Genomic DNA, 57,671 nt, shown 5'->3' with positions numbered 1-57,671 from the left:
GCAGGATCAGGTCGTCATCCTCGACGCGGACCTTGAAGCTGCCCTCTCGGACATTCTTGTCCCGGATCGACCCGGCCTGTTCGATCAGACGGATCGACTTGTCGGCGTAGCCGGCGATCTTCGACAGGGGCGGAAGCTTCTTGCCGTCAGAGCACTTCCGGACACCATCCAGCAGCGCTCGGGCCAACTCCTCGTTGCCCTTGAGGGCGTACTCCTCGGCAATCGCGAAGATGGTCTCGTTCTGCTCCTGTCCCGAGAGCCCGAGGAAATCCCGGTTCGAGGCGGACTTGGCGAAGACGATCTCGGCGGCCTTGGCGGGGTCGAGCTTGTGGATGTTGAGGCTGTCATCGATCGAGTTGCGGAAGCTGTCGATGACCGTGGTGTTGATCTGCTGCTTGACGTAGCTCGTCTTCTCCTCAACGTCCTTCTGCATCCACGCGGACTGGTGGTCCTTCGTCAGGCGGTAGAAGGCGGCCTTAGCCAGGTCGTTGGGAAGAGCCTCGGCGGTCTCCTGTCGGAGGCGCTCATACTCGGCAGCGGCATCGCCGGTCGTCCGGTCGAACTCGGTGTTGTAGAAGGCCGTCCACCGGGTCCGGAAGTCGTCGTTAGCCTTCTCACCGAGCAGCGCATTGAGCGCATCCTCACGCACCCGAACGCCCGCAGGGGTGCCCAGACGGGCCTCCTCGCGAAGCTGATCGGTGGACATGAGTTGCCGCTTGGCGATCCAATCCCGGTTTGCCCGAGACTGCGGATCTTCCTCCTCCTTGGCGACGACAGTGCCGTAGGTTTGGAGGGCTCCATTGAGACCACCGAGGGCGTCCGCGAGGGCGCGGAGGTTGCCGCCCGCCTCGCGCTGTTGGGGGCGAACGAAGGTGCTGCCGGGCACCGCTGCGGGCTGTAGCTGCGCCTGTCGGATTTCCGGGGCGGCGATGTTCGTTCCAAAAAGGCCGTTGGCCATGGGTGAGCGTTATCCTTGTTTTGATGATGAATACGAAAAGGCCCCCGAGCGGTGACACTCGGAGGCCGGATGGTGGTTCGGATGGGAAAACGTAGTGTCGTCAGGCTGCGTGAAGAGCTTCGTCCTTCGGGATTGCCGCAACAGCCAGGGCGTCTACGGCTTCGTTCAACGGGTCGCCGGAATGTCCTCGGACCCACTGCCACGTCACGTCCATTTCGCCCGCCAGACCATGCAGTTCGGTCCAGAGGTCTTGGTTCTTGACGGGCCGCTTGTCGGAGCCCCGCCAGCCGTTCGAGAGCCACTTCGCCAGCCAGACGTTCATGCCATTGACGACATACTGGCTGTCGCTGCGGACGTAGATCGGGACTGCCGCCGTAAGCCCGTTCCGATCCTTGATCCAGCCGAGCGCCTTGATGGCGGCCATCAGTTCCATTCGGTTGTTCGTGGTCGGCTCGCGCTCGCCGCCGCTGATATCCTGCCGGGGCGCTTCGATGCCGTCATGGCGGGCAACGACAATGGCGGCCCATCCACCGGGGCCGGGATTACCGGAACAGGCTCCGTCCGTGTGAACGGTGACGCGGGTTAGGTCAGGGGTCGTGGTCGTGTCGATGATGTGCATCGGTGTGAGGTTCGCTTTCATGGTTTCGTGGCGATGGGTTCCCTATGGTCAAGCTTATGGTGCTCACTAAGGGAGATAGAGGTGGGGGTGGTGGAGGTGATGGGTCGGTTCCTGACGGAGTGCTCCTCCCATCAGGGACGGACGAAGGTCCGAACCAGTTAGGGCTTCACGGAGACAGGCACCGTATGGCCCACGACATAGCGGGCAGCATCGGCCATGATCTGCTCGACCGTGGAGATAGCGGATGCGGGGCAGAGCACAGCGTCGTGGATTGGCAAGACGGTGATACCGAGAGCGATGCAGCCCATGAGCACACGGCACATGATGCAGCTTTCCCGGTTCATCAGCCGATAGCCGATGCCCGTGTTCAGGATGTACGCGAGGGATGGATGTCGGGCGAGGAGCGCCTTCCGGAACCTCCCTACCGAGCAGCCCGAAGGAAGCCCATCGGCAATCTCAGGTGGCCACTTCCGCATCGTCCCCGCCTTGAACATCAGGGCGTTGAACGCTTTCTTGACTGTGCTCCGATGCTCCGGCCCGATGTCGGCAAGTTGCGGAAGGGCGTAGAGATCAACGTCGGTTCCGGGGCTGGCTTGAACATGAGCATAGGCCAGCCGAGGGAACATCTGCCCGTAGTCGAGTTCGACAATCGGCTCCCCGTTGATCCGGATATGCCGACGAGCCCCCCGCTTCAGACCTTGCCAGAAGCCGCCGAACATACGCCCGCCAAGGTCGAGTGAAGGCCGAGATACGTGAGGCGGGTGATTGAAGTAGCGGGCCATCAACCTGTCGCTGATGTCGACAGGATCATTCCCGACATAGGCGATATCCGCCGAAGCCAGATAGCCGTTGATCGCCGCCATTTCCTCTCGATACTGGGCAGCCTCCGCCGTAGTCGGTATCGCGAACGCTTCCCGCCTTCCTTGCCGGTCCTTTCTGTTGAGGCGAATGCAGTCGATCACCGGGCTCCACCGGAAATCGTGCGTCGTGAATGCGTATGACAGGACCTCGCTCCGGAAGCTCCCAGAGGGCGCTATCGTGGTTGCCTGATGGAGTTCCGTCGGAAGGGTGACAATGGCCACCCCGATTGCCTGAAGCCCTTGTAGGACCGCCTTGAGCCCCCTGCCGAAGCCGGGGAGAACTGGTGAAATTCGGGCCTTTCGAGCGTTGGCCAGCGGCAGGATGATCGCAGCCGACACGGCCGGGAAGACCGTGGAATGCACCAGGTTGGCGACGATGACCGCGACGGCATTCCGGAGCCCATCCAGGTCGCTAGGCTTCCTCTTCCGCTGCCTGACGCGTTGTTTGTCTTCGTGCCGTAGGAGCCGCTCCGCAATGTCGGCCACGAGGTTCCTCAGGGCGTCACTCGCGGGGAACAGGTCATGGCGGAACCTCCGGTCACGAACGGTTGCCTCAGGATGCAGGAGCATTGCCACGTGACGACGCGATCTGACTGTCCCGCCGCTTCGCCCTGCCCCGCATCGACAGCAGGTTCATGACGCGAAGGTCGAGGCTGTCGCCGTTGGCGTAGCGGATGACCTCACCGGGCCCTGCATCCATGATCACGCGGGCAATAAGCGTGAGCGTGCCTCGGCTTCCCGCCGTCGCAGTGCGGACATACCGCCGCCCATGGCCGTTGCTGTTCGTGAACCACATGCCCGTCAGGCCACTGTCGAGGACGCGCTGATAGGCATGAGGCTCCACAATGGCGTGGCTTCGTCCGTGGTTGTCGAGGGGCACCTTGAGCGCCGCCATTCCGAACTCGTCAATGAAGGCGATGGGCTGGCGATTGGCGGGATGCCGGGTATGGCCGAGCGGACGGCGCTGCTGCTCGGAATGACCAGAAGCCATTGATTTCCTTTCGTGAAATGAAGAAGGCCCCGAAGGTTGTCCCTTCGAGGCCCTGGGGTGGATCGTGATGGTGGTGGCGGAGGCGGAGGCAGCGTCAGCGCCTGAGCGCAATACATGCCTGTAAACAGGTAGGCGGACACGGTCGCGCTGGTGAAACCGGGACCACGACTGTGTGTCCTATTGGGCGTCGTAGTTCGGGATGCCGATGGGGCGGCCGGAATTGGCGCCTGTATGTACCTAGTGGACGGCCTAATTCTCGCTGCGTCGGCAGGACCGTCCAGAAAAGGCCGGACCCGCGCTCTACTCCCGGCCCCGTTCCAGCACCTGAAGCGCCTCCTGAAGGGCATCCGGCCGGATCTGCATATATCGCATCGTCGTGGTCAGGTTACTGTGCCCCATCCATTCCATGACGCGCTTCACGTCCACGCCGCCGAGGATCAGCCGAGTACAGCAGGTATGTCGCAGGGTGTGCGGCGTCACGTCATCCAGTCCTAAGGTCTCCTGCATGGCATCCCACCGGACGGCCATCGTCCCCTTCCGCATCATCGTGAACGGGCCCGCGTTGTGGCCATGCAGTCCACGCCTTCTGGCGAGGATCTCCCGGCTCCGTTTGGTGATCGGCACGGTGCGCGGCTGGTTCGTCTTCGTGGTCCAGAAGGTGACGGACGCATCGTGCGGCCCGAAGGCGTCCCAGTGAGCCGCTATCATCTCCGAGAAGCAGCGCGCCCCGGTATCCACGAGAAGCGTCGTCAGGTCGGCATAATCGGTCCACCCTCGGGCGTTCCAATAGGCCATGATCGCCCGCTCTTCGGCCTCATCGATATAGCGGAAGCGGGTCTTCACCTCGGCGTTGCGCTTGATCTTCGGGACCTTGGCGAGAACGCTGGCCTCTACCGCCACATGCAGCATCTTCGACAGCGCTGCGCACTTCCGGTTGATCGTCGCTGTCGAGTTGCCACGCTTGGCGAAGTGGGTCTTGAGGTCAGCGATGTCGGGCATCTGGATCTCACGGACATCCTTGTTCCGCCCGAAATACTCGACCACATGGAGCCCGTTGCGCTTTAGGTCGGCAGAGGCGCGCATGGCGTCCCATTCGGTCCTGCAAACGAAATTGTACAGGACGCCCAACCGGCTGAGGTCTCGGGCTGCTTCGGCACGTGGCATTTCCAGCGCCTTCGGGATCGGCTTCCCGAGCAGGACGGCATCCCGCGCTTCGTCCTCCCATTGGATCGCCGCCGCCTCGGTCGCGAAGGTCGGCCTCAGGCGCGTACCGTCAGCGGTGGTCACATCGCCTTGCCAGCGTCGTCCTCTCATCCGCGCCATATCACTTACTCCCCTTGGCGGGCTTGGACGCGCTCAACGAGGCGAGCCATTGCGCGGGGAGCGTCTGCGCCTCTTCGGGCAGAAGACGGTTGAACTCGATGAGCTTCATGAGGGCCCGCCTGTACGGCTCTAGGACCTCTCCGTGCCCGATGGGGAACCCGGAGGCCATCGCTACGGCGGCTTCAAAGACAAAGCCGTTGACCTTCCGCAGCGCCGCTACGGCGTCCTTCTCGGGATAGGTGAGCCCCGCGCTTGTGGCCATGGCCGTTAGAAGGTCCTCGGCGGCCACAATGTGGGCTGCGATCTGGTCTTGGGGCCGGGCATTCACCCGACGGCATGAATGGTAGCTAGATGGCACAATGGATCTCCGAAGCGATATTAATCGACCACGGATTTGTGTGACCTGAATGTTCGTTCGGCAATGCCGAAATATGATCCGCTCGTCACCTCATAGATATATTGAATATGCATCGTCATCACATGGTGACTACTATTTGAAGTCGATGGTCGAACCCATCATTGCTGAACGCTGCGATGGTCATCATGCGGTGACTTACTGACATATTGTCGCAGGATAGCGCGCCACCTTGTCCTCCATCATCCGCATGGCCGTCAGGACCAACTCGCCCTCGGTCATCTCGCCGGTCGCGAGCTTCTCCTCCCCCATGACATAGCCGCCATCCTTGCGGATCGAGGGGAGGACCTCCTTAGTGACCCAGTTCTGGAACTCCTTGGCCTTCGGCTTGTCCGACCGAAGGACCGTCTTGTAGAGGCCGCTTTCGGCAATCAGGTTCAGGCGGCGTGCCCCTCCTCGGCCCTCAGAGGGTTTGAAGAGCGTTTGAACAGATGTCTGACCTCTGTTCAAAGTCATCTTCTCGCTGGCGTCTAGGTAGGAGAGATTTGCCCCGCCCTGCTGGATATCGAGGAGTTCTCTCACCTGCTTAGCGACGAACCATGGCTCGCCGTCGAAGGTCACAACCTGAAACGGATGGCCTTTGAAATCGAACAGGGTGACTTTCGGCTCGGCGGTCTTGAGTGCGGTCATGTCACTTCCCCGAGACGTTGACGAAAGGCACAGCCCCGCCGGGGACCATGGTGGTCGGAAGGATGCCGTTCCAGCGCTCGGCCGAGGTCAGTTCGATGAGCGTCGGGTTGTCGCGAAGTGCCGCACCCTTGGCGCGGATGGCGTCCGCCTCGGCCTCACCGCGAAGGCGGGCAGCATCGGCGTCGGCCTGAGCCCGAGCCTGAGCGCGGGTGGCGAAGCACAAAAGGCCAATAATTTTGGCTTCTGGCGGCCTTGCATAGCGTTTGAAGCGATGTCTGACCTCGGATCAAAGCCGCCCATCCGGCGTCAATCGAAGAGCCCGAAGCCCCGCAGAACGCCAGCCAATCCCGCAACCGCGAAGACACCCGCGATTGCGCCTATGACCACCATGACGATCACCTCAACCATGACCTCAAGCTCCCGCCGTGTTCGTCTGCATGGGCTCGTCCGCCAGCCGCTTCGCCAGCCGCGACAGCGTAGACATGGAGCAGCCCGTCGCCGCAGCGATGTCCCGCCACTTCTGCCCACCCCTGAGCATCTGAAGGATAGCCGCGTTGCGCTCGGTGTCCTCTGGGCGTCCACGATAGACCCCCTCTTCCTTCGCCTTGGCGATGCCTTGGGCCTGACGCCGGAGCCGGTCCTCGTAGTCTTTGCGGGCGATGGCGGCGAGCATGTCGAGCATCATGGCGTTAATCGCGTCGAGCATCCGGCTATGGATGTCGTCGGGGTTGGACTGGATCATGCTCCACGAAGTCGGGAGGTCGAGCGCCACGACTTTCACCCGGCGAGACCTGATCTCGTCCTTGAGACGTTCCCAGTCGGCGGCGTTGAGGCGGCTTAGGCGGTCCACCTGTTCGATCAACAGCACGTCGCCGGGAGAGCAGTCAGCCAGGAGCCGGAACAGTTCGGGGCGCTTGAGCGATGCGCCGCTCTCGTTCTCGACGTAGGACGCCGCGATCTTCAGCCCACGCTCCTCCGCGAACTTGTGAAGGTCGGACTGGGCCCGCGTTGCGTCCTGCTCTTTCGTGGACGCGCGGAGATAGGCTCGGATGAACATCGGGAACCGCTCTGCTTCGTTTTGGATGCTTCGATTAATACCGCTACGATTTGAGTGGTCAAGCGATATTGTCGAAGCGAAGCAATGCTCACATTCGGATCTCCTCCGTTGCTTCTCCTGAAGCACAGCCAAATCGAAGCGGGCAAAATGTCAGAGATGGGCGCGGCATCGCCAGAGACGAGACGGGGCGGCGTGCCCCACCCTGGTGCACGACCGACGGCGATAGATCGTGCTCCCCGATGGATTTCCGATGAGCGAGGAGCCGCTGGCCGTTGTGGCGTTAAGCCGATGATGGCTGAGAACGTGGATTTGATGGTGGCCTATAGGTGGACGATGGGCGGCGGGGGGGGGGTGATGCGCGCTCAACAGAGCCGGATTTCGCCCCCTCGGATTTCTCAACAATTTTGAACTAGCCCTTCTCTCGCCCCCTCAGTGCCTAGGATCAACGCCGCTCTTCGCTGCGCGCGAAGTCGCTATTTCTCCACGAGAGCAAATCGGCTCTACTACAATTCAGGATTGGTCGCAGGAGGGGCAGAAATGGCAAAAGCAGTAGCCAAGGGAGAGGACACCACATTCACTCTCACCAAGTCGAAAGTGAAGCGGCTCATAGTTCGAAATTTTCGGTCGATCGGCCCGGAGCCGGTGTCTATCGATCTGGACGATATCGTAGTTTTAGTGGGCCCCAACAATGCCGGTAAGAGCACGATATTGCGAGCCTACGAAGTCGTCATGTCGCACGCGACTGCCGAAGGACGCTTGAAACTGGAGGACTTTCCCGGCGAGGTCGTGGACGCCAATCATCTTCCAGAAATTGAACTCCAAACCTTCGTGTGGGAGGACCTACCGGCTGAACACTGGCTGCACAAAGATGAGGAGACTGGATCTCTCTTTGTTCGCGAGAGGTGGCGCTGGGAGGAGCCCAACAAGGATCCTAAACGGCAAGGCCGAAGAGCTGACGCCGAAGATTGGGATGAGCGCGTTCCGTGGGGAGCGCCCAATGTAGCCAAGTCGCGGCGCCCCATTCCGCACCGCGTCGATGCTTTTTCCAGCCCGGAAGAGCAGGGCGAAAAAATCTCGAAGCTCATGCAGGACATTTTAGCCGAGCGCGCCGCACGGGCAGCAGGTGAAGAGGTTTCCGCCATTGAGAAGCTCACCGAGCAAATCCGCGAATTGCAAAAGCAGATTGTGGAAGACAGTCAGGATGAGATCGTAGGGCTTCAAGAGGCGCTGTCGGGCTATGTCAAAGAGATTTTTGTGGGCTTCAAGGTCTTGCTCGACACGCGTCCTGAGCAGATCTCAGACAAAAACGTTAGCTTGTTTGCGGCCAAGCCGATAATCCGCATGGGGCCTGATGGCGGGCATATGGCCCCGCTGGATAAACAGGGAAGCGGGGCGCGTCGAACGCTTCTTTGGTCGTCGTTAAAGATCGCGTCGGAACGGCAACCGGACGTTAAGAAGGTCAAAAAATCCGACAAAGGCGCCGAGCCCGAGAACGAGGTACTCAGTCGCCCACACGTCTTGCTGTTAGACGAGCCGGAGATCTGCCTCCACCCGGCGGCTGTTCGCGATGCGTGCAGAGTTCTTTATGATCTAGCGTCGGAAGGGAGTGGCTGGCAGGTGATGGTCACTACCCACTCTCCGCCATTCATCGACGTTTCCCGCGACAACACAACGATCGTACGAGTGGCCCGCGCGCAATCTGGCAGCATAAGCGGAACAACTGTGTTCCGACCCGACAAAGTCAAACTTAGTGACGAAGATAAGGAACTTCTGAAGCTTCTCAATCAGTGGGACCCTTACGTCGGAGAGTTTTTCTTTGGAGGAGACACTATAGTCGTCGAAGGAGACACAGAGTATTCTGCCTTCCGGGAGATTATAAATTCTGACCTCCAGAAATACCGTAATGTGCACATAGTTCGCGCCCGCGGAAAGTGGATTATCCCAATAATAACGAAGATACTTAATCAGTTCGGGAGCAGCTATGCGATCCTGCACGATACGGATCGCCCAAAAGATAAAAACGGGAAAGCGAATTCAGCTTGGAGCGCGAATGAAGCCATCCTGAAGGCCGTCAAGTCCGCACCGGGGGGCACTCAAGTGCGCCTTGCTGCGAGCGTTGTCGACTTCGAACACGCGATGTTCGGAACATCTGCTTCCAGCGACAAGCCCTACAAAACCGTGATGCTCATGCGCAATGATCCTGTAGCGCGCGATCGAGTTAAATGGGTTTTTGATTACCTGCTCTACCTTCGCACTGATCCGCCAGCGGGAATTCTACCGTATGAGACAGTTGACGAGCTTTTGACGGCGGTTGCGGCCGAGATCCCCGTGGAGGGGATGGGAGGCCAGGAAGGAGCTGGCGAAGCAGCGACGGCCGAGGCTTGAAAAAACGTAAGAATTCGATCACGAGAAAATTGCGTCGACCGCCTGATATCAACTGGCGGTCGGCTTGCCGACCAGCTAGCCGCTGCATTCAGGGTTGCAATGCCGGAGACGCCGGGGCTCACGTCAAAAGTTCAGTTCGACGGAAGGGTCACAGCTTCCGCGCAGGTCCGTTTTTGGTGCCTCTAGGGTCCACCCGAGTGAATGCTCAGGATGATCGACTTCCGTCCTTCCTCGTGCCCCACCACTTCCGCGATGATACTCTCAGGTTGGTCCGCCCGCTCGGCCTCGGTAACGAACCAATGACGGAACCGAGCATTAAATCGCACTTGCCGACACTCGGCGGTGCTCGCAGGTTCGTCCCCCTCAAGGGAGCCTTTCTCTTGTCCTCTCAGGGTTTACCAAAGCGAAGCAGCGCCAAGTTGCTGCAGAGAGTGGTTGCGGAAAGCGCGGCGTGTCAGTCGGCATTGGCGCTCAGGCCCTCGCGCGGGGTTCCGCCACTGTGGCCACATCTGTCAGAGAAACGCCCCATGGCGGGCACCGTGAGGACGAGTGGCACGGGGGGGCCACGCGGTCCGCAAAGCCTAATTTCGGCCCCTCGGATTTTTCCGTTTAATTTCGGCCGCAAATCAGCCCAAACTGTTCACCGCAATTGGGATTGCGACCAAGGAGTAACCGAGACGATCTTATGGCCTTGGGGATAATCGTGTATGGTTGTTGAACGTCGCATTGCGACGGCCCGATAGGACAAGAGTGACAACATGGCTGGCGACAAGAAGGCATCGAACGAGGGACGCTTCGCTCCGCTGTTGAGCAAGCGGCAGCCTCCCCAACACGTATGGGACACGGTGCTTTTTGAAAGCCAGCGGTGCCTTGTGACACCGACCAAGGGCTCAATTGTCGCAAACTGGGTTCTGATCATTCCGCAGAATTCTGCTTTGAGCTTCGCCGAAGTACAATATCAGCAGAAGATCAACGCATTTTCTGAAGTGCGGAGTGTTGCGCGAGAACTCGGTGCCGTTGCCAACTACCTTTGGTTTGAGCACGGCCCCGGGATGCCATCTAGTGAAGTGGGGTGCGGCGTGGATTACGCACACATTCACCTTTTGCTGGCGCCCGAATTCTCGTTGGATCGCTTCTCCTCAGTGGCAATAACAGCGTCTGGAACTGTGTGGAAAGAGAGCTCCCCACTTTCTGTTTACAATGAAATTCAGGCTGATGAAGACTACTACGTCTTCGGAGATGCTAACCGTGCCTATCATATAAACGGGAGGAGCCTGGGTCGACAGTTCTTTCGCAAGGTAATTGCGGAGATCGCTGAACGGACAGCAGAATGGGACTACAACTCCTTCCAAAACGTCGAAAACGCTCAATACACCGTTGATAACTACTCACGCGTCGCGAATGCTGCATGAATGAACCGCCCGTAGAGCAGCATCCGACGCCCCCCAAGGATCCCGACAAAGGATTTGAAGACGGCCGGGAGCCTTGGGAATGGCAGACAAGATTTGGTCCCGACGCAAAGGCTCTCATCAATCGAGAGGCTTTCATCGCTGGCGCCTATTTGGCCGTAGGTCTGGTTGCTACATTTGTTTGCGCCGGACTTTCGGGCCAGAGTTTCAAGATTCCTCTGTGCTGGGATATCATCTTCAACTTGGAGATTAAGCTCCTAGCGATATTTTTCACTGGCGCACTGGGCGGAACTACCTTCTCAATCAAGTGGCTCATGCACTCGGTCGCCACCGGAAAATGGCACGTTGACAGGTTCTACTGGCGTGTTTTTGTCCCGATGGTGGGAGGGGTATACGCCGTGGTTGTCATGAACCTGTTTAATGGCGGTTTGATCGGCATGGGAAACTCTTCCAGCGAAGCCCCCATGGGCACGGTGACCGCCCTGGCATTTCTCGTCGGCTATTTTTCGGACGGCGTGAGTGGCTTACTTACCAACGTCGCCAACGCTGTATTTGGAACAATTGAGAAAAAATGACCGCTAAGGTCTACTCATCTCTGTCGTCCGAAGTTTTACCCTGGCGAGATGCAGAGGCGCTCGCGCCGATGATTGGGGAGAAGGCAGCGCGACTACTCTGCCTCCCCAGAGAGTGGTGTCCAGCATTTGCGGCATTGTCGCACGATGCTGTAACTCTCCTTCTCCACGCCAGCGCAGACGAAAGAGATGCTTTTCTTGAAGCAGAGGTATCACCTTTAGCAAGAAAACTGCTTAGAGAGAGCGGCGAAATCATCGTGCGCTCCAGCATTGTGGCTGAAACAATCTGGGATCGCGGAACCTATGAGAGTGTAGTCATCCGAGCCACGCCCGATGAAGACCTCGCCAATCAACTTGTAAGAGCAGTCTCCCGCGTCCATGCCTCCGCGATCGAGGAAAAGTGCGCTGTAGTTATACAAGTCCATATGCCTCAAAGCGAAATGGGTGAGTTCGGAAACCTCCTGCGCATATCGCGAACTAGAGATCACTGGGAATTGTCTGTTCGCACTGCGGATGGCGTCACACGGATCGACCGCTTCAACTCGCAACGAGACGTGGCCCCCGACCCCAGGAAGGCCCTATTGCCTCGTGTCGGCTTGCAACGCGAGCGCTTTTTTGGGTCTGTCGCGGCTTGGATCAATAACGAATTGATGAGAGGCCTTCGAACACGGGTAAACTGCGAGTGGGTCCGGAACAACGATCGCTTCTACATCGTTCAGATTGACGCAGAGGATGAAGACCTCGATGGGATAAATCCCATGCAGCTATTCGTAGAGCAGTCCATCACCGCCACCCCTAAGATTGGCGCCCTTCTGAAGCCCGCCGACGCTGCGAGCCAAAAGAACTGGGATAAATTGGCGGTTCTAGAGCAACTTTTCGACAGCCATCCTTCGACCACCCCGGCTTTGTTTTACGTATGCTTGAAAGACCTGAAGGTCAACGCAGCAAAGGAATTACTAGTCAAAGATTTTTCGGATCTTCTGCAAAAGAACATAGTTGTTCGTACGAGTGTTCGAACGGGCAGAGAGAAAATCACAAACCTCCCTAAGACCGACTGTATGACGGCTGAGGAGGCTGCGACTTGGTGCTGCGAGAAAGCCGCACAGTTATCCAGCGAACACCCCCAAGATGACCTTGCGTTTATCGCGCATAGGTACATCGCGTCGCGCGCGTCTGCATGGGTCCGAGCAACTCCCGGTGAACCTATCGTGGAAGTTCATGGAACGTGGGGACTGCCAGATGCCCTCCAGTTCTGCCCGTATGATATTTGGGAGGTTCACGCTCCTACGGAAGATGTCACGGAGTATACAAACTACAAGTCGGACATCCTACTTCTTCAAGACGATGGTAGCTGGAAATACGAACGTGTGAAGAATGATGTCGCACGATATCAAAGCATAATCCGCAGCGAAGTAGTTGAAATAGCACGTCGTAGCCGAGATCTCGCAAATAAGCTGGCTTGCTCGTGCCATATAATGTGGTTCGTCGGATGCGTGTCCGACGACGGCACCGTCTCGAACGTGCCCTGGTATTGGACCAAAGCACACGACACAGAAAATCCGGAACGGGGCAACCATCAAATACTCGTCATTGAGAAGGAAGACGATCTTTCACGCGTCGCAGCGATGAAGGCCAAATATCGAAAACTTGCGATCTCACTGCGGCCGAGTAGCGTAGAATTACTACGCGACAACACGTTTTTAGCAAAGGTGTCTGATGTTGTTCGGCCATTAAATGTTCCAGTGGTGCTGTCCGGGTCGACATTGGCTCACGCATTCTATCAACTTCGAAAGAATGGATGCGTTGTTATCCCTGAATTCGACAAAGATCACCAACGCACACGGCGACATGCAAATTTCGGAAAATTGGTCCGGGATAAGATCCCAGAAAAGATTGCCAGCCAAGGCGAACAACAAAGTGTCGCGACTATACCTCAATCCGCCCGCAAGGCCTTTCTGATCGGTAAGATCATCGAAGAAGTTCTCGAAGCCCGAGAGGCGGATAACGAGAAAGATAGGCTGGTCGAGCTTGCGGATATATATGAGGTATTGCGTGCAATTGTCTCGGCGTCTGGCGAGAAGTTGGATGACGTAATTCTCGCGGCTGACAAAAAGAGGAAGCGCGCGGGTGGCTTTGACGATGGAAAGCTCTTGGTCGCGACGAGCCTCCCCAGGACAGGCGAAGAACTCATCTCGAGGGCATCGGTCACTTCGGCCGATTTAGTCGGCGAGTTGAGTTCGGACTACGTATACCGAATACCGTTTGCTTTTTTTGGGTTCTCGGAATTGGGCTATCAGAGGGCCCTCCAATTTCCGGAGTTTAATATCGATATACAGATCGTTTTGCAGAAGGATTGCCTCGAACTCAGTCTTCGCCGTTGGCCGGAGCAACTCAGCCTTTTCTGACCACCTGGGTCATCTGCCGATCACCCTCGCGGTTGCCCGCCAAACGGACATCGTGCTACAGGACCGTGCCACAGCCTAGTAAGCTACCTCTCGGAAACCCGCAGTTTTCCTAGGGTATGGAGCGTGCGGAGCGAGTTCAATCCTCTCTTGCAGCACCACTTTTTCCCACAGCCAGATCAAGAAACAACTGCACTTCCGCCGCTTCGGCTTTGAGTGGATGCTACGCCGTTCCGCGTCCGGCATCGGCCGGTTTGAGCTTCGGTCTCGGCGCAGACGATGGCCGCCCTGCGGCATGCCCGCTCGAGCGCAAGACACGGGCAAAGGCCCTGCTCGAACCCACCAGGGGAACCGGACATCACATGGTGAGCGGGGCGGATCTCTTGGTGGCGCTCAGGGTGCCCTGGAGCACCGCGCAGCGGTTGGCCAGCGTCTCGCCAAACTCGAAGGGCTTGGCGTTGAGCATGAATGGAACATGCGCGCCCGGCGGGACCGCGACCGAGCCTTTCCGGACATGGCCGCTGAAGTCGATCTTGTATTCGACGAAGAAGTTTTCGGCGTCGTCCAGCGATACGGTGACGACCCCTCCGACCGTCGGAGAGAGGATCACGTCGCCCCCGATCGGGTGCACAGCGCCCGCCCCGCCGGCCGCAAAATCCGAGCTCCTGTGCGAAAAATGCGCGCCCAGGAACTGGGTCGTCCCGAAGGCCGGGTCGCTCGGGCGCAGCGAATAGCTGATCAGAAGCAACTCGCCATGCAGTTGATACGCCAATAGCGGAGTGTCGACGGGAGATGCCATGGCCGCTCTCTATCCAGCAAGAATTGACCCGACTTACGCCGCGATCAAAGCGCATGAGCGCGGATTGGACAAGGGATCGCCTCGAAACTCTCCAAGCGCTTCTCCCTATGGATAGTTCTCCGGCGGGGCGAGGCCTGTCGCGTTGCCACGCACGGGCATGATACAGCCGCGGCTTCCCGGAAGCTCCAGCTATCTGCGCCCCGACACGCAGGCTCTGGCCAAATTTCTGCATGGTCTCGGCGACAATACCGGCGAATTCGGCAAGAGCCATCCGGGCGATCTCACCGACGCCCTGCACGCCACACCAAGCCATCAGACGTCTACCCCAAAAACAACATCCCGGGACCAGCCCGGGATGTTGTCGTCGATACGTCGCGCGAATCGGGGATCAGTCGCGCAGCAGGCTGTAGAGCAGGTCGAAGAAGCGGTCGGAATCGACCTCCTCGCAGACCTGCGCGTTCGGCGGCAGGCCGCGCTCGTTCCAGTAGTCGGCCACCGTGGCGCCGAAGGTGTAGGTGCCGGTCAGGTCGACGCCGATATGCGCCGGGCGCGTCTTGACCAGGGTCGGGTCGATGATCAACGCCAGCGCGAGCGGGTCGTGCAGCGCGCCGCCGACGCCCATCGAGTCGCGGTGCAGCTTCTCGTAGAACTTCAGCCAGTCCAGCACGACACGGCCGAGTTCGGTATCGATCTTCTCGAATTCGCGATACTGCGCTTCCTCGACCAGCACCTTCATCGTGACGTCGAGGCCGACCATGGTGATCGGCACGCCGCTGTCGAGCACGATCTTCAGCGCTTCCGGATCGCAGAAGGCATTGAATTCGGTCGGCGTGATGTATTCGCTCTTGCGCCAGAAGACACCGCCCATCCAGGTGATGTCCTTGATCTTCGAAAGAAGCTCCGGATATTTCAGGACGAACAGGCCGAGATTGCAGAGCGGGCCGGTCGCGACGATACGCAGAGGCTCGTCCTGCTCGCGCAGCGTCTTGGCGATGAAGTCGACCGCATGCATCGGCTCGACCTTCTTGGTCGCCTGCGGCAGGTAGGGCGAGCCCTCCAGGCCGCTCGGGCCGTCGGCGGTGCCGAGCACCAGCGGGCGCGCCAGCGGGCGCACGCAGCCGGCCGCGACCGGCACGTCCTCAGCGCCAATGAATTCCAGGATGCGCAGCGTGTTGGAGACGGTCTTTTCCGGCTCCGCATTGCCGCAGGTGACGGTGACGCCGAGAAGGTCGATCGCCTTCGAGCGATGCGCCATCACCAGAGCGATGGCGTCGTCATGGCCGGGATCGCAATCGAGCAGGATCGGCGTCGGGCGGATGCTGTTGAGGTCGGTCGTGGTCATGGGAATGCCCTTACGCCTTGGCCGTCTGGTAGCGGACGATCGTTTCCTTGAAGAGCTTCATGAAACGGCGGCCGTCGATGTCGGTGCAGATGCGGGTCGTCTTCGGTCCGCCGCCGGGAAGCAGCTGGCGGCCGCGATAGGCGACGGTCTGGCCGCGCGCCACGCGCCCGTCGAGCACGATGTCGCAGAACAGCGGCTCGGTCATGGTGCAGAGCGTCGGGTCGAAGGCGAGCGCGACGGTGATGATGTCGTCCATCGGGAAGCCGACGAGATCGAAGAATTCGCGCCAGATATCGATGTAGATCGGGAAGCTGTCCTGGATCATCTGCAGCACGGGATGGTCGCCGGCGTCCTTGAGATCGGCCAGGTCATCGCGGGTGAGCATCGAGGCGGCGGCGCGGTTGTCCTCGCAGACGTCGAGCGGCACCAGGATGGTGTCGACGCCCTGGTTGAGCACGACGCGGGCGGCTTCCGGGTCGGCCCAGATGTTGTATTCCGACAGCGGCGTGATGTTGCCGGGGGTGATGAAATTGCCGCCGAGCAGGACCATGCGCTTCAGCGCCCTGGCGAGCGCCGGCTCCTGCAGGAAGGCCATGGCGGCATTGGTCATCGGGCCGGTGACCACCAGCGTGATCTCGCCCGGATTGGCCAGCGCCGTGTCGATGATGAAATCGACGGCATGCTTGTCGATCACCTTCAGCGTCGGGGTCGGCGCGGGCGGGTTGAACTTCTTCAGCCGGTCGCCGAAGCGCGCGACGAGGCGCTTCTCGAAATGCACCGGCGCCTGCATGTCTTCCTTGGAATTGCCGACGATCGGGCGCCAGGCGCCCTTGGCGACCGGCACGTCGCCCTTGCCGGCCAGCGCCAGCGTGTTGAGCACGACGTTGGTCACCTGGTCGATCGGGCCTGCGGCCCCGGTGCAGGTGGTGACGCCTTCGAGCTTCATCGACGGCGAGATCGCCGCGAAGAGCACCGCAAGAATATCGTCGCCCGCGGAGTCGACGTCGAGAATGATGCGTTCCATTTTATCCCCTGTCACGGCTTGGAAGCGTCCGTGGCGGCAGCTGGTTGGATGGTGTTGGACTTGACGGAAAGGGCGCGGCCCATGCTGGCCAGCGTCTCCTGGATGACGCGCGGACGCGACCGGTAGGAGAGCGCGAAGAGCGCGATCAGCGCGACCAGATAGGGCACGGCGAGGACCAGATAGGACGAGATGCCCAGCGTCTGCAGGCGCAGCGACAGCGCGTCAGAGAAGCCGAACAGCAGGCAGCCGAGCAGGATCTTCAGCGGATCGCCATTCGAGAAGATCAGGATCGCCACCGCCATGAAGCCGCGGCCGGACGACATGTTCTCGGTGAACATCGTGGTATAGCCGAGCGCCAGATGCGCGCCGGCGAGGCCTGCCAGCAGGCCGCAGAGCAGCGACGAGACATAGCGGATGCGGGTGATCGAGATGCCGAGCGCTTCGGCGGCTTCCGGCTTCTCGCCGACGACCCGGATATAGAGGCCAAGCCGGGTGCGGTTGTAGAACAGGATCAGCACCGGCACGAGCAGGAAGGCGGCATAGACCAGCGGCGTGTAGCCGGAGATGATCTGGCCGAACCAGCCGAAATCCTTGACGTTGGGCAGCCGAAGCGCCGGAAGGCCGACCAGGCCATGGCCGAAGATCGAGCCGCGCGTGCCGAAGATCGCCTTCATCAGCGAGACGGTGAGCCCGCCCGCCAGGATGTTCAGCGCCAGGCCGACGACGACCTCGTTCGCCTTGAAGCTGACGACCAGCAGCGCGAAGATCAGCGCCAGCGTCAATGCGGCGGCGACGCCGCAGAGCACGCCCAGCCAGGGCGAGCCGGTGGCGATGGTGCCGATCACGGCGAAGAAGGCGCCGACCAGCATCTGGCCCTCGAGGCCGATGTTGAAGATGCCGGCCTTGGTGGTGAAGGAGCCGCCCAGCGCGACGAGCAGGATCGGCGCCGTCGTGCGGATCGTCGCGACGACGAGCGAGATGTTGAGGAGACGTTCTAGAACTTCCATCGACGCTCTCCCGCGGTCGAATCCGATGCCTTGCGGCGGATGGTGATCTGGGCCGAGACGGCGAGAATGATCAGCGCCTGGATGACGGTGATGATCTCGCGCGAGGCGGTGGTGTCGACTTCCAGCAGCAGCGAGCCGCTGCGGAGCGCGCCGAAGAACAGCGCCGTGAAGATGGTGCCGATCGGATTGCCGTTGGCGAGCAGCGCCGCGATGACGCCGTCGAAGCCGAAGCCCGGCGCAAAGCCCTCCATGAAGCGGTGGTGCACGCCGAGCGCTTCCACGCCGCCGGCCAGGCCGCCGACCGCACCGGAGGCGATCAGCACCAGGAAGGTCTGCTTCTTGATGTCGATGCCGCCATATTCGGCGAATTTCGGGTTGGCGCCCATTTCGCTGACGGCATAGCCGCGCGCGGTGCGGGTGAAGAACAGATAGACGCCGATCGCCAGCACCAGGCCGATGATCAGGCCCCAGTTCAGCCGCGAGAACGAGAACAGCTCGGGCAGATAGGCGCTTTCGAAGATTGGCGGCGTCTCGGACTGGCCGCCGGAGCGCTTGAACCAGTTGATCGTCAGGTAGGAGGTGAACAGGATCGCGACATAGTTGGCGAGGATGGTCGAGACCACCTCGTTGGTCTTGTAGCGGGCCCGGAAGAAGGCGGGGATCGCGATCCAGGCCATGCCGGCGATCACCGCCGCGGCCATGGCGAGCAGCAGGTGCAGCGCCGGCGGCAGATTGAACGAGAAGCCCACCCAGGTGGCCCAGAAGCCGCCCATGAAGAGCTGGCCCTCGATGCCGATGTTGAACAGGCCGCCGCGGAACGAGATGCAGGCGGCGATGCCGCAGATCAGGATCGGCGTCGTCTGCAGCAGCGTGCCGGCGATGCGCTCGGGGCTGCCGAAGGCGCCGTTGAGCAGGGTCACGAAGACGCGGACGGGACTCTCATCGACGGTGAGGATGACGAGGGCGCCGAGGCCGAGGGCGAACAGGATGGCCAGCCCCTGGCCGAAGAGACTATCGAAGCGGTCCGACATCAAGCGGCCCCCACGGTGTTGGAATGCGCCTCGGGAACGACGCCGGCCATGAGCATGCCGATCTCTTCCTCATCGACCCGGTCACCCGGGATCTCGCCCATGATGGTTCCACCGAACATCACCAGGATGCGGTCGGCGAGGCGGATCAGCTCGTCGAGCTGGACGGAAATCAGCAGGATCGCCTTGCCGGCGTCACGCTGGCGCATGATCTCGCCGTGAATGGATTCCTGGGCGCCGATGTCGACGCCGCGCGTCGGCTGGTCGATCAGCAGGCAATCGGCGTCGCCGGTGAACTCGCGCGCCAGCACGATCTTCTGGATGTTGCCGCCGGAAAGGCTCTTGGCAGTCGATTCCGGGCCGCGCGCGCGGATGTCGAAGCGCTTGATCAGCGCCTGCGTCTGCTCGAGCAGGTAGGCGCGGTTGATGATGCCATGCTTCGACCAGGGGCTCTGGTCCTGGCGTCCCATCAGCAGGTTCATCGAGATCGAGGCGTTGCGGTCGACGCCGCGCACCAGCCGGTCGCCGGGGACATGGCCGACGCCGGCGGCGCGGATCTCGCGCGCCGAGGCGCCGGTGATGGTGCGGCCGTTGAGCTGGATCGAACCGTGGCTGGAGGGGCGCAGGCCGGACAGCACCTCGGCGAGCTCGGTCTGGCCATTGCCCGCGACGCCGGCAATGCCGACGATCTCTCCGGCGCGGACGCCGAAGGAGACGCCGCGGAGCGCCGGAAGGCGGCGATCATCACGCGCCCAGAGATCCTCGACCTCGAGCACGGTCTTGCCGACGCTGGCCACGCGCGGCAGGCGATCGAACGACACGAGGCGGCCGACCATCAGCTGGACGAGGTCGGACTTGGTCAGTTCCGCCGTCGGGCGCGTGGCGACGTTCTTGCCGAGACGCAGCACCGAGACGTTGTCGGAGACCTCCATCACCTCTTCCAGGTGATGCGAGATGAAGATGACCGTCATGCCCTGGGCGACGAAGCCGCGCAGCGTCTGGAACAGCTCGCGGCTTTCCTGCGGCGTCAGCACGGCGGTGGGCTCGTCGAGAATGATGATCCGGGCGCCGCGCGCCAAAACCTTCAGGATCTCGATACGCTGCTCGATGCCGACCGATAGCAGGCCAACGCGCTCTGTCGGATCGACCTGGAGACCGAACTGCCTGGAGAGCTCGGCGGTGCGCCGGATCTGGGCGGCATGGTCGATCAGGCCGCCCTTGCGGATCTCCATGCCGAGAAAGACGTTCTCGGCCACCGTCAGCGACGGCACCAGCTTGAAGTGCTGATGCACCATGCCGATGCCCGCGGCGATCGCCGCCGCCGGATTGGGGAGATTCTTCTTCTCGCCATCGATCCAGATCTCGCCCTCGTCCGGCTGCAGCAGCCCGAACAGGACGTTCATCAGCGTGGTCTTGCCGGCTCCGTTCTCGCCGATGATCGCGTGGATCTTGCCGCTTTCGACGGCGAGGTTCACGTCCTCATTCGCGACAAAGGCGCCGAACCTCTTGGTGATCGATTTCAGCTCGATGGCTAAGGGCATGGTGGAGTGTCCTCGGGACCAATTCTCGCGTCCGCGCCTTCGCCCGAAGGTCGGGCGGCGCGACACGGCGACTGGGCCCCGGCATGGCAATCACGGCGCGGGACCGGCACAGGCCTTATGGCACATGCACGCTCCCTCACCGCAACCCCTTGCCGAAACCGCAGGCAGGCTTCGGCCCTCCCTTCGCAAAGGGAGGGCGATCCAGGCAGGAGATGGCTTACTGCGTCGTCGTGGCGACCGTGATCTTGCCCGAAGCGATGTCAGCCTTCAGCGCTTCCAGCTTCTCCTTGACGTCGGCCGGGATCTTGTCGGCGACGCCGGGGCAAAGCAGCAGCTCGACGCCGCCGGACTTGATGTCCGCCGTGTGGACGCTGCCGGGCTCGAGCGTCTTGCCGTCGACGACGTCCTTGACCAGGTCATAGACGGCGACGTTGGCGTTCTTCAGCATCGAGGCCATGACATGGCCCGGCGCGACGTCGCACTGGTTGACGTCGACGCCGATCGAGTACTTGCCGGCGGCGGCGCTCGCCTGCAGCACGCCCTCGCCCGTCGGGCCGGCGACGTTGTAGACGATGTCCGAACCCTGGCCGTAGAGCGCCATGGTCAGCTCGCTGCCCTTGGCCGGATCGTCGAAGGTGCCGGCGAAGACGGCGTCGAGACGGACGTCGGGAGCCGCGGTCTTGGCACCCTGCTCGTAGCCGACCATGAAGTCGCGGATGACCGGGATGTCACGGCCGCCGACGAAGCCGATGGCCTTGCCGTCGCCGAGACCCTCGATCTCGCTACCCTTTTCGGCCATCAGTCCGGCGAGAGCGCCAGCGAGGAACGAGCCCTGGTTCTGGGCGAAATTGGCATAGACGATATGCTTGGAATCGAGCACGCCGTCGATGAACACGAACTTGGTGTTCGGATAGGCTTCGGCGGTCTTCTGCAGCGCGTCGACGAGCTCCCAGCCCATGACGAAGACGATGTCGTATTCGCCGCCCTTGGCGAGGTTGTTGAACTGCTCTTCATAGTCGAGCGCGCGGTTGCCCGTGTCGACCAGCTTGACCTTCACGCCGAGATCCTTCTCGGCCTTCTTCAGGCCCTCGACGATGGCAACGCCAAAACCCTGAGCGAAATAGCCGGAGATCGCCGCGACGGAGACGTCCTTGGCGAGCGCAGCCTGGCTGGCGAGCGCGATGACGGAGGCGCCGCACAGCGCGACGAGACGACGAGACCAACTGGACATGATGAAACCGACCTCTGGAGCTGAAAACAGGTGTTCGTTGTCGACACCCACCCTCGACATCTGACGAGCCCGACAGTTTCCCCTGCACCGGTCACTCGAATATCGTTGATGGCCGTATGAGATTGCGGGGAACGCAGGATACTGTCAATGCGGAAATGCGCGCCAAAATCTGCCCGGTATATCTTGGGCGATAGATCGACTGGCTAATTAACAAGATTCAGCCGGCGGCCTCCAACTTGGATGACCACCAACAATTATTCCGGCCAAGCGCCAAGCCGGACCTCCACCGGCCGACGCGGACAGGCCACCATCCCCGGCTGCGAAACGCAAGAAGGATGCCGGTTGGCGCGACGGGCCGCCCGAGCCGGGGCGGCGCCGTCACGAACGGCCGAGTTCATCGATCGCCGCGCGGATCGGGTCGAGGGACGGACGGATGACGCCCTCGGTCGGCGACCCCAGCTCCAGAATCATGAAGATGCCGCCGGCGACCGCGACCGAACAGAGAAACAGGGCGGTCAGCGCCGTTCCGTTGCGGGGCGCGAACAGGCCAAAGCTCGCGAACAGGATGGCCAGCCAGAAGATCAGCAGCACCAGAAACGGCACGGGCACCGCGCTTCTGTCGTTTTCGATCAGCAACCAGCGCGCGTTCGAAATGCTGCTGATGAGCTGCAGCGCCTGCTCCTGGATATGGCGCTGCCGATCGTCGGCCGGATGCAGGTTGATGACCCGGTCGCTGATCGTCTCCAGCATGGCCAGCGTCTGCATGCCCATCTCGTCCCGCCCAACGCCGGAACCCAGTTCGCCGATCTTGGCCTGCGCATAGCTGCGCAGGGTGTCGCGGATGCCATCGGCTTCCGATCCGTAGCGGACCAGCGAGCGATTGAGCCGCACCATGTCGACGGCAAGGTTGCCGATCGCGGTGGTTCGGGCGGAGAAGGAAGTGCTGGCAGTCGAGATCAAAAGCCCGATGACGAGCGCCGAAAGCGTCCCCACGACCGCCATGGAGACGGACACGGCGGTTCGGGTCTCGGGGCCGAGATGGTGATCGGGCAGAATGCGGGCGCCCGTGAGGCCGAGCAAGGCCCCGCCGAAAATGGCGAGAAAGGCGGCTATGCCGGTGGCGATCGATGTCATGCCAGCCCCGCTAGGCCCGACCGCGCGAGTCTCGCCCGCAGGGGCCGAACCGGGACGAAGAGAAGAGACTTGGCCGACCGCCGAAAGACGGCCCCCCCCCCGCGAGGCCAAACAATTGCCGCCCATGCTGGCATCCCTGCAACGGTCCCATGAAATCCCACTGTATTTCGTCGAAGCTTCCGGAACGGCAAGCGGTGCATCTTCAAAAGACAGGCCCTTGTCCTGTAAGGTCAAGCGGCTTCGTTGCCGGTCGAGAATCATTCGGGCCGGGACGATGCAGTGGGGATGCGCAGACAGTACAGAACAGGACCCGCGAGCTCCGCCTCGCGCGAACAGGGCCTGTCGACCTGCTGCCGCAAAGATTGGAGACGAGGGGAAATGAGAGCATTCTGCCTGCATGTCCCGCTTCTGCTCGCGGCCATGGCGGCTCCAGCCGCCGCCGCCGATCTGGCGCCGCAGCCGGTCGAAACCGTCGCCCCCGCGGAAGCGTGGCGCTTCCAGGCCACCCTCTATGGCTGGGCCGCCGGCGTCAGCGGCGATGTCGGAGTCTTGGGTCTGCCGCCCAAGAGCATCGACATCACGCCATGGGACGCCATCGAGCACCTCCAGGGCGCGGTGATGGGGTCCTTCCTGGCCGAATATGGCAACTGGATGATCCTGACCGACCTGATGTGGGTCAAGATCGGCAGCGACGGGCCGATCGGCAGCAATGGCGGCCAGATCGACTTCGTGCAGAAGCAGCTCACGGCATCGGGGCTGGTCGGCTACCGGCTGCCGCTCGACATTCCCAATCTGCAGCTGAGCGCAACGGCGGGCTTTCGCTATCAGCACCTCAACGTCGAACTCGATTTCGACGCCGCCGATCCGCAGTTTTCGTTCGATGCGGACCGGACCAAGCAATGGATCGACCCGACCGTCGGACTGAGCCTGCATTATGATTTCAACGACCGCTGGTTCCTGAACGCGCTGGGCGACATCGGCGGCTTCGATGTCGGCTCCAATCTCACGGCACAGGGCTTTGCCGCTGTCGGCTACAACTGGACCAAGACGATCTCGACCGCACTCGGTTACCGTGTAATCTATACGGACTACGAGAAGGACGGATTCGTCTTCGACACCACGCAGCAGGGCGTCTTCACCAGCCTCGGCGTGCATTTCTAAACGGATCTGATCCGCCAAAACGATCTCAGGAAGGGTTCATCCATGTTCTTCGTATCCGGGAAAATGCCCGCAGCTTCGCGTGCAAAGAACGCGGCTCTCGGCGCCGGCCTCGCGGTCGCGGCATCGCTGCTGCTGGCCTCCGGCGCCATGGCGCAGTCGGCGACCCAGGTCGGCACGCTGAAATGCGACGTCTCCGGCGGCGTTGGCCTGATCCTGGTCGAAAAGCAGACCATGACCTGCCAGTTCGTCCCGGCGCAGAACGCCGGTCCCACCAACAATTACACCGGCAAGATCGAAACCTTCGGCGTCGCGCTCGGCGGTGTCGAGCAGGGCCACCTGATCTGGGGCGTGATCGCCCAGACGAACAATGCACCGGCGGTCGGCGCCCTGGCCGGCAAGTATGTCGGCGCCAGCGCCGACGCAGCCTTCGGTCCGGGCCTCGGCGCCAATGTTCTGGTCGGCGGCTCGGGCGATGCGTTCGCGCTGCAGCCGATCTCGGTCGAAGGTGAAATCGGCATCAACATCGCCGCCGGCGTCACGCAGCTGACGCTCGTCTCCGCCCCCTGATCCCGGCAAGACGACAGGTCGACACGGCGCGCGACAGGGTGGCGCGCCGTTCTGTTTGTGCGGTCGGTCGAGACGATGCCGAACTCGGGCCTCGCGATCGAAAGATGGCAGGGAGCCCTTCCCGCAAAGCCGGCCCGTGTGGCCCGGTCGACCCTTCACCGCGCCAGACGAGCCGTGTAACAGTACCGCCAGCACGCCGGGGCAAGTTGCTGGCGGATCGAATGGCTTGCGGGGTCTCCGTGTCGTCAGTTGCGCGTTACCTTTCCAGGGCCGTTCTGCTCCTCGGACTGTCCCTGGGCCTTGCCGCCTGCGCGTCAAGGCCGCAGGGCGTCCTGGCGCCCGTCAAGGCCAATGCCGCCGTGGCGCAGAAGGTCGACCTGCTGGTGGCCACCACCCGGGCGCCGGTGGCGGAGCCCGGCGTCTATTTCAACGGCGAGCGCGGGCCGGATCTCTCGCTCAGCAACATCGTCGTCTCGATCCCCGACCAGCGCCCGGTCGGCAGCATCCAGTGGCCCAACCGCGTGCCGGGCGATCCGGCGCGGGATTTCGTCACCACCCAGGTGACGCCGATGCAGCCGGACCAGGCCAAGGCCTGGTTCAAGCGCACCGCCGGCAAGCCCAAGCGCGTTCTGATCTTCGTGCATGGCTTCAACACGCAGTTCGCCGACAGCGTCTTCCGCTTCGCGCAGATCGTGCATGACACCGATGCCAATGTCGCGCCGATCCTGTTCTCGTGGCCGTCGCGCGGCAGCGTCTTCGACTATAATTACGACCGCGAAAGCGCCAATTATTCCCGCTCCGAGCTGGCTTCCGTCATCCTCGCCGCCGCCAACAGCCCGGCCGTTTCCGACGTCACCATCATGGCCCACTCGATGGGAGGTTGGCTTGCCGTCGAGTCTCTGCGCCAGATCGCGCTGCAGCAGGGGCGCGTGCCCGCCAAGGTGTCGAACCTCATCCTTGCCTCGCCGGATCTCGACATCGACGTCTTCCGCAAGCAGGTGCTGGAGATGGGCCCCAAACGGCCGCACATCACCCTGTTCGTATCGCAGAACGACCGGGCCCTGCGTCTGTCGCGCCTGCTTTCCGGCCGGATGACGCGGCTTGGCGCCGTCGACATCACGCGCGAGCCCTACCTGTCGCAGATGGAATCGGCTGCCAACATCACGGTGCTCGACCTGACGGCGCTGCAGAACGGCGACCGGCTCAATCACAGCAAGTTCGCCACCAGCCCGGAGGTGGTGCAACTGATGGGCGACCGCCTGATCCAGGGGCAATCGGTGACGGATTCCACCCTCGGCAGCGCGGGTGGCCTCGGCGCCACGACACTGGGCGCGGGCCAGGTGCTCGGTTCGGCCGCCGGGGCGGTCCTGACGGCGCCGATCCTGATCTTCGAGAGCGCCGGACGGAAATAGGCGTTACGCCACGCGACATTGGGGTAGCGCAAGGGAGCCGGTGTGGCGCCCTTCCCTCGCCTTGCCCGGACGAAGAGGTCGATGCAGTTTCCCACCGTCGAGTGCCTATCTCCACTCCCGACAGCCTGAGGCGGCTTGCGAAGCAGGCCGTCTCGAAGGACGCACGGTCGAAGGGCAAATCTCCGGGCTGCTGCCGCTCTGCGGCTTCGAGACAGCCCTCCGGACCTGCTCGGCACGTCAGGGCTGAGCGATCTGCCCGAGGCGGGGCGGGAAAGCCGGTCGGCTCGCCAACCAAAAAGGGCCGCGGAATACCGCGGCCCTTTTTGGTTCGTCACCCGGACAAGCGTCAGGCGGCCGTAACCGCCGGGGTCGCGGCGACGGGTGGCTTCGGCGCCGCCTCGCCTTCCTTGCCGCGATAGAAGGTCACGTACAGCGTCGGCAGGAACACCAGCGTCAGCAGGGTCGCGACCAGGAGACCGCCCATGATGGCGAAGGCCATGGGACCCCAGAAGATCGTCGCCGCGATCGGGATCATGCCGAGCACGGTCGAGATCGCCGTCAGCATGATCGGCCGGAAACGCGACACCGTCGCTTCGAGCACGGCATCCCAGATCGAGAGGCCGCGCGCCCGCTCCGCCTCGATCTGCTCGATCAGGATCACCGCATTCTTGGCGATCAGGCCGAGCAGCGAGAGAATGCCGAGGATGGCGACGAAGCCGAGCGGCCGGTTGAACAGGAACAGGGCGCCGACCACGCCGATCAGGCCCATCGGCACGACGCAGAGCACGATGAACAGCCGGCCGAAGCTCTGCAATTGCGCCATCAGGAACGAGACCATCAGGAACAGCATGATCGGCACGACCGCCATCACGGACTGCAGCGATTGCGCGCTCTCCTCGACGACACCGCCAACGGCGATGTTGTAGCCGGGCGGCAAGGTGGCCCGCAGCGCCTCGACGGAATCCGTCAGCTCGGCCACGACCGCCTCGGGCGACCCGCCAGGGCGGACGTCCGACTGCACGGTCAGCGTCGGCACGCGGTCCCGGCGCCAGATCAGCGGATATTCCTGACCGTAGTCGAACGTGGCGAACTGGCTGAGCGGCACCGTCCGGCCGTTCGGCAGCGGCACCTGCAGCGTCTGCAGGTTGGCGAGCGAGACACGCTGCTCGTCGGTGGCGCGCGCGATGACGTCAACGAGGTAGATGTCGTCGCGAACCTGCGTGACCGTGGTTCCGGTCACCACCGCGTTCAGCGCGGAAGCCAGCGCCTGCGAGCTGAGCCCGAGCAGGCGCGCCTGGTCCTGGTCGATCTTGACGCGCACCATGCGCGCCGGCTCCATCCAGTCGAAGTTGACGCGCTTGGTGTCCGGATTGGCCGAGACGATCTGGGCAAGCCGCATCGAGATGTCGCGCACCTGGTCGACGTCCGGTCCGCTGACGCGGTACTGCACCGGCCAGCCGACCGGCGGCCCGAGCTCGAGCGGGGCGACGCGCGAAACCGAGTCCGGGAACTGTTCCGCGAGCTTGGTCTCCAGACGCTCTTCCAGCCGCAGCCGCGCGTCGACGTCCTTGGCGATGACCACCGCCTGGGCGAAGAACTCGTTCGGAAGCTCGACATTGAGCGGCAGGTAGAAGCGGATCGCGCCGCGGCCGATATAGGTGCTCCAGCGCTCGACGTCCGGGTCGTCGCGCATGATGGCGTCGAACCGGGCCGAGACCTCGCCGCTCTGATAGATCGACGCATTCTGCGGCAGGCGCAGGTCCACCATCAGCTCGGTGCGGTCGGATGCCGGGAAGAACTGCCGCGGCACGTGAGGCAGCAGCAGAAGCGCACCGACGAAGCAGGCAAGCGTCAGGCCGATCGTGATCCAGCGCATCCGCATCGCGGTGAGCAGGATCGAGCGGAACACCCGCACGATGATGCCGACCTTGTTGGGATCGGGCTTCTCTTTCGGCGCCTTGAGCAGGACGGCGCCGATCAGCGGCGAGAAGATCACCGCGCCAAGCCAGGACACGACGAGCGCGATGCCGACGACGGCGAAGATCGAAAAGGTGTATTCGCCGGCCGACGAACGCGCAAAGCCGATCGGCACGAAGCCGGCGGCGGTGACCAGCGTTCCCGTCAGCATGGCAAGCGCCAGTGTCCGGAACGTATTCGCCGCCGCATCCTCCTTGGTCTCGCCGGCCGCCAGCCTCGATGTCATCGAGTCGACGGTCGTCATCGCATCATCGACCAGCAGGCTGAGCGCGATGATCAGCGCGCCGAGCGAAATGCGCTGCAAATCGATGCCGACGATGTTCATGACGGCGAACACCATGGCGAGCGAAATCGGGATAGCCAGCGCCACCACCGTGCCGGCACGGATGCCGAGGCTGACGAAGCTCACCACCGCGATGATGGCGATCGCCTGCCACAGCGAGGTGGTGAAATCGCCGATCGCCTCATCGACGACGACGGCCTGGTCGGCAACCAGCGATGGCTGGATGCCGAGCGGCAGCTGCGCGGTGATTTCCGCCATCGCACTGCGGATGTTCTTGCCGAGCGCGAGGATGTCACCGCCGTCGCGCATGGCGATGCCGAGACCGATCGCCGGCTGGCCATCGACGCGGAACTGCGGCTGCGGCGGGCTCGCATAGCCGCGACGGACTTCGGCGATGTCGCGCAGGCGAATGAGCCGGCCATTGGCGACGACGTTGAGGTCGAGCAGGTCCTGCTCGTTCTGGAAGGCGCCGGAAACGCGCAGCGAAATGCGCTCCTCGCCGGTTTCGAGCACGCCTGCCGGGCTGACGACGTTCTGCGCCCGCAGCGCATTCAGAAGCGCCTGCCGGTCGATGCCCATGCCCGCGAGCTGCTTGGTCGAGAATTCGACGAAGATCTTCTCGTCCTGCGCGCCGATGATCTCGATCTGCGAGACATCCGGCACCTGCAGCAGGCGGGAGCGGGCCGCCTCGACATAATCGCGCAGTTCGCGATGCGAGAAGCCGTCGGCGGTGAAGCCGTAGATGATGCCGAACGTGTCGCCGAACGAGTCATTGAAGAACGGCCCGAGCACGCCGGAAGGCAAGGTCTGGCGGATGTCGCCGATGCCCTTGCGCACCTCGTACCAGACGTCCGGGACCTCGGCCGAAGTCACGTCCTGGCGCAGATTGACGAACAGCGTCGTGCTCCCGGCGCTGGTCGAGCTTCGGACGTCTTCGACCTCGGGAATTTCCTGGATCTTGCGTTCGAGCCGCTCGGTGACCTGGTTGAGCGTGTCCTCGATCGTCGCGCCGGGCCAGACGGCATGCACGATCATCGTCTTGATGGTGATCGGCGGGTCTTCATTGCGGCCGAGGCTGATGAAGGAGGCGATGCCCGCCACCATCACCGCGATCATCCAGTAGATGACGAAGGAGCGATGGTTGAGCGACCAGGCAGAGAGGTTGAAGCCGCTCATTTGGCGGATCCGAGCAGGCGGACCTTCTGGCCCGGATGAAGCGCCTGGACGCCGGCGGTGACGACGATGTCGCCGGTATCGATGCCGCTGGAGACGATCACGGTCGCCGGATCGTGCCGGACGATCTCGATATTGCGCAGCGAAACGGTCGAGGCGACCGGATCGACCACCCACACGGCCGGGTTCTGCTCGGCAGTCGTCAGCGCGCTCGCGGGAAGCGAGATCACGGGCACCGAGTCCATGACCATGGTGCCGGTCACCGTCGAGCCGAGGCGAAGGCCGGCGGGCGGGTTGTCGAGGCCGACGCGGACGGGGAAGTTGCGCGTCTGCGCATTGGCCTGGGGGGCGATTTCGCGGACGCGGCCAACGGCCGAGACGGAGGGATCGTCGGTGAGGCGGACACTGACCACCGGATCGCTCGGCGCCGTACGCAGCATCTGGGCCGGCACGTCGAAGACGGCGTCGCGGCCATCCTGGCGAGCGAGCTGGACGATCATCTGCCCGGCCTGGACCACTTCGCCGGGCTCGGCGCCGCGGGCGGTGATCGTGCCGGAAACGTCGGCCTTCAGCTCGGTGAAGGCAACGCGATCGCTGGCGATCTCGAGCTGGGCCTCGGTGTTGTCGACCTGCGCCTGCGCAGTCTGCAGCGCCTGCTGCGCCTGATCGAAATTGGCGCGGGTGGTGAAGCCGTTGCGAAGCAGATGTTCCTGGCGTCCAAAGGCGTTGCGCGCCTGGACCAGCTGGGCCTCGGCCGCGACATTCGCCGCCTGCGCCGAACGCAGCGCGTTCAGTTCGTTGACGGGGTCGAGCCGGGCCAGAACCTGGCCGGCCTCGACGCGGTCGCCGACATTGACCGGCCGCTCGATCATCCGGCCGCCGATGCGGAAGGCCATGGCGGCCTCGTTCTGCGCTTCGATCTGGCCGGTGAGGACGACCTTCTCCCCGGCCTTCTCGCGCGTGGCGATCACGGTCCTGACCGGGCGGATTTCCGGAGCCTGGGTTTCGGCTTCCCTCTGGCAGGCCGCCAGAACGGGGGCCGCGACAAACAGGACAGCGGCGATGCGCATCAAGCCACGCACGCTCTTCCGACGATCGGCCGGTTTCGTCACGAAATACCCCCACACCAAAAAATGCCCGGGGATCCTGGCTCGGGTGAAATCGCACCTCTCAGCCACGCTTCACCCCGGAACCGACACGCCATCTGGCGCAAGATAAACTCTTGTCTGGAACGAGACCCGAAAGCAGTCAAGAGCGGAGCTCGACATGCCACCGAGGGCCCTACCGGACCGATGGCAGCCAGACACACGCGGCGGAACCTAGCGGCTCGCTCGCCCAAAGGCATGAGCCCGGCGTCCCGCCCCTGTGCCGCGCATCCCAAACACACCCCCGATTGATGCAGTGCAGCAGCCGAAGCGGGCCCCACCCCGCTTCAAACCTGTGACCTAGGCGCGGAGCCGCCGCAGCAGTTCGCCGAAATCCGTGCTCCCATCACCGTCGTCCAGCCGCCGGGTGGCGGACGCAATCGGCGCGCCGACGGCGGCGGCAAGGCGGGCTTCGCTGGGGCTGTGGCCGAACTCCTGCTTGAAGGCGCGGCTGAATCCGGAGGCGTCGCTGAAGCCGAGGCTCTCGGCGATCTGGATAATCGGTGTATGGCTGGCGACATCGGACAGGGCCGCATGGGCCGCCAGCAGCCGCTGCCGATGGATATAGCGGGCCACGCCGCCGAAGGGCTCGAACATCCGGTAGAGCCGCGAACGGGACACGCCGAGCGCCTGGCCGAGCTTTTCCGGACCGAAGGTGACGGAGCGCAGATTCTGGCTGACGATCGCCCGCGCCCGCTCCATCAAGGTGGCGACGATCGCGCCCTGGGCGATCTCGATCCGGTCCAGGGACGGGCGGACACAGGCGGCGATCATGGCGCGCGTGGCCTCAACCACGTTTGGAAGATCCTCGACCGCGACATCGGGCAATCGCTTTTCGAGACTGAGGAAATAGTCGCCAAGCAGGGCGCCGATTCCCCGATCGGCCACCGTATCGATCGCGTGATCGATGCCGCCCAGATTGCCGCCGAAGAGTTCCCGCGGCGCATAAAGCGTCAGCACGCTGGTGTCCTTGGCGGCGCCGTCGAAGGGCCTGCCCAGCGAACGGAAGAAGAGCTGCCGGGGCTCGGCCGGACTGTCCGGCAAGGACGGCGCCGTGCCGTCATTCACCAGCACGAAGCACCAATGGTCGAGCGGGTTTTTCTTGACGTGCTGCCAGACGCGGGTCTGCCCGTCTGCCGGCAGGCGGGCCCGCGTCAGCGCGAAGCCGCCGACATCCCAGACGCGCTGTTCAGCGTCGAATCCGCCGTCGCGGTCGCCGGCGAGGTCAAGATCGATGACAGGCGACATCAGGGTGCGCCACGCCTCGAACTGGCTGCGGACAGGGACAGACCGGGTACTGAAATAGTGCGGCGTAATTCGCGTGGTGGAGACTTCCAGGGGGACCGCTGACAACGGTTCGGGAACACTCTTCATCGCACCCGTCGACTCCGATCCAAACGGAAACACGCCGCCAGCTTGGCCATTTCCTATCAATACAAGTTGCGTGTGACAAATGATATGGATCAATATCGCAGTGCAGCATTACCCTTAGGGAATGGCGCGTGGTCGCTTCCGCGATTCGCTTGTCCACCTGTCTCGGCGAGGTCCGATGTCCCGTGCACCGAAAAGCCCGAAGCGCTCCGCTTCCGCCCCGCTTCTGGTCGACCTCGCGCTGCAGGGCGGCGGTTCGCACGGCGCCTTCACCTGGGGTGTGCTGGAGCGGCTGCTCGAGGAACCCTCGCTGAGGATCGACGGCATCTCGGGCACCTCGGCGGGCGCGATGAACGCCGCCGTGCTGGCGGACGGCTATGCCGCCGGTGGCGCCGAGGGCGCGAAGACGGCCCTCGAAGCCTTCTGGCGAGCCGTTTCGAAGGCGGCGCGCTTCAGTCCCTTCCAGCGCAGCCCGATGGACGTGCTGCTCGGCCGCTGGTCGCTCGACCATTCGCCCGCCTATGTCGCCGTAGACCTGATGTCGCGCGTCTTCTCGCCCTATGATCTGAACCCGAGCGGCAAGAACCCGCTGCGGGACCTGCTCGCCGCGAGCATCGACTTCGAGCGGCTCGCGCGCTCGCCGGTTCGCCTTTTCATCACCGCCACCAACGTCCATACCGGCCGAGGCCGCATCTTCCGCAATCCCGAGATCACCGCCGACGTGCTGCTCGCCTCGGCCTGCCTGCCGACCATGTTCCAGGCCGTGGAGATCGACGGCGTCCCCTATTGGGACGGTGGCTATGCCGGCAACCCGACGATCACGCCGCTGGTTCGCGAAAGCGATGCCAGCGACGCCATCCTGGTACAGATCAATCCGCGCGAAAGGCTGGAAACGCCCAAGACGGCGCCGGAGATCATGAACCGCCTCAACGAGATCTCGTTCAATTCGCCGCTGATGAAGGAACTGCGCATGATCGCGCTGCTGCGCCAGGTCGCGGATCCCGGCCATGGCGAAGGCGCGCGCTGGGCCGGCATGCGGACGCACCGGATCATGACCGAGATGATGGTCGATCTCAGCGCCTCGTCGAAGCTGAATGCCGAATGGGCGTTCCTGTCGATGCTGCGGGCGGAGGGCCACCGCGCCGCGAGCGCCTTTCTCGACGAGCACGGCCACGATCTCGGCCAGCGCTCGACCGCCGATCTCGACGTGCTGCTGGGGGAGTGCTGAAGGATGGGACTGCTCGGCATCCTTCTCGGCCTCGGCCTGCTGATCTGGCTGGCGTTCCGGGGCTGGAGCATCCTGCTGCTGGCGCCAATCGCCGCCCTGATCGCGGCGCTCTTTTCCGGCGAGCCGCTGCTGGCGCACTGGACGCAGACCTTCATGGCGAGCGCCGCGCAATTCCTGGCGCAATTCTTCCCGATCTTCCTGCTCGGCGCGCTGTTCGGCAAGCTGATGGAAGACAGCGGCTCGGTCACGGCGATCGCCAACACCATGGTCGAGAAGCTGGGCGAGCGGCGGGCGATCCTCGCGGTCGTCCTGGCCGGCGCGCTCGTCACCTATGGCGGCGTGAGCCTGTTCGTCGCCTTCTTCGTGCTGGCGCCGATGGCGATCGCGCTGTTCCGGCGCGCCGGCATTCCGCGCCGCCTGATGCCGGCGGCGATCGCGCTCGGCACCTCGACCTTCACCATGTCCGCCCTGCCCGGCACGCCGGCGATCCAGAACGCCATCCCGATGCCGTTCTTCGGCACGACACCCTTCGCCGCCCCCGGCCTCGGCATCATCGCCTCGGCGATCATGCTCGCCTTCGGCCTCTGGTGGCTCTCGCGGGCCGAGGCCCGGGCGCGCCGCGCCGGCGAGGGGTTTGGCGACCCCGCCGAGATCGTCGTCGATGATGCGTTGATCCGCGAGCGGGCGACCGTCGCGCATGAATTCGATCCCGCCGAAATCAGCCATGGCGCCCAGAGCCCGAGCGCGCCGCCGATCTGGCTCGCCGCCCTTCCACTGGGGATGGTGATCGTCGTCAACCTGGTCATGAGCTTCGTCGTGCTGCCGCGCCTCGATACGGCCTATCTGGCCGAGCCGGCCTGGGGCTCCACCTCGATCACCGCGGTCGGCGGCGTCTGGTCGGTGATCGTCGCGCTGACCGCCGCCATTCTGACGCTGCTCGCCGTCAGCGGTCGCCGCCTGCCGACCCTGCGGGCCACGATAGACGCGGGCGCGAACGCCTCGGTGCTGCCGGCCTTCAGCGTCGCCAGCCTCGTCGGCTTCGGGGCCGTCGTCGCCGCGGTGCCGGCCTTCGCGCTGGTGCGCGACTGGGTGCTGTCCATCGATGGCGGCCCTCTGGTCTCACTGGCGTTCGCCACAAACATCCTGTCGGCGCTGACCGGCTCGGCCTCCGGCGGCCTGACCATCGCGCTCGACGCGCTCGGTGGCACCTACATGAAGCTTGCCGCCGAACACGGCATCGACCCGGCCCTGCTGCACCGGGTCGCCGTGATCGGCGCCGGCACGCTCGACAGCCTGCCGCATAATGGCGCCGTGGTGACGCTGCTCGCCGTCTGCGGCTCGACGCACGGCAAAAGCTATTTCGATATCGTCATGGTTGGTATCGTCGGTGCATTAATCGCTCTGGCGGCAGTGATTCTGCTCGGCTCCGCTTTCGGATCCTTCTGATACGCGTCAAAGATCGACCCAGGGCCCGCGGAGGCTCGGCAGAACAGGTATAGGCTGACGTGACGACCGTTGCAGTTCCCGGATTTCTGAGCCTGACGATCGCGATCGTCGTCTTCTTCGTCGGCACGGGCCTCAACCGCTGGATCGCACCGCTGCGGCGCTGGAACATACCGGAGGCGGTGACCGGCGGCCTGCTGGCGGCGCTTGTCACGCTGGTCGCCTACCGGGTGTTCGACACCAGCATCTCCTTCGATCTCGCCGCCCGCGACATGCTGCTGCTCTATTTCTTCACCGGCATCGGCCTCAACGCCCGGCTCGACGACCTGCTCTCCGGCGGCAAGCCGCTGCTGATCCTGCTGGCGCTGACGCTGATTTTCCTGGTCATCCAGAACCTGATCGCCGCCGGCAGCGTCGCGTTGCTGGGTCTTCCGGACGGCATCACCGTCCTCCTCGGCTCCGCCTCCCTGATCGGCGGCCATGGCACGGCGATCGCCTGGGCACCGATGATCGCCACGCAGTTCGGCCTGCAGAACGCGATGGAAGTCGGCGTTGCCGCCGCCACGCTCGGCCTCGTCGTCGCCAGCCTGGTCGGCGGCCCGGTCGCCAGACTGCTGATCGCCCGCTACCACCTGAGCGGCCCCACCGCCATCAAGCCCATGGTCGGCCTGCCGAAGAGCGCCGAGCAGCCCGGCAAGGACGAGATCAGCCATATCAGCCTGCTGCGCACGATCCTGGTGCTCAACGTCGCGGTCCTGATCGGCTTCACGCTCGACGAGATCTTCACCGAATTCGGCATCCGCCTGCCGCTCTTCGTCGCCTGCCTGCTTGTGGCGATCGTGCTGACCAACACCATCCCGCGCGTGCTGCCGCAGGTCGCCTGGCCGACACGGACCCGCGCGCTGGCGCTGATTTCCGACCTGTCGCTGAATATCTTCCTCGCCATGTCCTTGATGAGCATGCAGCTCTGGACACTGGGCGACCTCGGCCCGTCGCTGATGCTCGTCCTCGGCCTCCAGACGGTCGCCGCGGTGCTCTACATGCTGTTCGTCGTCTTCCCGGCCATGGGCCGCAACTATGAGGCAGCGGTTCTTTCCGCCGGCTTCAGCGGCATCAGCCTCGGCGCGACGCCGACCGCGATCGCCAACATGACCGCCGTGACCAAGGTGCATGGCGCGGCGCCGATGGCCTTCATCATCCTGCCGCTGGTCTCGGCCTTCTTCATCGACATCGCCAACGCCTTCGCCATCGGCTTCTTCCTGCGCTGACGGCGAACGATCCCGGGCCGATCGCCGGAGTGAGAGGATCGGCCCGTGTCGCCGCTACGGCGGCGACACCGTTCCTTGATCCGGCTTCGACGGCATCAGAGCCTCGATCCGCTGGACCACGTAGGGAAAGAACGGATTCGACGAAATCCGCATCAGCGTATCCAGGCCGACGATCAACGTCCCGCGTTCGCCGCGCGAGGCGATATCCCCGAGATGAATGCCAAAATCATCCGCAGGGTCGGGATTCGTCCCGTAGAGCCCGTCCTCGACGGGAAACGGCAACGCGACATGCGACAGCGAATAGATGTCGGGGGGATAGACGAGATTGAGCGCCTGCTTCTGCTGCTCCGTCTGGCCGGGCTCCACGACCCGCGCCTCGACCAGATCGCCATCCGGCACCGCGTTGGTGATCACATCCATCCGGTAGCGGCGCGGCGCCGCCGGCAGGATACGCTCGACCGCCGTCTCGGCGGCCGTGCTCAGCAGCGGCCCGAGATCGGCGTTTCGATTGATGTCGAACAAGACCAGCTCGCTGCCGTTCTCGGGCAGATTCCCGTAGAGCATGGAAACCACGGCGGGCGCGCTGACGGTGAAATCGACGATCGACTGGAAGGTCAGCACCGGCGCCAGCTTGGCGAGCCGGTTGTCGCGAGCGAGCCGGGTGATCCGATCCTGCAGGACGGCGGTCAACTCGTAGGACTGGCGAGCCGCATTGACCGGAAACGAATTGTATTTGAACGGATTGAATTCCGGCATCAGCCCCAGCCAGGCCGCCTTGGCGAAGGCAGGGAAGATGGACGGCAGACCGGCGAGGCCGGCGAAGCGGGCGAAGCGCGTGACACCGACCATCGGCGAGAACAGCACCAGTTGGTCCGGCCGGGCAAGGGCCGGATTGTCGAGCGCATCCAGCGCATAGAGCAGTGCCAGCGCGCCGCCATTCGAATAGCCGACGAGATGCAGCGGCCTCTCACCGCCGGCCAGTCGCCGCGCCTCGCGCACCGCGAGCCGGGTTGCCGCCAGCCACTGTTCCCAATGAACCGTCGTCAGCCCGGCCGGAACCGTTCCGTGGCCGGGCACGCGCAAGCCAACCGCGACGAAGCCGTTATCCCGGTAGAGCTTCGCGATATGGCGAAGGCTGTAGGGGGAATCGGTCAATCCGTGCAGCAGGACCACCGCGCCGACCGGCGGACCTTCCGGCGTCAATAGGAAGGACCGGTTCCAGTCCGTCTGGAAGTGGGGCGGATAGAGCGGGCTGCCGTCGAAATAGCGATTGGCCCGGAGTTGCTGGGCCCGCTTCAGCTTGTCCGTCACATGGGTGCGAACGTCCTCGAACGCCGCCTGCTCCGCCTTGAGATAATCCTCCCAGTTGGCCCCATCCAGTTGCTTCACCGAGAGCTCGTGCGGCGCATGTTTGTGCCAGAGCTGCAACGGCGGGCCGCGCAGCACATCGACGACCCGGGCGGCCAGCAGCGTCAGGGCGATCACGACAAGGATGACCGTTGCGCGCTTCAGATAGCGCAGAAACCGGCGGGTCATGGAGCGGGACGTCTCCGAGAAAGGCAGCATCGAGATGACGTCCGCATGGCAGCGAGGCCCTGCAGACGGTCCATCTTCAATGGGCGACAATCAAGGCCGACGCAACCACGGATCGCAGGCGAGCGCGGTGGCCGATAGCCCCGCCTAGTAGTCGACCGCGTCGCGGGTGATCGGGCAGGTCATGCAATGGCCGCCGCCACGTCCGCGGCCGAGTTCAGCGCCGGTGATGGTGACGACCTCGATGCCTTCCTTGCGCAGCAGCGTGTTGGTGTAGGTATTGCGGTCATAGGCGTAGACGACACCTGGCGAGGCGCAGACGAGGTTCGCACCCGAATCCCACTGCGTGCGCTCGCGCATATAGGCGTTGCCGCCGGTCTCGACCACGCGCATTTTCTTCAGCCCGAGAGAGTCCCGCACCGTCTCGACGAAGGTACCCTTGTCCTTGGAAAGCTCGAGGCCGCCCTTGCCATCCGGCCGATACGAAAAGGCCTCGATGCCGTTGACGATATCGGGATACAGCAGCACGCAATCGCGGTCGGCGAAGGTGAAGACGGTATCGAGATGCATGGCCGCCCGCAGCTTCGGCATGGCGGCGACGATGACACGCTCGGCGCCGCCCTTGTCGAAGAGGGCCTGCGCGACCTGGCTGATCGCCTGGCGCGAGGTGCGCTCGCTCATGCCGATCAGCACATTGCCCTTGCCGATCGGCATGACGTCGCCGCCCTCGAAGGTGGCGAGGCCGTGGTCCTCGGTCGGATCGCCCCACCACACATTCACCTTGCCGGCGAAGTCCGGATGGAATTTGTAGATGGCGGTGGTGAGGATCGGCTCCTCGTGCCGCGCCGGCCAATAGAGCGCGTTCAGCGTTACGCCGCCATAGATCCAGCAGCTGGTGTCACGGGTATAGAGCGTGTTCGGCAGCGGCGGCAGGAGATACTCATTGGCGCCGGCCGCGTCGCGCACGAGCGCCATCATCTCGCCGCCCAGTGTCTCCGGGAATTCCTCGGTCGATAGCCCGCCGATCAGCGTCTCGGCCAACGCGCGCGGCGCCAGTCCTTCGAGATAGGACCGCACCTCGTCGACGAGGCCGAGACCGACCTGGTTCGGCACGACCTGGTTGTCGAGGATCCACTTCTTCGCCTCGGGAATCGCGACCGTCTCGGCGAGCAGATTGTGCATCTCCAGCACCTCGACGCCGCGATCGCGCATCTTGGTCATGAAGTCGAAGTGGTCGCGCTTGGCATTGTCGACCCACAGCACATCGTCGAACAGCAGATCGTCGCAATTGCTGGGCGTCAGGCGCTGATGCGCGCGGCCGGGCGCGCAAACCAGCACCTTGCGAAGCTGGCCGACTTCCGAGTGGACGCCAAACGGGGTTTCATTCGCCATGATGTGACTGCCTTTCCGTTCAAGGTGTGATGGCGCCGCTCAGCAGGCCGTAGGCCCCGATGAGACCCGCAACCAGCGTGACGCCGAAGACGATGAGCTCGGTGGAGGTGAACAGCCGTGCGTTCTGCTCGCGGCGCGCCCAGACGTAGAGGATCGTGCCGGGCACGAAGAGGACGGCGACCAGAAGCACGTATTTCAGGCCCGCGGCCACGAACATGACCAGCGTGTAGAAGACGGCGATCCAGGCGAAGATCTGATCGCGGCGGCGCTCGTTCGGTGTCGTCTCGTAGCCCTCGCCGCGACGGGCCAGCAGCACGCCGTAGCCCGCGACGAGCAAATAGGGCAGCAGCGCCGTGACGCTGGTCATGTCGAGCATGAAGTTGAAGGCGTCGCGAGACCAGTAGGTCGAGATGATGAACAGCGACACGACGCTGTTGGTCAGCCAGAGCGCATTGGCGGGAACGCGATTGCCGTTCTGGGCCGCAAACAGTCTCGGCATGTCCTTCGACTTGGCAGCGGCGAACAGCACTTCGGCGCAGATCAGCGACCAGGCGAGATAGGCGCCGAGCACCGAGATCAGGACGCCGATCGAGATGAACACCGCGCCCCAGTGGCCGACCACCAGTTCCAGCACGCCGGCCAGCGACGGGTTGGCAACGCCGGCGATCGCCGCGCGCGGGGCGGTGGCATAGGGCAGCAGCGTGATCGCGACCATCAGGCCGGTGACGCCGACAAAGCCCAGAATCGTCGCGGAGCCGACATCGGCGCGGGTCTTGGCGAAGCGCGAATAGACGCTCGCCCCTTCAATGCCCAGAAAGACGAACACCGTGATCAGCATGGTGTCGCGCACTTGGGCGACCAGCGTCTTCTCCGGCATGCCGATGCCCCCGAAGAAGTTCTCGGCGAACTGGTGGTAGTTGAAGGCGAAGATGAAGACGAGGATGGCGACCAGGATCGGCACGATCTTGGCGATCGTCACGATGGTGTTGATGAAGGCGGCCTGCTCGACGCCGCGCAGGATCATGAAGTGGAACAGCCAGATGCCGATCAGTGACACGATGATCGCCGTCGGCGAACTGCCGTCGCCGAAAAACTCCGGGAAGAAGCGGCCCAAGGTCGAGCCGATCAACACCCAGTAGAAGACGTTGCCGAGACAGCTTCCGAGCCAGTAACCAAACGCCGACAGGAAGCCCATATAGTCGCCGAAGCCAGCCTTGGCGTAGGCGAACACACCGGAGTCGATGTCCGGCCGTTTCTCGGCCAAGGCCTGGAATACGCGCGCCAGCATATACATGCCGGTGCCCGCGATCGCCCAGGCGATGATCGCGCCGAACGGGCCCGTCGCCGCTCCGAAACGTCCCGGCAGGTTGAAGATACCCGCCCCGACCATCGAGCCGACGACCATCGCGGTTAACGCCCCGAGAGACAACTTTCCAGTCGTCGACGACGCCATCTCGTTCCCCTCCCAAGATTCAAGGACTTGCAGACGTTATGCCCGCTTCAAGATGGAGGGGCATGAGCGTGGAATCCCAAGTCTAGTCGCAACGTGCCATTTTTTCGGCATCTGGCTCTTACGCTACGTCATATGCTCGAAATACCGCCCCGACAACGGCCAGAATGGCCATGCCGCGAGATGAAACCCGGGAAGAGCTTGGTCAAGGTCAGTAACTGGCGCGATAGCCGATCACAGAACGCCCAGTTCGCGAAGGCTCGTCACGACCAATTGCGCGCCGCCATTGGCAAGCAAGGTCACGGCGATCGCCGTCAGAAGAATGCCGGCAACGCGTGACAGGATCAGCCGCATCTGGGCAGAGACACGGCGATGGAGATGGCCGGCGGCGTAAAGGGTGACACCGGTGACAAGCGCATAGGCAAGGCCGGCCACCGTGAAGCGCAGTTCATCCGCGATGCTGTTGCCGCGCGAGGCGAAGGCGACGATCAGGCCGAAGCTCGTCCCGCCGACCGTGAGTGGAAAGGTCAGCGGCGTGAACAGAACCGACCGCCAGCTTTCCGACGCGCCGGGGGTATCCGGCGTCGCCGACGCCTGCTCCGGAACGACTTCCTCAATCCCGCGCATCATGGGCACGCCGGCATAGAGCAGCGCGATGCCACCGGTAACCGACAGCGCCGCCGTGCTGATACCCAGCAGGCGCAGCAGCGGCTCGCCGATCCAGATTGCCGCGAGGACGAAGATCACGACATTGGTAAACAGGCCGAGCGCCAGGCGAAGCTGATCCCTCTGGCTGAAGCGCCCGACCACCGGCAGATAGGAAGACAGCGCCGCCAGCGGACTGTAGAGCGCAAGCAGAGCCAGGAACATCAGCGCCGGATCGCTCGCGAAACTCCGCATATCGCCTCCTCGCCCCGGCCGAATCGACCACCGGCTTCCCGCATAGTCTGTCGCGGACGCACGGCCGACAACCCTTCCCCGGCGGCGGCGAGGGCATGCCATCGCCCACGCCCGGGCACCGGCCTCCAGCGCCACCACACTGGCTTGAAATTTGCTTGGAAGGAGGCCGCAGCGCTACCCGAAATCCGCATGCGCCCGGCTGCGGCGCGTCCCAAGCCCTGGAATCAGCATGACCTTCGATCTGGCCCTGCGCAACGCCCACCTGTCCGAGCGCGGCCATGAGCCCGTCGACATTGGCGTGATCGGAGGCAGAATTGCCGCGATCGGGCCCAGGCTCGGCCCGGCCCTGCGAAGCGAGGATGCCGGTGGCCGGCTCGTGCTGCCCGGCTTCGTCGACAGCCATATCCACCTCGACAAATCCTGCATCCTCGATCGCTGCACGGCGGAAGGGGCCCTCGTCGAGGCGATCGCCGAAGTGGCGCGGCTGAAGCGCGACTTCAGCGAAGACGACGTCTATGCCCGTGCCGAGGCAACGCTGGTGAAGGCGATCCTGCAGGGCACGATGCGTATCCGCACCCATGTCGAGATCGACCCGAGGATCGGCCTGCGCTCGTTCCAGGCGCTGAAACGCCTGCAGCGCGATTATGCCTGGGCGGTCGATCTCGAACTCTGCGTCTTCCCGCAGGAAGGGCTGCTGAACGATCCCGGCACGGAGGAACTGCTTTTCGAAGCCTGCGAAGCCGGCGCCGAGCTGATCGGCGGCTGCCCCTATACCGACAGCGATGCGGTCGCCCATATCGACCGCATCTTCGCGATCGCCGGCCGCTTCGATCTCGATATCGATTTCCACCTCGATTTCGACCTGGACCCGAGCTGGATGCATCTCGACGCGGTCATCGCCGCCACGGAGCGGACGGGATGGGGAGGCCGCGTCGCCGTCGGCCATGTGACCAAGCTTTCCGCCCTGCCGCCGGACGCGCTGACCGCCGTCGGAAACCGGCTCGCGGCGGCCGGCATCGCCGTCACCGTGCTGCCGGCGACCGATCTGTTCCTGATGGGGCGCAAGCAGGATCACAACGTGCCACGCGGCGTCGCCCCGGCGCATCGGCTGGCCGCGCTCGGCGTCACCTGCTCGCTCGCAACCAACAACGTCCTGAACCCGTTCACGCCCTTTGGCGACGGCTCGCTGACCCGCATCGCCAATCTCTACGCCAATGTGGCGCAGCTCGGCCGCAAGGCGGAGATGCTCTGCTGCCTCGACATGGTGACGGCGGGCGCGGCCCGGCTGATGCGATGCGCCGATTACGGCATCGACATCGGGAAGGCCGCCGATTTCGTCATCATGGACGCGACCGACTCCGCCTATGCGGTCGCCGAGATCGCGCAGCCGCTGATGGGCTTCAAGCGCGGCATCCAGACGTTCGAGCGCGCCGCCGCCCGCTTGATCCGTCCCTGACGATTTCCCTCGACGCACCGCCGCCCCCGGCTGCGCATTGACAAGGCCGGCGGGGTCCTGTCCGATCCGCTCCGGATTGGACAGAGAGGCTGGCGTGGTCGGAGAAGTGCGTCTGGGAACAATGGCGACCGTGGCGATGGTCGTCGTGCTGGCGAGCCTCGGACTGGTCGATGCCCTCGACCGCTTCGGCGCATGGCCGGTGCTGCCGGCGCTGTTTCCGCTCGTGCCGCTGGCGATCGCCGCGACCGTCGCGGTCGCCATGCGCTCTCTCGATTTCAACGACATCCTGCGGGGCGGCAACATCCAGTCCTCGAGCATGGGCTGGGCGCTGGGCGGCGCGGCCCTTTCCACCGTGGTGCTGGTCGCGAGCCCCGTCGGAACCGCGCTCGGCGGCGGGCGTGGCATCGTGCTGATCGCCGCCTTCGTGGTCGGCCTCGCGCTCGCGAGCCTTGTCGTCGCCCCCGCCATGCGATCGATGCGAACGACCACGCTGGCCGAGGCGATCGGCCTGCGGTTCGGCGCGCCGACGCGCGGCATCGCAGCGGTCGCCATCGTGCTGACGCTGCTGCCGCTGCTCGCCGCCGAGGCGACGCTGGCCGGAACCGTCGCGGCGCGCATGCTGGGCCTGTCGCCGCAGCTCGCCGAAGACATCATCCTGGGTCTGGCGGCCATCGCCTGTATCGCCGGCGGCCTGCGCGCGGCGATCGCGCTCGCCGCCGTGCTCGGCCCGGTGGTGGCGCTCTCCTATCTGGTGCCCGTGGCGGCGGTATCGCTGGGCGAAACCTGGCTGCCCATGCCCTGGATCGGCCTGGTCGAGCCGGAGACACTGACGACGGCGACGCGGATCCCGGATGTCGTCATCCTCGCCTTTTCGGTTTCGCTGGTGGCCGGCGTCGCGGTGATGCCCCCCCTGCTCTTCCCGGCCTGGACGACCGCCCAAAGGCCACCGGCGCGCCGGCATGTGCTTGGGGGCGTCGCCTTCGCGGCCATCATCCTGCTGGCGGCGCCGAGCTATGCCGTCTATGGCCGCCTCGCCGGCATCGACGCGGCGATCGATCCGCTCGGCCTCGTCGTCAGCTTCCCCGACCGCGTCGGCCTGTCCGCCATGCCTGCCGTGCTGCTGATCGGCGGGCTGCTCTCGGCCGCGCTGATCACCATCGCCATGGCGCTGGCGACCGCCGCGACGACGCTGGGGCACGATCTCTATGGCGGTTTCATCGAGCGCCGGGCGCCGGCCGGACGGCGCATCTTCATCAGTCGCCTCGGCATGATCCTCCTGGTCCTGGCGATCCTCGGGCTCGATCGCCTGTCGCTCGGCAGCGTCGCCATGCTGGCCGGCGTTTCGCTGTCGATCGCGGCCGCCAGCCTCGCCCCCGTGCTTTTGCTCGGCTGGCGCCTGCCCGCCGCGACCCCGGCCGCCGCCTTCGCGGCCATCGCGGTGGGGCTCTGGCTCACGGTCGCCAACGTGCTTCTCGCGCGCTTCGCGCCCGAATTCTCCGGCGCCTATCTCGGCATGGGCACCGTGACGCCGACCGTGCTCGGCCCGACCGGCTGGTTCGGCCTGCCGGTCGGGCTTTCCGGCCTGATCGGGCTTTGCTGCGGGCTGGCGACGCTGCTCGCCGTCTCGATCCTGCCGCGGGTGTCATGGCCATTGCTGTGGTTGCGCGTGCGCCATACGGCGCGACGGCTGAAGCGAAAGCTCGCCGCCGCCCGACCCAGGCGAGCCCCCTCGCCGGACGCCGCTCCGCCATCGGCTCCCCTCGCGGAGGCGGCTGCCGAACCCGCAGCGGCGGAGACCGCGCCGGAAACCGGCCCCAGGCCCGAAACCGGGACGGCGGTCGCCGCGTCGGCGGCCACGGTTCCGATGTTCGGCCCGTTCCCCGAATTCGCCGGCCCGACGGAGCCCGGCGCCCCCCACCCGATCCGTCGCCTTCCCGGAGTTTGACATGCCGCCTGATTCATCCGCTCAGACCCGCCTGCAGCTGTTTCCCGCCATCGAGCCCTATGCGGTCCACCGGCTGAAGGTGTCGGAGCTGCACGAGATCCATGTCGAGGAATGCGGCAATCCGCAGGGCAAGCCCGTGCTGATGGTGCATGGTGGGCCGGGCGCCGGATGCGGGCCCAACATGCGGCGCTATCACGACCCCGCCGCCTACCGGATCATCCTGTTCGACCAGCGCGGCTGCGGCCGCTCGACGCCGCATGCGGAACTGCGCGAGAACACGACCTGGGACCTGGTCGCCGACATGGAGCGGATCCGGACGCATCTTGGCATCGAGCGCTGGCAGCTATTGGGCGGCTCCTGGGGCTCCTGCCTGGCGCTCGCCTATGCCGAGACCCATCCCGAGCGGGTGAGCGAACTGGTGCTGCGCGGCATCTTCACCCTGCGCCAGCGCGAACTGCTCTGGTTCTACCAGGAAGGCGCGTCCTGGCTGCTGCCGGAAGCGTTCGAGATCTACCAGGCGCCGATCCCGGAAGACGAGCGGCACGACATGATCGGCGCCTATCACCGGCGCCTGACGACGGGCGACGAAGCCTCGCAGATCAAGGTGGCGCGCAACTGGGCGATGTGGGAGGGCAATGCGCTGTCCCTCCTGCCGGATCCGCTGCGCGTCTCGGCCTTCGGCTCGCCCTATTACGCGCTCGCCTTCGCGCGCATCGAGGCGCACTATTTCGTCAACAAGGGCTTCTTCGAGCGCGACGACTACCTGCTGGCGAATGCCGGGCGGATCGCCGACATTCCAGGCGTGATCGTGCACGGACGCTACGACCTCTGCACGCCGGCCGCGATCGCCTGGGATCTGGCGAAGGTCTGGCCGAAGGCGGATCTGCACATCGTGCCCGATGCCGGCCATGCGATGTCGGAGCCCGGCAACATTCACGAACTGGTCGCGGCGACCGAGCGCTTCAAGACAGGCTGATGCGACCGCGCGCGCGGCTCAGGACTTGCTATCGTCCGCCTCGCGCTTCATCTCGCGCACCATGCCGAAGAAGCGGCTCATCAGCTCCTCGCTGAAATTCAGCGCCTTGTCGAGTTCGGGATCCCCCGTGGGCGCGACGGCGCGCGTGCTGGCGCGTCCCTCGACATCCTCGAGACGGGCGCGCAGATCCGCGACCTCGCGCTCGAGTTCCGTGACCTTGGCACCGAGGGCGACGGCGGGATCGGGGCGGGACAGCACGTCCTCGGGAATGGCGGCGCAGGTCCAGACGGAACCGCTCGCGGCATCGCCACGCCGGCAATGCGAGACCGTGCCGGTTTCCGTGTCGAGACGAACGAAGCCGCCTTCGGCCGGCACCATGGTGTAGCGCCCGGGGCGGGCGGCATCGGCGGCAGCCGGTGGCGCCTGCGAGGCCGTCGGCGTCTCGGCAAGGGCCGAGCCCGATATCGGCATGACCGCGAGTGCGAACAGGAAAAGTCCGGCACGCCAGGCGGCAAACAGGTTCCGCATCGGCTTCCTCCCTCTTGAGCCCCACGCTACCCTAGCATGGGAAACCTCGGGAGCGAACCCGGCATGGCTCGTCGGAAGGCCAAGGCCGGTGCCCGCGGGAGGAGATTTCCGGGCACCGACCTCGGTGGCGCGCCGAAAGGCGGCGCGGCCAGCCAACTTCGTTCCGGCCGCTTACGCGGCGCCGGCTTCCTTCTGGCGCAGCAGACCGGCGACAACGTCGACGGTGCGGCGCAACTCGTCGAGCGCCTGCTCGATATCGACCTTCTGGCGTTCCAGAACGTCGATCTGCTCGTTGAACTTGCGCAGAGCCAAACGCATCTGCAGGACCTGACCGTCCTTCAGATCGTAGAGATCGAGCATCTCCTTGATCTCGGTCAGCGAGAAGCCGACCTTCTTGCCCATCAGCACCAGCTTCAGGCGCGAACGGTCGCGGCGCGAATAGATCCGGTTCAGGCCTTCCCGACGGGGGTTCAGGAGGGCCTTGTCCTCGTAGAAGCGCAGCGTGCGAAGTGTCACGTCGAATTCACGAGACAGATCACCAATGGTGAAGGTGGTCTGCTTGTTGCCATCAGAGGCACCGGCACCATCGATGTCGTCGCGGGAGATACCCGCAAGTTGTGCCATGCTCATCTTGTCATCCTTATTCTTGATCGTCGCGAAAAACGGCAGGCCAACGTCCGGCTCGCCGAAATGCGTTCTCCAGTCATGCAGGTGTCGCTGCGTCAGGTAAAGCGCTTTAGCGTCACCTAACGGAAATCTCGTTCCTGATAACTGTTAAGTGTGGCTTCAAAAGGAAATGTCGCGCGCGGCGAAAGCGCGCAATTCCGGGGAAAACCGTTAAGCCTCCTTACCGAAGCATTGCCAATGGCGCAGAGGGTTAACGCGTTGTTTACCATGATGCGGCGAAGCTCCGGCGACACGCGGGAGTGGGAATCACGCGTCGCTGCATCCGAACGCGACGGCACCAAGGGGCGGCGAGAGAGTGAAAACGGGGACGATGCCGCGGAAACGGGCATCCGGGGGTTGGACGTCATGAAGACTGGCAGCAGGTCGGGTTATGGGGCGAGCCGTTTGAGCCCGGACGCATCACCGCGTTCTGCGGCCGACCTCCCGCGACGCACCGAGCCCGATGGCGCCGAAAGGCTGGCGGCCCTTTCCGCCCTCGTCGACAGCCTGTCCCAGCAGATCGAGGTGATCGAGGGCGCCTCGTCGCGCCAGCCGATCCGCAACGCGCCCCAGCGGCCCGCCGCGCCCACACCGCCCCCCGCACCGGCCAAGGCCGTGGATCCCGATCCGCGCAGCGCGCTCGAAGGCCGCTTCGACGCCCTCGGCCGCCAGCTCGACGAACGCCAATCCGAACGGCTGAGCGGGATCGAGACACGGCTCGCCGGCATCGCATCCCAGCTTGCCGCGGCCAAGGCGGCCGCCGCTCCGGCGCAAAACCCCGCCTTCCGTGCGCTCCCGATCGAGGAGCCCGCCCGCCCGCGCGAAACGCTGACAAGCCTGCAGGCGGCGATCGCCGAGATCTCCAGCCGGCAGAAGGCGATCGATCACGAGATCAGCACGCCGGCCAATCATTTCGACGCCATCGCCATCGAGGACGCCATCGCGGCGCTGCGCGACGACATCGCGCTGCTCGGCCGGCGCGTCAGCGCCGAGTCGCGCCGCCATGACGAAGCCGCTCAGACGCTCAAGAACGAGCTGGCCGCCCGCATCGAGGCCCTGAGCGGCGCCCGGTCCGCGCCGGAAGCCGAGGCGGTTGCCCAGTTGCGCCAGGACCTCGCCGAGATCCGCCAGTCGCTGGACCTCGCGGCGCGCGAAACGACCCTCGCCAGCATCGAATCCGGCTATGGCCACATCATCGAGCGGCTGGACGACATCGTGCGCCGCGAGCCCGAGACCGAACGCTTCGACCGGCTGGCGCGCGAGATCGCGCAGCTCGCCAACTCGATCGAGGCGGTCGCACCGTCGCGCGAGGTAGAGACCGAGCTCGAAGACATCCGCAATGCGGTCGCCTCGCTGTCGATCTCCCGTTCCGACGCGGTCAGCGCCGCCGTGGAGCGACAGATCTCCGGCCTGCATGCCGCGATCGACACGCTCGCCGCCCGGCCTGCACCGCCGGTCGACCTTTCCGGCATCGAGCGCGAGATCGATGCGCTGCGCCGCGACATGGACGGCTTTTCACGCGGTGCCGACCCCCTGGCGCTGATCCGGCTCGAGAAGCAGATCGCCGGCATCCGCACGACGATCGACGAGATCGACCCGCGTCCGGTCGGCCTCGATTCCACCGCGCTGTCGCGGCTGGAAGACCGGATCGACGCGCTGGCCGGCCGTTTCGACGCGCTGGCAGAACTGCCGACCCTGCGGGCCCCCGATGCGCTGGACGGGCTGCGCTCGGAGATCACGCAACTGCGCGAGGATATTGCCCACCCCGCCCGCTTCGACGCCATCGAAGAGCAGATGCAGGCCCTGGTTCGCCGGCTTGATGCAACCACCCGCCAGGATGACAACCAGCAGCTGGCGCAGCTCGAAGCGCAGGTCGGCGCCCTGGCCGAGCAGTTTTCCTCCGTTCCCGGCGTGCATGCGCTGGCCCGCGTCGAGGAGAACCTCGACCGGCTGCAGGACCTGCTCGGCAATACGCGGCAGGACACGATCGAAGCCGCCCGCGACGCCGCGCGCACGACCTTCCGCGAATTCGCCAGCACCCTTCCCGCCCGCACCGACGATGCGCTGATCCAGGCGCTGCGCGAGGACATGCGCCAGCTCCAGCAGGCGGCGGAGCGTTCCGACCGGCAGACGCATGACACGCTCGAAGCCGTGCACAACACGCTGGCCAAGGTCGTCAGCCGCATCGCGCAGCTGGAAATCGAGGAGGGCACGGCATCCGGCGCCTCGGCCGCGACACGCGCCCCGGCGCCGCGCGAAACCGCTTCATCGCTCGCCGCCGGCCTGCCGGAGGAGGACCGCCCTCTGGCTCCGGGTTCCGGCCGCCCCATCCTGCCGCCGCTCGTCGAGCCCGAGGCGAGCCTTGCCCGCACCCAGACGGGCGCCGCGCCGCAGCCGCCCCGTCCCGGCGACCGCAAGGCCGACTTCATCGCCGCCGCGCGCCGCGCCGCGCATGCGGCGCAGACCGCGTCCGCGGAAGCGATGACCGAAGACCATGAAGCCCGGCCGAGCACGCTGGCGCGGATCGGCGATGCCCTGCGCTCGCGCCGTCGCCCGATCGTGCTGGCAATCGCCGCCATCGTTCTGGCGATCGGCGCGATGCAGCTGACCCCGCCGCTTTCGCGCCAGGCGCAGAAGCCCGCCACCGACCCCGTCGCGACCGGCTCGATCCCGGCCGCGCCGATGCGCGACGTCACACCGCCGCCGGCCACCGCCGCGCAGCCCCACGCCATGGTCGCGCCATCGACGGACGGCACCAGCGCGCTGGCCTTCACGCCGCCCGACGCCGCGGACAGCGAGATCGCGGCCCTGGCAACCGACCCGCCGCCGGCCACCAGCTTCAGCGCCATTCCCGACCTTGCCGAGGATGGCTCGGCCCTGCAGACCGCCGCCGCGAAGGGCGATCCGATCGCCGCCTTCGAGGTCGCGCGCCGTCTCGCCGAGGGCAGCAACGGCACGCCGCAGGACGCGCGCCTCGCGGCCGACTGGTACGAACGCTCCGCCAAGGCCGGTTTCGCCATGGCCCAATACCGTATCGGCAGCCTGTACGAACGCGGCGAAGGCGTGCCGCGCGACCTGTCGGCCGCCCAGTCCTGGTATGCCAAGGCGAGCGAGAAGGGCAATGCGCGGGCGACGCACAACCTGGCCGTCCTGCTCAGCGAGGGCGCCACGGCCGAGCCCGACTATGTCAGAGCCGCGCAGTATTTCACCCAGGCCGCCAACCTGAACGTCGCCGACAGCCAGTATAATCTGGGCGTGCTCTATGCCCGCGGCCTCGGCGTCGGCGTCGACCTGGTGCAATCCTACAAGTGGTTCGCTCTGGCGGCCCAGCAGGGCGACCGCGATGCCGGCAAGCGCCGCGACGAGGTCGCCAAGGCGATGAAGCCCGACGCGCTGGCCGCCGCCCGCGCCGCTGTGCAGACCTTCAAGCCGAAGCCGCTCGACACCACCGCCAATTCGGAACCCGCGATCAAGCCGGAGTGGAAACAGACCAGCGCGCGGACGACGATGCGAGACAGCCAGGCCCGCGTTCCGGCGCGCGGCTAGCGGAACCCACGGACGGCGCGTTCGCCGCTGCCGCCGGAACAGGCGTTGACAGGGCAGGCCCAAGCGGCTTTATCGGCCCGGTCGGCGGTCGCCTGTCATCATTTTGTCAGCGACGCCGCATACGGCCTTGCCGGATCGGTGCCCGACAGGGCTTCTCGTCAGCTTCGGCCTTTCGGCCCTTGCCTCCACGCCACCCTTCGTCAGCGGTTCTGTCGTCGTGCAGATCTACCTCCCCATAGCCGAGATGCCGGTGAACATGTTCATCATCTTCGGCATGGGCGGAGCCGTGGGGTTTCTCTCCGGTCTGTTCGGGGTGGGCGGCGGCTTCCTGCTGACGCCGCTCCTGATCTTCTCCGGCATCTCGCCGGCCGTGGCGGTCGCCAGCACGACGGCCCAGGTCGTTGCCTCGTCCTCCTCGGCCGCCATCACCTATTATCGCCGCCGCATGATCGACATGAAGCTCGCCGGCGTGCTGGTCGCCTCCGGTGTCGTCGGCTCGTCGATCGGCGTCGGGATCTTCAGCCTGCTGCGCCGCTGGGGCCAGCTCGATCTCGTCATCGCGCTTTGCTACGTCACCTTCCTCGGCCTGGTCGGCGGCCTGATGCTGACGGAATCGATCCGCGCCATGATCAATGCGCGCAAGGGCCGCCCGGCCCCGCTGCGCCGTCCCGGCCAGCACAACTGGGCGCACGGCCTGCCGTTCAAGATGCGCTTCAAGCGCTCCAAGCTCTATGTCAGCGTCATCCCGATCATCGCCATCGGCGTCGGCATCGGCATTCTGGGCTCGCTGCTCGGCATTGGCGGCGGCTTCATCCTCGTACCGGCGCTGATCTACCTGCTGCGCGTGCCGACCAATATCGTCATCGGCACCTCGCTGATCCAGATGACGGGCACCATGGCGGTGGCTACCGTGCTGCAATCGACCAGCAACTACACGGTCGATGGCGTGCTGGCGCTGATCCTGATGGTGGGCGGCGTCATCGGCGCCCAGTTTGGCGCGCGGGTCGGCGCGCATGTGCGCGGCGACCAGTTGCGCGCCATGCTGGCGCTGCTGGTGCTGGGCGTCGGCATCCGCTTCTTCGTCGATCTCGTGCAAACGCCGGCGGACCTGTTTTCGCTGGCGACGCTGGCGGGCGACACGCGGTGACGAGGTTCGCAGCCTGGTTCACCCTCTGCGCCCTGGCGCTGGCGGCGACGCAGGCGCGCGCCGAACAGCTGATCGTCGCGCTTTCGGCCGAGGAAGTCCGGATCACATCGAACTTCACCGGGACCAGCATCACCGTCTTCGGCGCGATCGAGCGCGACGCCGCCACGGTCTCCCGGGCTGAGTTCTACGACGTGGTGGTTTCCATCAAGGGACCGCCCGAGACCGTCGTCACCCGCCGCAAGGACCGTCTGGTCGGCATCTGGCTCAACAGCGAGTCCCGCACCTTCGTCAACATTCCCTCCTTCTATGCGGTGAACTCGTCGCGGCCGCTCTCCGAGGTCACTACGCCGCAGATCCTGAAGCGCTTCCAGATCGGCGCCGACGATCTCGTCTTCCCCGTCTCGGCCGGCGATGGAGCGCAGAGCGCGGGACAGGACGACGCGTTTCGCCAGGCTTTCGTTCGCCTGAAGCAGCAGGACGGGCTCTATCGCACCGAAGCCTATGGCGTGAAATTCCCCGGCACGGAGATCTTCCAGACCGCCGTGCAGATCCCGGCCAACGTGCCGGTCGGGCGCTATGTCGTGACGGTCTATCTGTTCCGCGACGGCGCGATGCTCGCCTCGGACCAGTCGGAGATCCGCATCTCCAAGATGGGCTTCGAGCAGTTCACCTTCGATCTCGCCCACAATCAGGGCCTGATCTACGGCCTGATCTGCGTCATCCTCGCCGTCTTCACCGGCTGGCTGGCCGGCCTCATCTTCCGCAGGGACTGAGCGGTTCGAGAGGCGAAACTCAGCCGCCCTTGCCAAGATTGAGCAGGCGGATGACGATCCAGACGGGGATGACGATCACGGCGCCGAGAAGGAAATACTGCCAGATCCATTCGATCGCGCCGAAGCCCATGTTCCAGACGCGCCGGACCATCTGCTGGGCGTTGTGGACGATATCGTAGGGCGAGATGCCGAGCGCCGACAGCACGATGCCGACGATCAGGGAAATGACGATCAGCCGAAGCAGAACCTGGGCGGGCGAGCCGCCCATGAAGCGTTGAAGGCCGTTCATCGTCATCTCCTGTGACGCCGCCCCGACGCGGGGCCGGCGTTCGATTCGGGCGGATGATAGCGGATCCCTGCGGCGGGAAAACGGGCTAAAATCGCGGTCCGCGTTTCACCCCGCCTCGGGCTCGAGCAACGCTTCCAGCGTCTCGATCCGATCGGCCTCGCGCGGCGGCTTATCCCAGCGCAGCCGGCTGACCCGGGGAAAACGCATCGCGACGCCGGACTTGTGCCGGGCCGAGCGGTTCAGCCCCTCGAACGCCACCTCCAGCACCAGCCCGACATCGGCGTTGTGCGTTACCTCGCGCACCGGCCCGAAGCGGTTCAGCGTGTTGCGGCGGACGAAGCGGTCGATCTCGACCAGCTCCTCGTCGGTGAAGCCGAAATAGGCCTTTCCCACCGGCACCAGCTCGTCGCCGCCCTCGCCGGCCTTCCAGACGCCGAAGGTGTAATCCGAATAGAAGGACGAGCGCTTGCCATGGCCGCGCTGCGCATACATCAGCACGGCATCGACGGTGTAGGGATCGCGCTTCCACTTGAACCACGGGCCCTTCGGCCGGCCCGGCTCATAGACCGAGTCCCAGCGCTTCAGCATCAGCCCTTCGATGATCGGCACCGGCGGCAGGCTGCGCTTCGCCATCAGGTCGTCGGCCGTGTCGAAGGCAACCAGCGGCGACAGGTCGATGCGGCCGGCGAGCGAGCCGGCGACCAGGTTTTCGAGCCGCGTCCGCCGCTCGCGAAACGGCAGCGTTCGAACATCCTCCGTGCCGTCGACAAGGCAATCATAGGCGCGGATGAAGGCGGGATGGCTGGCGATCAGCTTGCCGGAGACGGTCTTGCGGTTGAGGCGTTGCTGCAATTCGGAGAACGAGCCCGGCTCGATCGCCTCGCCCGCGCGCCGGCCGACCAGCAACTCACCATCGATGGCGCCATCGAAATCGAGCGCATCGAGCATGTCGGGGAAGGTATCGCCGATATCCTCGCCGGTGCGGGTGTAAAGCCGCCGGACGCCGGCATCCGACACGGCCTGCACGCGGATGCCGTCCCATTTCCACTCGGCCGCATAGACCTCCGGCACGATGCGCGGCAGGTCGTTTTCCTCCAGCGGCTGCGCCAGCATGACCGGCCGGAACGGCCCCCGCGCCGACGAAACCGGCTTTTCCTCCCGCCCTTCCAGCCAGGCGAACAGCGCCAGATAGGGCGGCTTCAGCCCGTGCCAGAGCTCCTCGATCTCGTTGACCTGCAAGCCCTCGACCTTTTCGGCGCCGAAATCGGCCAGCGCCTGCTTGGCGAGGCGAGCCGAGACGCCGATGCGCAGCCCGCCGGTGACGAGCTTCAGCAGCGCCCAGCGGCCGTCGGAATCGAGCGCGTCGAGAAACGCCGCCACCCGCTTCGGCCCATCGGCCCGCGACGAGGCGAGCAGCGTCTCGACGATCGCCGACAGCGACGGGATGTTGCTGCCGGTTTGCGCGGCGGGGCTGGAGGACATGGTCGGGCCGCTGCGCTCGTCCCAGACCAGCGCGATCGTCTCGGCGAGATCGCCGACATAGTCATAGGAATAGGCGAACAGCACCTCGTCGATGCGCTCGGCCACCAGCGCGCGCAGCATGGCCGGCTTCACCGACGGCACGTCGAGCCCGCCGGTCAGCGCCGCCAGCGCCCAGCCGCGATCGGGATCGGGAGTAACCCGGAAATACTCCGCCATCAGCCGCAGCTTGGCATTGCGCGAGGGCGTCAGGATCAGGCGATCGAGGAGGGCGGCGAAATCCTGCATGGCGCCAATCTAGGTTCTGCAACCGGCTGCGAAAAGCCCCAGCCCGGGCACGGGTTGCGGTGATGCGGCCGAGCGCCTAAGTATCGGCGGCTCGGCCTCGCGGCCGGGACTCGTTCTCAGGGCGGGGTGCAACTCCCCACCGGCGGTAAGAAGGTTTTCCTTCAAGCCCGCGAGCGCCTTTCCGTTCCAACGGGAAGGGTCAGCAGATTCGGTTGAATTCCGAAGCCGACGGTCATAGTCCGGATGGAAGAGAACGGCGAAGACGATGCGAACCGGCCGCCTGCGGCCGGTGCATGCGTATTTGCTATGCCCTGATTTCGTGTTGTCGAACCCGATGGGAACCAACATGAGTCAGACGACCCTCACCAAGCCTTCCGCTCTCGGAGCGCCCGTCGCGGGCGCCTTCTGGATGATCCTTGCCGGCGTCGCCTTTGCCGGCGTCAACACGCTCGAACAGATCGCCACCGTCAATCTGCACCTGCCGGCGCCGACGGCGGCCTTCCTGCAGTATGCCGTCGCCCTTGTCGTCATCCTGCCTTGGGCGGCGAGACGCGGCCTTCCATCGCTGAAATCGCGCCGTCCCGGTTTGCAGGCGCTGCGCGTGCTGTTCGCCGCCGTCGGCGTGCAGTTCTGGGTGCTCGGCCTGTCGCATGCCGTGCCGATCGGCCAGGCGATCGCGCTGGTCATGACCTCGCCCTTCATCGTCACGCTCGGCGCCGGGCTGTTCCTCCGCGAAAAGGTCTCGCTCGAGCGCTGGCTCGCCGTGCTCGTCGGCTTTGCCGGCGGGCTGATCATCCTCGACCCGTTCTCCGAAAGCTTCACCACCGCCAGCCTCTATCCGCTGGTGGCGTCGGTGCTGTGGGCCGGCGTCTCGCTGATCCAGAAGAAGCTGCTCGCCGAGGATAGCCCCGAGACCGTGACGGCCTGGCTTCTGCTGCTGCTCGCACCGGTCAATCTGGTGCTGGCGCTGCCTTCCGGCATCGCCATTCCCTCCGGCGATGCCTGGATCGCGATCGTAGCGGTCGGCGTTTTGACCGCCGCCGCACAGGGCTTTCTGGCGCTCGCCTATGCCAGGGCGGACGCCGCCTATGTGCAGCCCTTCGACCATGTGAAGCTGCCGCTCAACGTGCTCGCCGGCTGGCTCGTCTTCGGCTGGGTGCCGTCAAGCCAGCTCTGGCTCGGCGCGGCTCTGATCGTCGGCGCGTCGATGTTCCTGCTCTGGCGGGAAACGCGGCATCCGAACGGCCAGGAGCCCTACTCCGCCTCGTCCTCGTAGCCGACCATGTGCAGGGGACGGGCGCGGATGCCGGCCAGTTCGCACCAGCGCACCAGCGCTTCCTCGCGGCCATGCGTGACCCAAACCTCGGCGGGAGCAATCTCGGCGATGGTCTCGGTCAGTTCGCCCCAGTCGCAGTGATCCGAGATGATCAGCGGCAGCTCGACGCCGCGCTGTTTGGCGCGCTGGCGGATCGACATCCACCCCGAGGCAAAGCACGAGACCGGATCGGGAAAGCGCCGCGCCCAGCGATCGGCAAAGGCCGAAGGCGGCCCCACCACCACCGCGCCGGCAAAATCGACCGAGTCCTTGGACTTGCGCCCGGTCTCAACGGTTGCCTGCTCCAGCGGGCCCAGGTCGATACCCTCTTCCTCATAGAGCCGGCAGAGTTTTTCCAGCGCGCCGTGGATGTAGATCGTCCGGTCGTAGCCTTCCTCGCGCAGCCGCTTGATCACCCGCTGCGCCTTGCCCAGCGCATAGGCGCCGACCAGATGCGCCCGCTCCGGGAAGGCCGCGAGCGAGGCCAGCAGCTTGTGGATCTCGTTGACATCATCGGGATGGCGGAATACCGGCAGGCCGAAGGTCGCCTCGGTGATGAAGACGTCGCATTGCACCGGCTCGAACGGCGCGCAGGTCGGGTCGCGCCGGCGCTTATAGTCGCCGGACGCGACAATCCGCAGGCCCTTCGCCTCGACAGCGATCTGCGCCGAGCCCAGCACATGGCCGGCGGGGTGGAACTGCACGGTGACGTCGCCGATGCGCGTGACCTCGCCGAAATGCGCCACCGTCTGGCTGGTGGCGAAGCCCTCGCCATAGCGCGCCGCCATGATCTTCAGTGTCTCGCGCGTCGCCATCACGGCCTGATGGCCCGGTCGGGCGTGGTCGGCATGGCCATGCGTGATCAGGGCGCGCGCGACCGGGCGCACGGGATCGATGTGGAACCCGCCGAGCGGGCACCAGAGACCATCGGGCGTCGGGCAGAGGAGTTCTTCGGGACGGATCATGCTGGCCTGATAGTGGGGAAGGACGTGCCCGAAAGAAAGGGCTCCCGTGTGATGGCCTCATCCCTCGACTTCCGCCCTCCCCGCTCCTACCTCTAGATCGTGACCGAAAGCCTCGACGCCGGAACCTCCCCCGATCTTTTGCCCGCTCCCTTTCTCGACTGGTTCGCCCGTCGCGGCTGGGCGCCGCGGCCGCATCAGCTCGCGCTTCTCGAAAAGGCGCGCGAGGGGCATTCGGCGCTGCTGATCGCGCCGACCGGCGCCGGCAAGACGCTCGCCGGCTTCCTGCCCAGCCTCGTCGACCTGGCGACCCGACCGCCGGCGGGCAAAGGCGGGCGCGGGCCGCACACGCTGTACATCTCGCCGCTGAAGGCGCTCGCCGTCGACATTGCGCGCAATCTGGAAGCGCCGGTCGCCGAGATCGGCCTCAGGATCGCGATCGAGACCCGAACGGGCGATACGCCGGCGCACAAGCGCCAGCGCCAGAAACTGAAGCCGCCGGAAATCCTGCTGACGACACCGGAGCAACTGGCGCTGCTGATCTCCAATCCCGATGCCGGCCGCTTTTTCGGCGATCTCGAGACCGTCATCTTCGACGAATTGCACGCACTGGTGACGGCCAAGCGCGGCGACCTGCTCTCGCTCGGCCTGGCCCGCCTGCGCAAGCTGGCGCCCGGCTTGCGTGCCGTCGGCCTTTCGGCGACCGTCTCGGAGCCCGACGATCTGCGCGCCTGGCTGATGCCGCAGGCGCCCGAAACGGGACGGGTGCTGGCGGATCTCGTCACCGTATCCGGCGGCGCCAAGCCGGAGATCACCATCCTCGACACCGAAGAGCGGCTGCCCTGGGCTGGCCACTCGGCCGTGCATGCGATCGGCGAGATCTACGAGGCCGTCCGCGCCAACAGCATGGTGCTGGTCTTCGTCAATACCCGCAGCCAGGCCGAACGGGTCTTCCAGGAACTCTGGCAGGTCAATGAGGACGCGCTGCCGATCGCGCTGCATCACGGCTCGCTCGAAGTCGGCCAGCGCCGCAAGGTCGAGACGGCGATGGCGGCCGGCAGCCTGCGCTGCGTCGTCTGCACCTCGACGCTGGATCTCGGCATCGACTGGGGCGATGTCGACCTCGTCATCAATATCGGCGCGCCGAAGGGCGCCAGCCGCCTGGCGCAGCGCATCGGCCGCGCCAACCACCGCATGGACGAGCCGTCGCGCGCCCTGCTGGTGCCGGCCAACCGCTTCGAGGTGATGGAATGCACCGTGGCGCTGGAGGC

At 64.8% G+C, this 57,671-nt stretch carries 46 protein-coding genes, 1 pseudogene and 1 riboswitch (2 of these 48 running past the window's edge); of the genes and pseudogenes, 18 read left to right on the top strand and 29 right to left on the bottom strand.

The annotated features are described in order from the left end of the window. From OSH10_RS06505 to OSH10_RS06465, 9 genes and pseudogenes are all read right to left on the bottom strand, one after another. Nucleotides 1-958 carry the 5' end (the start) of a hypothetical protein gene (locus tag OSH10_RS06505; RefSeq protein ID WP_266330823.1) on the bottom strand. It extends 1,439 nt beyond the left edge of the window, so 958 of the gene's 2,397 nt are visible here — the first part of the coding sequence; it begins with the start codon at nucleotides 956-958; its stop codon lies off the left edge, out of view. A gap of 100 nt (nucleotides 959-1,058) precedes the next feature. Further along, a complete protein-coding gene (rnhA, locus tag OSH10_RS06500; RefSeq protein WP_266330822.1) occupies nucleotides 1,059-1,598 on the bottom strand; it encodes a ribonuclease HI in 540 nt (179 codons plus the stop codon). 137 nt (nucleotides 1,599-1,735) lie between these two features. Beyond that, nucleotides 1,736-2,923, bottom strand: a complete 1,188-nt coding sequence (locus OSH10_RS06495; RefSeq protein ID WP_266330821.1) for a hypothetical protein — start codon at nucleotides 2,921-2,923, stop codon at nucleotides 1,736-1,738. A 67-nt stretch (nucleotides 2,924-2,990) separates the two neighbouring features. Then, complete coding sequence (locus OSH10_RS06490; RefSeq protein ID WP_266330820.1) at nucleotides 2,991-3,428, bottom strand: hypothetical protein; 438 nt, start codon at nucleotides 3,426-3,428, stop codon at nucleotides 2,991-2,993. 300 nt (nucleotides 3,429-3,728) lie between these two features. Continuing rightward, nucleotides 3,729-4,715 (bottom strand): tyrosine-type recombinase/integrase, encoded by a 987-nt coding sequence (locus OSH10_RS06485; protein ID WP_266330819.1) that lies wholly within the window; start codon nucleotides 4,713-4,715, stop codon nucleotides 3,729-3,731. A 37-nt stretch (nucleotides 4,716-4,752) separates the two neighbouring features. Beyond that, complete coding sequence (locus OSH10_RS06480; RefSeq protein ID WP_266330817.1) at nucleotides 4,753-5,013, bottom strand: hypothetical protein; 261 nt, start codon at nucleotides 5,011-5,013, stop codon at nucleotides 4,753-4,755. 291 nt (nucleotides 5,014-5,304) lie between these two features. Then, on the bottom strand, nucleotides 5,305-5,796 hold the full coding sequence (locus OSH10_RS06475) for a BRO-N domain-containing protein (protein WP_266330816.1): 492 nt from the start codon (nucleotides 5,794-5,796) through the stop codon (nucleotides 5,305-5,307). Nucleotide 5,797: 1 nt separating this feature from the next. Next, nucleotides 5,798-5,992 (bottom strand): annotated as a pseudogene (locus OSH10_RS06470) (prohibitin family protein); the annotation flags it as partial. 216 nt (nucleotides 5,993-6,208) lie between these two features. Further along, nucleotides 6,209-6,853 (bottom strand): recombinase family protein, encoded by a 645-nt coding sequence (locus OSH10_RS06465; protein WP_266330815.1) that lies wholly within the window; start codon nucleotides 6,851-6,853, stop codon nucleotides 6,209-6,211. Nucleotides 6,854-7,390: 537 nt separating this feature from the next. Here OSH10_RS06465 and OSH10_RS06460 point away from each other — a divergent pair. The 4 genes from OSH10_RS06460 (at nucleotide 7,391) to OSH10_RS06445 (ending at nucleotide 13,624) form a co-directional block, all read left to right on the top strand. Then, nucleotides 7,391-9,238, top strand: a complete 1,848-nt coding sequence (locus OSH10_RS06460; RefSeq protein WP_266330813.1) for an ATP-dependent nuclease — start codon at nucleotides 7,391-7,393, stop codon at nucleotides 9,236-9,238. A gap of 758 nt (nucleotides 9,239-9,996) precedes the next feature. Continuing rightward, on the top strand, nucleotides 9,997-10,650 hold the full coding sequence (locus tag OSH10_RS06455) for a hypothetical protein (RefSeq protein WP_266330812.1): 654 nt from the start codon (nucleotides 9,997-9,999) through the stop codon (nucleotides 10,648-10,650). Continuing rightward, the gene (locus tag OSH10_RS06450; RefSeq protein ID WP_266330811.1) at nucleotides 10,647-11,222 is read left to right on the top strand and encodes a hypothetical protein; all 576 of its coding nucleotides are present in this window, start codon (nucleotides 10,647-10,649) and stop codon (nucleotides 11,220-11,222) included. Before OSH10_RS06455 ends, OSH10_RS06450 begins: the two co-directional genes overlap by 4 nt. After that, on the top strand, nucleotides 11,219-13,624 hold the full coding sequence (locus OSH10_RS06445; RefSeq protein ID WP_266330810.1) for a nucleoside triphosphate pyrophosphohydrolase: 2,406 nt from the start codon (nucleotides 11,219-11,221) through the stop codon (nucleotides 13,622-13,624). The genes OSH10_RS06450 and OSH10_RS06445 overlap by 4 nt, the downstream gene beginning before the upstream one ends. A gap of 355 nt (nucleotides 13,625-13,979) precedes the next feature. Here OSH10_RS06445 and OSH10_RS06440 read toward each other — a convergent pair whose 3' ends face one another. From OSH10_RS06440 to OSH10_RS06405, 8 genes are all read right to left on the bottom strand, one after another. Beyond that, nucleotides 13,980-14,420: a hypothetical protein gene (locus OSH10_RS06440; RefSeq protein ID WP_266330809.1), complete on the bottom strand. Its 441-nt coding sequence runs from the start codon at nucleotides 14,418-14,420 to the stop codon at nucleotides 13,980-13,982. 388 nt (nucleotides 14,421-14,808) lie between these two features. After that, a complete protein-coding gene (locus OSH10_RS06435) occupies nucleotides 14,809-15,762 on the bottom strand; it encodes a nucleoside hydrolase (RefSeq protein ID WP_266330808.1) in 954 nt (317 codons plus the stop codon). 10 nt (nucleotides 15,763-15,772) lie between these two features. Further along, complete coding sequence (locus OSH10_RS06430; RefSeq protein ID WP_266330806.1) at nucleotides 15,773-16,786, bottom strand: nucleoside hydrolase; 1,014 nt, start codon at nucleotides 16,784-16,786, stop codon at nucleotides 15,773-15,775. A gap of 11 nt (nucleotides 16,787-16,797) precedes the next feature. Next, nucleotides 16,798-17,793: an ABC transporter permease gene (locus OSH10_RS06425; protein WP_266330805.1), complete on the bottom strand. Its 996-nt coding sequence runs from the start codon at nucleotides 17,791-17,793 to the stop codon at nucleotides 16,798-16,800. Next, entirely contained in the window at nucleotides 17,781-18,824 is a 1,044-nt protein-coding gene (locus OSH10_RS06420) for an ABC transporter permease (protein ID WP_407660681.1), read from the bottom strand. The genes OSH10_RS06425 and OSH10_RS06420 overlap by 13 nt, the downstream gene beginning before the upstream one ends. Beyond that, nucleotides 18,824-20,362, bottom strand: coding sequence for an ABC transporter ATP-binding protein (locus OSH10_RS06415; RefSeq protein WP_266330804.1), 1,539 nt, complete (start codon nucleotides 20,360-20,362; stop codon nucleotides 18,824-18,826). The genes OSH10_RS06420 and OSH10_RS06415 overlap by 1 nt, the downstream gene beginning before the upstream one ends. A 217-nt stretch (nucleotides 20,363-20,579) precedes the next feature. Further along, on the bottom strand, nucleotides 20,580-21,593 hold the full coding sequence (locus OSH10_RS06410; RefSeq protein ID WP_266330803.1) for a BMP family lipoprotein: 1,014 nt from the start codon (nucleotides 21,591-21,593) through the stop codon (nucleotides 20,580-20,582). Nucleotides 21,594-21,971: 378 nt separating this feature from the next. Beyond that, nucleotides 21,972-22,988, bottom strand: a complete 1,017-nt coding sequence (locus OSH10_RS06405; protein WP_266330802.1) for a bestrophin-like domain — start codon at nucleotides 22,986-22,988, stop codon at nucleotides 21,972-21,974. Nucleotides 22,989-23,105: 117 nt separating this feature from the next. On the opposite strand from OSH10_RS06405, the gene OSH10_RS06400 reads away from it, so the two are divergent. From OSH10_RS06400 to OSH10_RS06390, 3 genes are all read left to right on the top strand, one after another. Beyond that, nucleotides 23,106-23,888, top strand: coding sequence for an outer membrane protein (locus OSH10_RS06400; protein ID WP_266330800.1), 783 nt, complete (start codon nucleotides 23,106-23,108; stop codon nucleotides 23,886-23,888). A 42-nt stretch (nucleotides 23,889-23,930) separates the two neighbouring features. Then, entirely contained in the window at nucleotides 23,931-24,455 is a 525-nt protein-coding gene (locus OSH10_RS06395) for a DUF992 domain-containing protein (RefSeq protein ID WP_266330799.1), read from the top strand. A gap of 239 nt (nucleotides 24,456-24,694) precedes the next feature. Continuing rightward, on the top strand, nucleotides 24,695-25,867 hold the full coding sequence (locus tag OSH10_RS06390) for an alpha/beta hydrolase (protein ID WP_266330798.1): 1,173 nt from the start codon (nucleotides 24,695-24,697) through the stop codon (nucleotides 25,865-25,867). 346 nt (nucleotides 25,868-26,213) lie between these two features. Here the strand turns inward: OSH10_RS06390 and OSH10_RS06385 are convergent, their stop codons facing one another. From OSH10_RS06385 to OSH10_RS06375, 3 genes are all read right to left on the bottom strand, one after another. Further along, nucleotides 26,214-29,303: an efflux RND transporter permease subunit gene (locus tag OSH10_RS06385; RefSeq protein WP_266330797.1), complete on the bottom strand. Its 3,090-nt coding sequence runs from the start codon at nucleotides 29,301-29,303 to the stop codon at nucleotides 26,214-26,216. Then, nucleotides 29,300-30,370, bottom strand: coding sequence for an efflux RND transporter periplasmic adaptor subunit (locus tag OSH10_RS06380; RefSeq protein WP_266330796.1), 1,071 nt, complete (start codon nucleotides 30,368-30,370; stop codon nucleotides 29,300-29,302). The genes OSH10_RS06385 and OSH10_RS06380 overlap by 4 nt, the downstream gene beginning before the upstream one ends. 375 nt (nucleotides 30,371-30,745) lie before the next feature. Beyond that, complete coding sequence (locus OSH10_RS06375) at nucleotides 30,746-31,693, bottom strand: helix-turn-helix domain-containing protein (protein ID WP_266330795.1); 948 nt, start codon at nucleotides 31,691-31,693, stop codon at nucleotides 30,746-30,748. A 301-nt stretch (nucleotides 31,694-31,994) separates the two neighbouring features. Between OSH10_RS06375 and OSH10_RS06370 the strand changes: the two genes are divergently transcribed. Genes OSH10_RS06370 through gltS form a run of 3 tightly spaced genes read left to right on the top strand, consistent with a single transcriptional unit; the run spans nucleotide 31,995 to nucleotide 35,755 of the window. Then, nucleotides 31,995-33,044, top strand: a complete 1,050-nt coding sequence (locus tag OSH10_RS06370) for a patatin-like phospholipase family protein (RefSeq protein ID WP_266330794.1) — start codon at nucleotides 31,995-31,997, stop codon at nucleotides 33,042-33,044. A gap of 3 nt (nucleotides 33,045-33,047) precedes the next feature. Then, nucleotides 33,048-34,490: a GntP family permease gene (locus OSH10_RS06365; protein WP_266330793.1), complete on the top strand. Its 1,443-nt coding sequence runs from the start codon at nucleotides 33,048-33,050 to the stop codon at nucleotides 34,488-34,490. Nucleotides 34,491-34,549: 59 nt separating this feature from the next. Beyond that, nucleotides 34,550-35,755, top strand: coding sequence for a sodium/glutamate symporter (gltS, locus tag OSH10_RS06360; RefSeq protein ID WP_266330792.1), 1,206 nt, complete (start codon nucleotides 34,550-34,552; stop codon nucleotides 35,753-35,755). A gap of 54 nt (nucleotides 35,756-35,809) precedes the next feature. Here gltS and OSH10_RS06355 read toward each other — a convergent pair whose 3' ends face one another. The 4 genes from OSH10_RS06355 to OSH10_RS06340 all read right to left on the bottom strand — a co-directional run bounded on the left by OSH10_RS06355 (nucleotide 35,810) and on the right by OSH10_RS06340 (nucleotide 41,030). Further along, entirely contained in the window at nucleotides 35,810-37,291 is a 1,482-nt protein-coding gene (locus OSH10_RS06355; protein ID WP_266330790.1) for an alpha/beta hydrolase, read from the bottom strand. 144 nt (nucleotides 37,292-37,435) lie between these two features. After that, complete coding sequence (gene arcA / locus OSH10_RS06350; protein WP_266330788.1) at nucleotides 37,436-38,680, bottom strand: arginine deiminase; 1,245 nt, start codon at nucleotides 38,678-38,680, stop codon at nucleotides 37,436-37,438. Between the two features lie 19 nt (nucleotides 38,681-38,699). Then, on the bottom strand, nucleotides 38,700-40,133 hold the full coding sequence (locus OSH10_RS06345) for a basic amino acid/polyamine antiporter (protein WP_266330787.1): 1,434 nt from the start codon (nucleotides 40,131-40,133) through the stop codon (nucleotides 38,700-38,702). A gap of 231 nt (nucleotides 40,134-40,364) precedes the next feature. Then, a complete protein-coding gene (locus tag OSH10_RS06340; RefSeq protein WP_266330786.1) occupies nucleotides 40,365-41,030 on the bottom strand; it encodes a MarC family protein in 666 nt (221 codons plus the stop codon). A 229-nt stretch (nucleotides 41,031-41,259) separates the two neighbouring features. On the opposite strand from OSH10_RS06340, the gene OSH10_RS06335 reads away from it, so the two are divergent. The 3 genes from OSH10_RS06335 (at nucleotide 41,260) to pip (ending at nucleotide 45,407) form a co-directional block, all read left to right on the top strand. After that, the gene (locus OSH10_RS06335; protein ID WP_266330785.1) at nucleotides 41,260-42,486 is read left to right on the top strand and encodes an amidohydrolase family protein; all 1,227 of its coding nucleotides are present in this window, start codon (nucleotides 41,260-41,262) and stop codon (nucleotides 42,484-42,486) included. Nucleotides 42,487-42,592: 106 nt separating this feature from the next. Continuing rightward, nucleotides 42,593-44,431, top strand: coding sequence for a sodium:solute symporter family transporter (locus OSH10_RS06330; protein ID WP_266330784.1), 1,839 nt, complete (start codon nucleotides 42,593-42,595; stop codon nucleotides 44,429-44,431). A 1-nt stretch (nucleotide 44,432) separates the two neighbouring features. Beyond that, nucleotides 44,433-45,407, top strand: a complete 975-nt coding sequence (gene pip / locus OSH10_RS06325) for a prolyl aminopeptidase (protein ID WP_266330783.1) — start codon at nucleotides 44,433-44,435, stop codon at nucleotides 45,405-45,407. 18 nt (nucleotides 45,408-45,425) lie between these two features. Here pip and OSH10_RS06320 read toward each other — a convergent pair whose 3' ends face one another. Together OSH10_RS06320 and OSH10_RS06315 are read right to left on the bottom strand one after the other, a co-directional pair. Continuing rightward, nucleotides 45,426-45,935 (bottom strand): hypothetical protein, encoded by a 510-nt coding sequence (locus OSH10_RS06320; RefSeq protein WP_266330782.1) that lies wholly within the window; start codon nucleotides 45,933-45,935, stop codon nucleotides 45,426-45,428. A 171-nt stretch (nucleotides 45,936-46,106) separates the two neighbouring features. Continuing rightward, a complete protein-coding gene (locus OSH10_RS06315) occupies nucleotides 46,107-46,565 on the bottom strand; it encodes a MerR family transcriptional regulator (RefSeq protein ID WP_266330781.1) in 459 nt (152 codons plus the stop codon). 441 nt (nucleotides 46,566-47,006) lie between these two features. Here OSH10_RS06315 and OSH10_RS06310 point away from each other — a divergent pair, with 441 nt between their 5' ends. The 3 genes from OSH10_RS06310 to OSH10_RS06300 all read left to right on the top strand — a co-directional run bounded on the left by OSH10_RS06310 (nucleotide 47,007) and on the right by OSH10_RS06300 (nucleotide 52,067). Beyond that, nucleotides 47,007-50,147 (top strand): hypothetical protein, encoded by a 3,141-nt coding sequence (locus OSH10_RS06310; RefSeq protein ID WP_266330780.1) that lies wholly within the window; start codon nucleotides 47,007-47,009, stop codon nucleotides 50,145-50,147. A 217-nt stretch (nucleotides 50,148-50,364) separates the two neighbouring features. Next, a complete protein-coding gene (locus tag OSH10_RS06305; protein WP_266331134.1) occupies nucleotides 50,365-51,294 on the top strand; it encodes a sulfite exporter TauE/SafE family protein in 930 nt (309 codons plus the stop codon). Next, nucleotides 51,291-52,067 carry a TIGR02186 family protein gene (locus tag OSH10_RS06300; protein WP_266330779.1) on the top strand — a complete coding sequence of 259 codons (777 nt, stop codon included), beginning with the start codon at nucleotides 51,291-51,293 and terminating at the stop codon, nucleotides 52,065-52,067. Before OSH10_RS06305 ends, OSH10_RS06300 begins: the two co-directional genes overlap by 4 nt. Before the next feature lie 19 nt (nucleotides 52,068-52,086). Here OSH10_RS06300 and OSH10_RS06295 read toward each other — a convergent pair whose 3' ends face one another. Together OSH10_RS06295 and OSH10_RS06290 are read right to left on the bottom strand one after the other, a co-directional pair. Then, nucleotides 52,087-52,356 carry a DUF6460 domain-containing protein gene (locus tag OSH10_RS06295; RefSeq protein ID WP_323181558.1) on the bottom strand — a complete coding sequence of 90 codons (270 nt, stop codon included), beginning with the start codon at nucleotides 52,354-52,356 and terminating at the stop codon, nucleotides 52,087-52,089. A gap of 105 nt (nucleotides 52,357-52,461) precedes the next feature. Next, entirely contained in the window at nucleotides 52,462-54,123 is a 1,662-nt protein-coding gene (locus OSH10_RS06290; protein ID WP_266330777.1) for a cisplatin damage response ATP-dependent DNA ligase, read from the bottom strand. A 108-nt stretch (nucleotides 54,124-54,231) separates the two neighbouring features. Then, a riboswitch (FMN riboswitch) is annotated at nucleotides 54,232-54,382 on the top strand. An 87-nt stretch (nucleotides 54,383-54,469) separates the two neighbouring features. Here OSH10_RS06290 and OSH10_RS06285 point away from each other — a divergent pair. After that, nucleotides 54,470-55,399: a DMT family transporter gene (locus tag OSH10_RS06285; RefSeq protein WP_266330776.1), complete on the top strand. Its 930-nt coding sequence runs from the start codon at nucleotides 54,470-54,472 to the stop codon at nucleotides 55,397-55,399. Here OSH10_RS06285 and OSH10_RS06280 read toward each other — a convergent pair. Then, nucleotides 55,378-56,400 carry a ligase-associated DNA damage response exonuclease gene (locus OSH10_RS06280; protein ID WP_266331133.1) on the bottom strand — a complete coding sequence of 341 codons (1,023 nt, stop codon included), beginning with the start codon at nucleotides 56,398-56,400 and terminating at the stop codon, nucleotides 55,378-55,380. The two genes, OSH10_RS06285 and OSH10_RS06280, sit on opposite strands and share 22 nt — an antisense overlap. 102 nt (nucleotides 56,401-56,502) lie before the next feature. Between OSH10_RS06280 and OSH10_RS06275 the strand changes: the two genes are divergently transcribed. Then, a protein-coding gene (locus tag OSH10_RS06275; RefSeq protein WP_407660680.1) for a ligase-associated DNA damage response DEXH box helicase crosses the window boundary here: on the top strand, nucleotides 56,503-57,671 show its beginning. It continues 1,375 nt past the right edge of the window; 1,169 of the gene's 2,544 nt are visible here — the first part of the coding sequence; the start codon lies at nucleotides 56,503-56,505; the stop codon falls past the right edge of the window.

Origin of the sequence: Kaistia defluvii, from assembly GCF_026343955.1 — a bacterium.
GTDB lineage: Bacteria > Pseudomonadota > Alphaproteobacteria > Rhizobiales > Kaistiaceae > Kaistia > Kaistia defluvii.
This window is presented reverse-complemented; position numbering and strand designations above follow the sequence as displayed.

Excerpts from the sequence above, each read along its gene's own strand:
- OSH10_RS06440 (WP_266330809.1), bottom strand. The coding sequence starts at position 14,420 with ATGGCATCTCCCGTCGACACTCCGCTATTGGCGTATCAACTGCATGGC.
- OSH10_RS06480 (WP_266330817.1), bottom strand. The coding sequence starts at position 5,013 with ATGGCCACAAGCGCGGGGCTCACCTATCCCGAGAAGGACGCCGTAGCG.
- OSH10_RS06410 (WP_266330803.1), bottom strand. The coding sequence starts at position 21,593 with ATGTCCAGTTGGTCTCGTCGTCTCGTCGCGCTGTGCGGCGCCTCCGTC.
- rnhA (WP_266330822.1), bottom strand. The coding sequence starts at position 1,598 with ATGAAAGCGAACCTCACACCGATGCACATCATCGACACGACCACGACC.
- OSH10_RS06335 (WP_266330785.1), top strand. The coding sequence starts at position 41,260 with ATGACCTTCGATCTGGCCCTGCGCAACGCCCACCTGTCCGAGCGCGGC.
- OSH10_RS06345 (WP_266330787.1), bottom strand. The coding sequence starts at position 40,133 with ATGGCGTCGTCGACGACTGGAAAGTTGTCTCTCGGGGCGTTAACCGCG.
- OSH10_RS06405 (WP_266330802.1), bottom strand. The coding sequence starts at position 22,988 with ATGATTCTCGACCGGCAACGAAGCCGCTTGACCTTACAGGACAAGGGC.
- OSH10_RS06465 (WP_266330815.1), bottom strand. The coding sequence starts at position 6,853 with ATGTTCATCCGAGCCTATCTCCGCGCGTCCACGAAAGAGCAGGACGCA.
- OSH10_RS06385 (WP_266330797.1), bottom strand. The coding sequence starts at position 29,303 with ATGAGCGGCTTCAACCTCTCTGCCTGGTCGCTCAACCATCGCTCCTTC.
- OSH10_RS06375 (WP_266330795.1), bottom strand. The coding sequence starts at position 31,693 with ATGTCGCCTGTCATCGATCTTGACCTCGCCGGCGACCGCGACGGCGGA.
- OSH10_RS06315 (WP_266330781.1), bottom strand. The coding sequence starts at position 46,565 with ATGAGCATGGCACAACTTGCGGGTATCTCCCGCGACGACATCGATGGT.
- OSH10_RS06455 (WP_266330812.1), top strand. The coding sequence starts at position 9,997 with ATGGCTGGCGACAAGAAGGCATCGAACGAGGGACGCTTCGCTCCGCTG.
- OSH10_RS06425 (WP_266330805.1), bottom strand. The coding sequence starts at position 17,793 with ATGGAAGTTCTAGAACGTCTCCTCAACATCTCGCTCGTCGTCGCGACG.
- pip (WP_266330783.1), top strand. The coding sequence starts at position 44,433 with ATGCCGCCTGATTCATCCGCTCAGACCCGCCTGCAGCTGTTTCCCGCC.
- OSH10_RS06365 (WP_266330793.1), top strand. The coding sequence starts at position 33,048 with ATGGGACTGCTCGGCATCCTTCTCGGCCTCGGCCTGCTGATCTGGCTG.
- OSH10_RS06370 (WP_266330794.1), top strand. The coding sequence starts at position 31,995 with ATGTCCCGTGCACCGAAAAGCCCGAAGCGCTCCGCTTCCGCCCCGCTT.
- OSH10_RS06400 (WP_266330800.1), top strand. The coding sequence starts at position 23,106 with ATGAGAGCATTCTGCCTGCATGTCCCGCTTCTGCTCGCGGCCATGGCG.
- OSH10_RS06320 (WP_266330782.1), bottom strand. The coding sequence starts at position 45,935 with ATGCGGAACCTGTTTGCCGCCTGGCGTGCCGGACTTTTCCTGTTCGCA.
- OSH10_RS06340 (WP_266330786.1), bottom strand. The coding sequence starts at position 41,030 with ATGCGGAGTTTCGCGAGCGATCCGGCGCTGATGTTCCTGGCTCTGCTT.
- OSH10_RS06435 (WP_266330808.1), bottom strand. The coding sequence starts at position 15,762 with ATGACCACGACCGACCTCAACAGCATCCGCCCGACGCCGATCCTGCTC.
- OSH10_RS06450 (WP_266330811.1), top strand. The coding sequence starts at position 10,647 with ATGAATGAACCGCCCGTAGAGCAGCATCCGACGCCCCCCAAGGATCCC.
- OSH10_RS06475 (WP_266330816.1), bottom strand. The coding sequence starts at position 5,796 with ATGACCGCACTCAAGACCGCCGAGCCGAAAGTCACCCTGTTCGATTTC.
- OSH10_RS06490 (WP_266330820.1), bottom strand. The coding sequence starts at position 3,428 with ATGGCTTCTGGTCATTCCGAGCAGCAGCGCCGTCCGCTCGGCCATACC.
- OSH10_RS06415 (WP_266330804.1), bottom strand. The coding sequence starts at position 20,362 with ATGCCCTTAGCCATCGAGCTGAAATCGATCACCAAGAGGTTCGGCGCC.
- OSH10_RS06380 (WP_266330796.1), bottom strand. The coding sequence starts at position 30,370 with ATGCGCATCGCCGCTGTCCTGTTTGTCGCGGCCCCCGTTCTGGCGGCC.
- OSH10_RS06285 (WP_266330776.1), top strand. The coding sequence starts at position 54,470 with ATGAGTCAGACGACCCTCACCAAGCCTTCCGCTCTCGGAGCGCCCGTC.
- OSH10_RS06445 (WP_266330810.1), top strand. The coding sequence starts at position 11,219 with ATGACCGCTAAGGTCTACTCATCTCTGTCGTCCGAAGTTTTACCCTGG.
- OSH10_RS06420 (WP_407660681.1), bottom strand. The coding sequence starts at position 18,824 with ATGTCGGACCGCTTCGATAGTCTCTTCGGCCAGGGGCTGGCCATCCTG.
- OSH10_RS06290 (WP_266330777.1), bottom strand. The coding sequence starts at position 54,123 with ATGCAGGATTTCGCCGCCCTCCTCGATCGCCTGATCCTGACGCCCTCG.
- arcA (WP_266330788.1), bottom strand. The coding sequence starts at position 38,680 with ATGGCGAATGAAACCCCGTTTGGCGTCCACTCGGAAGTCGGCCAGCTT.
- OSH10_RS06460 (WP_266330813.1), top strand. The coding sequence starts at position 7,391 with ATGGCAAAAGCAGTAGCCAAGGGAGAGGACACCACATTCACTCTCACC.
- OSH10_RS06355 (WP_266330790.1), bottom strand. The coding sequence starts at position 37,291 with ATGACCCGCCGGTTTCTGCGCTATCTGAAGCGCGCAACGGTCATCCTT.
- OSH10_RS06295 (WP_323181558.1), bottom strand. The coding sequence starts at position 52,356 with ATGAACGGCCTTCAACGCTTCATGGGCGGCTCGCCCGCCCAGGTTCTG.
- OSH10_RS06430 (WP_266330806.1), bottom strand. The coding sequence starts at position 16,786 with ATGGAACGCATCATTCTCGACGTCGACTCCGCGGGCGACGATATTCTT.
- OSH10_RS06395 (WP_266330799.1), top strand. The coding sequence starts at position 23,931 with ATGTTCTTCGTATCCGGGAAAATGCCCGCAGCTTCGCGTGCAAAGAAC.